This is a genomic window from Paraburkholderia sp. OAS925 (assembly GCF_040543975.1).
In the GTDB taxonomy this organism is placed as follows: domain Bacteria; phylum Pseudomonadota; class Gammaproteobacteria; order Burkholderiales; family Burkholderiaceae; genus Paraburkholderia; species Paraburkholderia graminis.
In genome coordinates this window covers 1,493,434-1,548,520 of the sequence record NZ_JBEUNO010000001.1, presented here as the reverse complement: position 1 = coordinate 1,548,520, position 55,087 = coordinate 1,493,434, and the positions used below count along the sequence as shown (strand labels likewise).

Below are 55,087 nucleotides of genomic sequence, written 5' to 3'. Positions count from 1 at the left end.
GCTGCACGACCAGCGCACGAGCCAGCGCGACGCGCTTTTGCATGCCGCCCGAGAGCGAACCCACGCGCGCCTCGCCGTTCAGGCCGATCTGCTGCAGCGTGGTGGCGACGCGCGTGCTCCAGTTCCAGGCGTTCGTGGTGTCCAGCGACGATTGCAGCGTGTTCATGCGCGCCATCAGCGCGTCGTGCTGCGCGCCTTCCGGTTCATCCGCGAGCTGGTTGGCGACCGCGTCGTATTCGTCGAGCAGCGCGCGGGCGTGCGTGAGGCCGGCCGCGACGGCTTCGAAGACTGTGTCGTCGGTATCGAACTCCGGCTCCTGCGGCACGTACACCGTGGTCAGACTCTGCTGACGCGTGACGAGGCCGTCGTCGGGCTTGGCCAGATCGGCGACGATCTTCAGCAGCGACGACTTGCCCGCGCCGTTGCGGCCGATCAGACCGACCCGCTCGCCCGGTTCGAGAGAGAAGTCCGCGTGATCGAGCAACGCGACGTGACCGAACGCCAGTTGCGCTCCGGTAATGGTGTAAAGCGACATGGGAAATTGGAGAAGACAGCGAGGATTCGGAACTGCTCATTGTACCGGGCGCGCGAGCGGGTGCCTGTATGCCGGAAGATATAGGACGAACGCCCCGCGTCGCGATGCCTGGCGTCGACTGTCGGGTCGGATGGTTTGCGTCGGCTTGCGTCGGCTCTTATCCCCTTGCGAGCCGTGCGAACGCGAGCATGAAGCGGCTGCCGGGCGATGCCGACGCGCGCCCGGCCATTTGCGATCCGGCGGCGCGCTACTTCACATGCACAGTGATGGTCTTGCTGAGTCCGGGACCATAAGAGCGATGTGCGCCGTCGCCGAATTGCAGCGTCAGCGTATGGTCGCCCGGCGGCAGTGTCAGGTCCGCTTCCGTCTGACCCTTGCCGAAGTGGAGCGATTTGTCGTTGGCGGGAATCACCTCGCCTTTCGGCAGGGGCTTGCCGTCCACCAGCAGATGATGATGGCCCGTGCCGTCCGTCATCGTGCCGGCCGGGGCGATCTTCATGCCGTCGACGGCGAATACCACGTGGACGGGATTGCTGACGGTCGCGCCGTCCGTCGGCTGCACGAAGGACACGCTTGCCGCCTGCGCCGCGCCGGACGCCGCCAGCAATCCAGCCAGTGCCGCGCCGGTCAACCATCTGGTTTTGAACATCGTTTTCTCCTGGTTAGAAACGTGAGCCACGCACGATACGCAGCGCCGCTGCGAGTCAGCAGCATACACGCGGTGCGTGACAGGGCTTGTGCGTGCCTGCGTCAAATCCGATTGCCGATGCCGTTGACGAATTCCGGTAATATTGCGGCTCTCCGCGGATGCCCGAAAAAGGGGCAGACTGCGCGGGATCATTGCATTGAAGAGAGAAGAGTACGTCGTGAGCGAAGTAACGGAAGTGACTGAGTACAAGAGCTGGGTTTGCCTGATTTGCGGCTGGATCTATAACGAAGAAGAAGGTTTGCCCGAAGAAGGCATCGCCCCCGGCACCCGCTTTGCCGCGATTCCCGAGGACTGGCGCTGCCCGCTGTGCGACGTCGGCAAGGCGGAGTTCGCGGTGGTGGAGTTTTGAGGTTGGGCGTGACGTCGTTTCCGACGGTTTTGCTATACTCTTGCCCTCGCTTGCATGGCTGAAAACGCAAGCGCTTGCGGCGTCATTTCGGCGCGGCAATCACAGATCAGGGGTCCGGTCCGCCCCGTTGTAGCTATCCGCTCCCTGTAGTTCAATGGATAGAACAAGTGCCTCCTAAGCGCTAGATGCAGGTTCGATTCCTGCCAGGGGGACCAACTACCCTTCCAGTATTTCCGTCGCCGCGTTCGCCTTCGGTCGCACTGTGCCGGCGAACCTCCGGCACGATCCGGGGATGTTGCCCCAGCGCGCTGTTGGTTGCACAATTGCAGCCCACGGGGATGACGACAATGAAAATGAAGACCGCCTTGGCAGCGTTGACCATGCTTGCCGCGTGCACCACCATATCCGACGTTACGCCGGCCGGCAACGGTCGCTACATCGTCACTACGCAGGTTCGCGGCGGCATGACGCCGTGGGGCGAAGTAAAGGCATCGAGCCTCAAACGCGCCGACGAATATTGCCGCCAGCAGGGTCAGCAGATGCATCAGGTCGATATGCAGACGCATGGCGTCCGCGGATGGACACCGCAGGAAGCGGAACTAACGTTTTCCTGCACGTCTAGCTAACGTCGTTTGTGATCGGATGGACCGTGACCAAACATGGGCATCGCTGCGCCACTCACCGCTCACCTGGCTGACGATCCGGATGAACTTCGGCGGATCAACCTCTGACCGACGCGCAACTCACTCGTTATCGAATCTGAGCGTCTTCGAATGTAGCCGTCGACATTCGCAGTATGTCGCTCAAGGCATTCATTACGAAGTGAGACCTGGTCTTGTCCGCAACGTCCTGGGGCGCCTTACGGGGTAGAACACCTGCCCGGTAAAGCGCTTCCAACTCCTCCCAATTGACTTCACCAATCGCAGGTCCGCTCGGCAAAGCATTGCTGCCGTTTGATCCCAGACAGTCCGCCGCTTTTCCTGCCAACTCTGCTATCGCACGGGTCTTGGCCAGTCCAAGCGCCTCGCCGCGGAGAATCCTGGCATCGACCAAAAACCGCGGCCCGCAGCGCAGCGCCCGCTCGCTCCCCGCTAACCCCGCTTCGGACTATCCAGCCCGCGAACCACCGCCGGCCGGGCGACGAACGCCGCCAGCGTGCGCTGAACGTTGGGAAAATCCTGAATCGCGACGAGCTCGCCGGCTTCATAGAAACCGATCAGATTGCGCACCCACGGAAACGTCGCAATATCGGCAATTGAGTACTGATCGCCGAGAATCCACTCGCGTCCTTCCAGACGCTGCTCCAGCACGCCGAGCAGGCGCTTCGATTCGGCGACGTAGCGATCGCGCGGACGCTTGTCCTCGTACTCCTTGCCGGCGAATTTGTGGAAGAAGCCGAGCTGGCCGAACATGGGACCGATGCCGCCCATCTGGAACATGACCCACTGAATGGCCTCGTAACGGCCGGCGGCGTCCTGCGGAATCAGCTGCCCGGTCTTGTCCGCGAGATAGATCAGGATCGCGCCCGATTCGAAGAGCGGCAGCGGCTTGCCGTCCGGCCCGTTCGGATCGATGATCGCCGGAATCTTGTTGTTCGGGTTGAGCGACATGAACTCGGGCGTCAACTGATCGTTGGTGTCGAAGCGCACCAGATGCGGCTCATACGGCAAGCCGGTTTCCTCGAGCATGATCGACACCTTCACGCCGTTGGGCGTCGGCAGCGAATAGAGCTGCAGGCGCTCGGGATGCGCGGCGGGCCATTTCTTCGTGATCGGGAATGCGGACAGATCTGTCATGTGATGGTGTAGCCCTGTGCGGGAATGGCGGATGAAAACGGTATCGGGACGATCGACAGAGCCAGTTCGGCGGCATGGCGGCACGGCCGGCGCTGATACGGCGCTCAGCACGCAATGCGTAATGCGCGGCCTCAATGCATCGTCCCGATCCGGCGACGGCCAAATATAAACCGAGTCGCCGCAACGTGTGCGGAAGCCGGCAGGCCCCCCAACGTCAGCCGACGCTCACCACAAATCTTTCGTCGCGCTGCCCGCGCGCACGTTATAGCCCTCGCGCCACAGCGCGGCGCCCACCGTCACCAGCAGCGACCTGTGCCCGGCGTCGAGCTGCTCCCACGTCGACGCGACCCAGGCCGCGAAATTCGCGCAGGTTTCCTCGAGGTCGACGGGCGCTTTGCCCTCCAGATACTGGCGTTCGAACATCGAAAGGACTTTTTCCGGTGTCATTGGCGCGGCCTCCGTGTTGGATGCATTCAGTCTAAAGGCGACGCAGCCTGCGCGGCGCGCTCTGCGCGCCAAAGCCGGGTTACTCCCAGGCCGGATCTGCGCTGCAAAGAGAAAAGGCGCCGAGGCGCCCTTTCGTCAAACCGCATCACACGGGATTACGGGTTGTTGCGCTTGGCTTCGTCCCTGGCGTCCTTGGCGTCTTCCTTCGCGTCGCCGTAGCTCTGCTGAACCTTGCCCGCGCCCTGCTGGAGATCGCCCTTGAGTTCCTTGCCGGGGTTATCGGTTGCCTTGCCCACGGCTTCGTTGATCTTGCCCTTCACCTGTTCGCCTACCCCTTTTACCTGGTCCTTGTTCATCTTCGACTCCGGTTGAAAGCAATGCCGACGCGATATTGCGCCAGTAACCGGATCGAGCAACGGCCATGCCCGCCATTCTTCGGACCGAAACGGCCACGCATAAGCGGGCGGAATGCCCGCGCGCCGCCAACCGCAGGAATATTTTTCGCGGAAGCCCTAAAGTTTCCCTTCAGCCGGCCGTAATAGCGGCCATGGAGGAGCCATGGACCGCACACCCATCAACCTGTCGGCATCGTCGAAAGCCGCGCTGATCGACGGCGACATCACGCACATCGCGCGTGTCATGCGACTGTCGCTGCAAGGCGACCTCGCCGGACCGATCCTGGCGCCGGCCTACTGGCGCGAGCGCCTCTACAAGCTGCTCGATACGGGCAGCCTCACGCACCCGCAGCTCTGCGCAGTCGACAGCCTCCTGCTCCAACTCGACCAGTTCGAGGCCGAGCCGCCCGTCCCGTGGGACGAACTCGCGCCCGCGACCGCGGCGCTCTTTCCGCCGACGCACGAATCCGGCGCGGGGCACCCCGTCTAGCCGCCGCTTCATCGCGCTTGCCTCACGCGGCCCGGCCTAGCGCAGCCGGCCTGACGCGGCCCGCCGCGCGAACGACGGCGATGCGCCGTCGCCGACGACCTTCTCGCCCTAAAAAAACGGCCGCGAACCATGCCGCGGCCTGAACACGTCGCAACGCAGGGACTTCGCGTCACGCTGCTAGCGTACACATCCAACCGTGACAAGCGCATTTCGCCGCCGACGTTCCGGCGCGCCACATCGCGCCCCAAAATTCCTGGACAGGCGGTTATCGAACGGTCAAAATGTCCGCCAAAATTCCCAGCGAAAAACACATGACACGCGACATGACCCTGGCGACGAGCCACGACCTGCTCACTCAAGCGTTGCAGGTCTATAGCCAGGCCGAAATCGCGGCACGCTGCGGAAAAAACGTTCGAACCATTCGCCGCTGGAAGACCGATCAGAGTTGCCCGCGGATTGCGCAAGCGGCGTTGCGTGAAATGCTGCGAACGAAATCACGCAGCGGGCTCGCGCAAGGCGCGCCGGCTTTTCGCTTCATCGATCTCTTTGCCGGCATCGGCGGGATTCGGCGCGGCTTTGAAGCACATGGCGGTCAGTGCGTCTTCACGAGCGAATGGAACGAGTTCTCGAAGAAGACGTATCAGCAGAATCATCGCGACGCCGACGACTCGCATCAGTTCGTCGGCGACATCGTTTCGTTCGCGGAAGACGAGATTCCGCCGCACGACGTGCTGCTCGCCGGCTTTCCATGCCAGCCGTTCAGCATCGCGGGCGTGAGCAAGAAGAATTCGCTCGGCCGCCCGCATGGTTTCGAATGCACGACGCAAGGCACGCTCTTCTATGACGTCGCACGCATTATCGATGCAAAACGTCCGGCCGCGTTCGTGCTCGAGAACGTCAAGAACCTCATGTCGCACGATAAGGGCAATACGTTTCGAACGATTCTCGAAGTATTGCGCGACGAGTTGAAATACGACGTGCACTATAAGGTCATCGACGGGCAGCATTTCACGCCGCAGCATCGCGAGCGAATCGTGATTATCGGGTTTCGTTCGGGCACCGAATTTTCTTTCGACGACCTGCGCTTGCCCGCAATCGGGCCGCGCCTCGCGTCGATCCTGCACAAGACCGACGGCAGCGAGCCGCTGTTGCCGCACGACGGCGAGCGTTTCTTCGATCACGTTCAGCGCAAGGTTCAGCCGAAGTACACGTTGACGCCGAATCTGTGGGCGTACTTGCAGGCCTACGCCGACAAACATCGCGCCGCTGGCAACGGGTTCGGCTTCGGGTTGGTCACACCGCAAAGCGTCACACGCACGCTGTCGGCGCGTTACCACAAGGACGGCTCCGAGATTCTTCTCGCGCAAGGCCAGGGCGAACGGCCGCGCCGCTTGACGCCGCGCGAGTGCGCCCGTCTGATGGGCTTTCCCGACGACTTCGTGATTCCCGTGAGCGACACCCAGGCGTATCGTCAGTTCGGCAACAGCGTGGTGGTGCCGGTCATGCAGGAAGTGGCGCGCATCATGGCGCCGCATATCGGTGCGCTGCTCGGGCAAGACGTTCAAGCGAAGCGCGCAAAAGTAGCACTGCGCGCATAGTCGCTTGCACACACGCGGTCCTGTCGCGTAGTCGGCGTGGACAGAACCGCGTGGCCGCAAGACTCGTCCGTAAACTCAGCTTGTCGGCTGCGTCGCGGCCTCGTGAATCAGCGCCGCGACCTCCGTGGGCCGCGACGCGAGCGACGCGTGACTAGCCGCAAGCGTCACGATCTTTCTTGCGTTGAGCCGCGCGGACATCATCTTCTGGTTCTCCGGATGAATCATTCGGTCTTCGCTGGAAATCTGATACCACGATGGTTTCCGCGCCCATGCCGCCGAAGTGATTGGGTCTCCGAACGTTCCCGCTAATGGCGCCTTCTGCGTGACGGCCATGACAAGCGCCTCATCGGCGCTCAGGTCCTGACAGAAGCTTTGACGGAATTTCTCCGGCTTGATCCACAGGTAACCGTCGCTGTCCGGCTCGAGATTGGCGGCCGCCTCTGGCGGACGCTGCTGCGTGATGCCGCCCGGACTCTCCCCCGTATCCGGCGCGAACGCCGCGATATACACGAGCCCCGTCACGTTCGGATGATTGCCCGCCTGCGTGATGACCGCGCCTCCATACGAATGACCGACCAACAAGACCGGTCCGCCGATCTGGGCGATCATCTTGCTGGTTCGTTCGACGTCGTCAGCAAGCGAGGTCAGCGGCAATTCAACGGCGCGAATCGATTCGTGACCTTGACGCGCAAGCTCGACGATGACTTTGCTCCAATGGGCGGCTCCTCCCCAAAAACCGTGGACCAGCAAGATCGCAGGCTGATTGCTCATGACAGCACTCCTGTTGTTCGATTCGTAATGGCTCTGCGCTCACCACGGCATTGATCGTCTCCGAAGTTTGCACGCGACGTGTCAACCGCTGTCGCAAAGACAGCGGTGAAAACATCATAGGTCCAATGAAACGGAACAACGAGAAAGTTTATCGGCGTGCGGAGACGTCGAGCGCGGACCCGGCGATCGTGTCCAGATGCGCGCGCAGAACATCGATGAAATGCCGGCTCAATAGCGATGGCGCAGTGTGCGCGGGCATCGCCATGCGCACCGGCACATCGATCGTCGGCTCGAACGGTTTCACCAGCAACTGACCGGCATAGGTGCTCGCCACATACGGATTGACGATTGCCACGCCAATGCCCGCGCTCACGAGCGCACAGATGGTGATGGACGACGTGGTCTGGATCGCAAAGTCGACCGGCATATCGTGCGCAGCCAGCACCGCCTTGATCGCGATGGTCAGGTCGTCCATCTCTCCAAGCGAGAGCAAGGGCTCGCCGCGCAGCGCCTCCACATGAACCGTGGACTGATCTTTCAACCGATGACCAGGCGGCAGCACGCATACGGCCGGCACCGTCTTGATGATCTCGGTCTCGAAGTCGAGTTCGTCGAGCTTGCCGGTAGTTAGTATCAGATCGAACAGATCCTGACGCAGCAGGTCGGTCAATTGCGGCGTAGCGGCCGTCTGCAAGTTCAGATACGTTTGCGGAAAACGCGAGCGGAACTCGCGGATGACCTGCGGCAAAAGGCCGCTGCCGAGCGTCGGCGTGCAGCCGATATGCAGTGCGCCCGTCCCCGAATTGCGCAGAATCGAGACCACGGACTCGATGTTCTCCAGACCGTTGAAATGCTTCTGCACCGTCTTGTACAGCAGTTGTCCTTCGCTTGTCGGTCTCAACCTGCCGTGGTGCATCTCGAACAGTTTCAGGCCCGAAGAGCTTTGCAGTTCAGCGAGGCGGCGACTGACGGACGGCTGAGTCGTATTGAGCGCCGCAGCGGCGCCGGTCGTCGTACCCATCTGCATGACGGCGCGGAACGCCTGAATCTGCTGGAAGTTCAATGGCCGCGTCATGTAGAGGAAATCCAATCGACTAGGACGGCTGACTATACCAAACGCGAATAGCCGTACCGCAAAAATGAATTGTCCGGCGTCGCCGAGCGGCGATATTCTTCTGCCACTCTTCGCGCCGGCATGAACCGTCGGCGCTTTGTCTGCATTCTTTGCCTTTGGCCGCTCATGATCGCCTCGCCGCTTTGCATTGCTGACCGCCCTGGCCACCGCGCACGAACCGTTCGGCGCACCTGTCCTATCCAGCGGCTACGCGGCGGCGAGCAGCATCATTTCTTCGGCTATTACAACAAGAGCGCGTGGGATCGCACGGGCCGCTATCTGCTCGGCAACGAGGTCGCAATGATGGATGCGCCGCTTACGCCGGACTTGCAAGCCAACGTCGGGTACTTCGACCTTAAGGATGGCGAACTTTTTCATGCGATCGACACAACCACCGCATGGAACTGGCAAATGGGCTGCCAGTTGCAATGGCTCGACGGCGAGCCCGGCCACAAGTTCATTTACAACATACGTACCGACGATATGTCGGCGCGTTACCCAGGTTTCGGCGCGATTGTTTTCGACATCGGCAGCCGGAAAAAGACGGCGCTTTCAATGCCCGTTTATGTATGCGCACCCGATAGCCGCTATGCGCTTTGCGTCGATTACCGGCGCCTCTATGTGACGCACGAAACGATAGGCTACGCGGAGCATGGCGGTCCATTCACGTTAGAGCTGGCGCCGGCAGACGACGGCATCCATCGCCTCGATCTCGCAACCGGCGAGACTGCATTGATTGTCAGCTATGACGATTTGCGCGAGTTCCACCCGGTTGCGTCGATGGAGCGCGCGATCCACTGGGTAAGCCACATCGAGATCAATCCTGCGTCGTCGCGCATGCTGTTTTTGCACCGCTGGACGGAGCGCACCGCCGACGAAACGTGCTTCCTGCACCGGCTGATTACGATGAACGCCGACGGCTCCGGCATGCGCCTGCTCGAATGCTCGGACCATCCGCTGCCGCAACTGGCGGATGATTTCGATCCGTCCGCAGTCGGCACGTTCGACTACGAGAAGTCCGAATACCAGATCTCGCACCCGTTGTGGCAAGACGATGCGCACGTCGTCGCATGGAGCCCGCACGCCGGCAGCATTCACTATCATCTGTATGAAGACGCCGACGACGGCCAGGTGGAAGTGATCGGCCGCGACCTGCTGACCGAGAACGGGCATATGAGCTTTTCGCCGGTCGACACGCGCTGGCTGTTATCCGACACCTATCCTGATTCGCGGACCAACACACGCATTCTGTTTATCTACGACATGCGTGAAGGCGTGCGCTATGAGATCGGCGAATTCCATGCACCGCCGGAGCTGAAAAAAGAAAACCGCTGCGACTTGCACCCGCGCTGGAATCGCGACGGTCTCGCCGTGTGCATCGATTCCGTTCACGAGGGTGAACGCCAGATGTATGTGATCGACGTTTCGCAGATTACCGGCGCACGCTGAAGCAAAGATAATGAAGACCGTGGAGACAACGATGAAACGAGAGTACTTCGCCCGCGCCATCGTCACCGTTGCAATTGCAACATCGAGCGCGCTTCAGCTTCATGGCGTGAAGGCGGCGGAACCCGCGCTCACGGGCACGCTTCTGAAAGTAAGCGAAGACAAAGTGATTACCATTGGCTACCGCGATGCGTCGGTTCCGTTCTCCTACTACGACGCGAATCAAAAGCCGATCGGCTACTCGATCGACGTCGCGAATCTGGTTATCGAGCGTATCAGAAAAGATCTGAAACTTCCGGACCTGAAGGTCCGCACTATTCCGATCACTTCGCAGAACCGCATGTCGCTGCTTCAGAACGGCACGATCGACTTCGAATGCACGAGCACGACGAACAACGCCGAGCGCGCGCGGCAAGTGTCCTTTTCAAACAGCTTCTTCATTATCGGCACGCGTCTGCTCGTCAACACGAAGTCGGGCATCAAGGACTTCGACGATCTGAAAGACAAAACCGTCGTGGTCGGCGCGGGCACTACTTCGGAAAAGATCCTGCGCAAGATGAATGCCGAGAAGTCGATGAACATGGACATCATCAGCGCGAAAGACCATGCCGAATCGTTTCTCATGCTGACCACGGGCCGCGCGAAAGCCATGATGATGGACGACGCGTTGCTCGCCGGCGAACGCGCCAAAACGCGCAATCCCAATGACTATGAAATTGTCGGCACGCCGCAGAGCTACGAGGCGTACGGCTGCATGCTGCGCAAAAACGACGCGCCGATGAAAGCCATCATGGACGCCGCGATCGCCGACGCCCAGAAGTCCGGCCTGGCCGCGAAGATGTACACGCGCTGGTTCGAGCAGCCGATTCCGCCGAAGCAGCTCAATCTCGGTGTACCGCTGTCGCCGCGAATGAAGACTCTGTTCGCCAACCCCGGCGACAAGCCGACATCGTGAGCCGCGTCGCAGGCTAGAGGCATTCAATGGATTACAGATGGCACTGGGGTGTGCTGCTGCAGCCGGTCGCGACCGGCGAGCCCGCCACTTATCTGGACTGGCTCTTCTCCGGACTCGTGAATACCGTCGAATTGACCTTGCTTGCCTTCTCGCTTGCACTTGCGATAGGCACCGTATTCGGCGTCATGCGCACCTTGCCGAACCGCGCGGCAAATGCGGCGAGTGCGGCCTATGTTTCAATCTTTCGCGGCGTACCGCTGATCGTGCAGTTCTTCATCTGGTTCTTCGTCGTGCCAGAAGTACTGCCCACCGCTGCCGGAGACTGGTTCAAGAGCCTGCCCTCTCATCCGCAGTTTCTGATTGCGTCGGTTGTATCGCTCGGCGTGTACACGGGTTCGCGAATCTGTGAGCAAGTGCGCGCGGGCATACAGGCGCGACCCGTGGGACAGTTCCATGCGGCGTTCGCACTCGGGCTCACGCGAGCCCAGGCCTATCGCCATGTTCTGCTGCCTGTCGCGTTTCGCACGATACTCGGCCCGCTGACATCCGAGTTCCTGATCATATCCAAGAACTCTGCTGTGGCTTCCACGATCGGTTTGCTCGAACTGTCGGGTCAGGCGCGGCAACTTGTCGACTACACCGCGCAGCCGTATGAATCGTTTATCTGCGTGACGCTTGCCTATATGGCACTCAACTTCGCGATTCTGCGCGGCATGCGCTGGATTCGCCGGCGCACTGCGCTGCACGGAATGATCGGGACTTGATATGTTCGAGATGGACTGGCAAGGGCTCGTCGACTCGAGAGACGTGTTGCTCTCAGGCATGCAGGTCACATTGCAGATTACCGTTGTCGCGATTCTCGTCGGTCTCGCCTGGGGCACGGTACTCGCGATATTCAGTTTGTCGGCGAATCGCGCACTGCGGCTCTTTACGCAAACCTATGTAGCGCTATTCCGATCGATTCCGCTCGTCATGCTGTTGTTGTGGTTCTACCTGATCGTGCCGCAACTGCTGAAGGCGCTCTTCAATCTTCCGTCCACGGTCGACTTGCGGCTCGTTTCGGCACTGACTGCTTATTCGTTACTCGAGGCGGCGTTCTTCTGCGAAATCATTCGCGCGGGCATCGCCGGCTTGCCGAGCGGACAGCTTCAGGCGGGATACGCACTCGGCATGACATCCATGCAGACGCTGCGTTATGTGATTCTGCCGCAGGCGTTTCGCGCGATGGTGCCGCTTGCGCTTACACAGTGCATCGTCATCTTTCAGGACACGTCGCTCGTCTATGTGATCGCGCTGGGCGATTTCTTCAGGCGCCTGACGGCAATCGGCGAACGCGACGGCACCATCGTCCCCGTGCTGATCGTTGCGGGCGTGGCTTACTGGGCGATCACCACGATGATGATCGCGATCACTCATTGCGTTCGCACGAGGCTCGCAAAATGATTGCATTGAAAGACGTTTCTAAACGGCATGGACACGCGCCATCACGATGAGTACCAGCCACGACACGCAATTGCGCATGTTCGTCGCCGTCGCGAAGTTCCATTCGCTGCGCGCGGCGGCTGAAGCGGTCGGCATCACGCAGCCGGCCTTGAGCCGGCATATTCAGTCGCTCGAATCGAAACTCGGCCACGCGCTATTCAGGCGGCACGGTCGCGGAATGCAACTGACGTCGGATGGCGAAGCGTTGTTTCGGGCGGTAGAGCCGCTTCTCGACGCGCTGGACCAGTCGGTTTCGCACGCCACCGCGCATGGGCCCGGCTGGGGACTGTCGCTGCGCATTGCCACAGTGGACACACTGGTTGGACACTTCGTACCGAGCCTCGGCCGCGAACTCTTGCGAGTCTATCCGCAGACGCGTCTCTCTTTGCAATGCAGCACTTCCAGTAGCGTCGTTGAAATGGTGTTGCGCGGCACGGGCCGATCTCGGCCTGGCTTATTCCACCGAGTTGAGCACGACCGACCTTCAAAGCGTCGAGCTTCACGAAGAACGCCTCGCGCTTTACCACAGCGCGCGGACTGATGTCAGCCGCGAAGCCATGTCGCGTTTGTCGGAGTTGAAGCTGGTGCTGCCGCCTCGTCACTTCGGCGTGCGGCGTTATGTGGAGCGCGTGCTCGGTTGTGCGATACAGCCGTCGATCGAATGCGACTCGCTCGAGTTGTCATTGCGAATGGCGTCGGTTAGCGGAGCGATTGCGCTATTGCCAGAACATGTCCCAGAGGACTTAATGGCATCCTGTGAGTTAAATCGCATAATTCTCGCGGACATTCCCGCTCGACGGCTGGTCGCTTTCTGGCGCGCTCAAACCAGAAGATGTGTGGTACTCGAGACGGCCATTGAAATCGCCAGGCGAACCCGAGCCAGCGAACGATAACTGCACGTTAATCCAGAATTATTTCTGGGACGATGGCGCCGTGCATTCGCCACGGTCATAATCGCAAAGGCGTTGCGCAGCATCAACGCAAACTTCAAATACCTCCTGAACCGCTACACAACAAAGGCACTGCGAAAGGGCACTGCCAACAAATCGCCTGAATCGTCAAACAGTTTTGACAATTAGTCATGCATACCTTCAAACGGTGAGGACACGATGAAGAACCATCAACTTCGCGCGCTCGTCGCCATTGCAGACGCCGGCAGCGTTCGCGGCGCAGCCAGGGCATTGGGATTGTCGCCCTCCGCCATCACGCAGGCGCTGAAAAATCTCGAAGACCGCGTCAACGCGCCTTTGATCGTGCGCGCATCGTCAGGGGCGACGTTGACGGAATGCGGCAATACGCTGCTCCCTCATGCAAGACTTATCGTGTCGCAAGTAGAACGCGCGCATGGCGCTTTGAATGAGATGCGCGGCGAGCCGTGCGGAAAACTGTCGCTCGCGATCACGCCGTGGATAGCTTTATGTTTTCTTCCCGAGATATTCATTCAGTTCCGCAAGCTGATGCCGAATGTGCAACTCGAGATGTTCGAAGGCCTCATGTCGATCGCCTATCCGCGTTTGCGCGATGGCAGCGTCGAAGTATTCGTGGGCCAGCAGGCTCCCGATACGGTCAACACGGAATTCAATTTCCGCCCGCTCTTGTCGTGCGGCCTGACCGTGGTCGCGCGGCGTGGACATCCACTCGCGCAGTCCCGCTCTCTTGCGGATCTGATGGATGCCGATTGGCTGGTGTGCCTCGACTCGGACATGGAGTGCCGGCTCTCGAAGAAAATGTTCTATCGCAATGGCTTGCCGGAACCGCGTAACGTTCACTACATGCATTCATTGATGGTGGCCGCATCGGTACTGCAAAGAACCGACGCAGTGAGTATCTTCCCGTGGCCACTCGCGGAACTGTGTGTGACGCGCTTCAAGTTCTGCGCGTTCCCGCTGAGAGAAGAACTCGAAGATACATCCATCGGAATCGTTTCGCGCCTCGGCCATCCTCAAAGCGCGGCGGCAAATTGCCTTATCGACATACTTCTGGAGACCATCCGCGATAGCGACAACACAGGAAGCGTAGAAGCAAAGCGGGTTCTGCAATCGACTGAGCGGCTGTTTTAGTTCGCGCCATTGTCGTGCAACGCCGGCGGCTGTACTCGGCTTTACGCTTCACCGCCGGCTCATCATAACGATTAGCGAATCGGCTTGCCGCCGCGTGTGATGAGAACCGCCGTCTCAGCGCTATATGTCGCGTGCACGCTGTCGCCTACCGCGATCTTGTCGAGGGGTACGTTCGGGGCAATTTGCAGCAGCATACTGCGCGAGGGTCCGCGCAATACGACCTGGCGATTCTTGCGGTCGATGCTTTGCACGGTCGCGACCACGTCGACCTTGCGCAGCTTCACGGCCATGCTGTGCGATATGGGCCTGGCGGATTCTTCTTCGACTCGCGAGCGCACGCCCTTGGCCGCCACCTTTTCCGCCGACAACAACAGCGCGCTTTTGTATTGGACCTGTATCTCGTCGCCGACCTTGAGCAGCCTGATATCGGCCACCTCGGGATCGACCTCCATCACTACTATCTCGCCGTGCGATCCCTGCACGGTGATACGGTTCATCTGCGCGTCGATATTGACGATACGGCTGGTGAGCCAGGCGACCATTTGCGCACCCGGTGCGCTTGCCGGTGCAGGTGTCCGATCGTCTTGCGCGCGACTTGCTGCCGGATAGCCCAGCAATAATGCCGCGGCAAAGGCGAGGTTTAACATACTCGACGATTGCGCTGTAAGTGCACGCATAACTTGCTCCGATTTCAATTTCATAGTGAGTAGGTGTGGTGGGCAGTCCTCGACAACATCAGCGCTTTAATTAACCGGTCGCCTGTTGACTGCCAGCAGCGAACGTATCGCGAGCCCATGCACGCTGTGAAGCAACATAATGCTGAACGCGTTAATCGCTTCCGAACAACACAGCAAGGAGCCGGGCGCTCCATTCCGCATACGCACGCGCGTCGCCGCAACAGATCCATATCGCTTTCAATGAACCGCGTTCGCTTTTGCTTTACGCGTACGCCATTCCGCTTCTTCCGCCGACGGTTCGCTTGCATTAACTTTCCAACACGTTGCAGCGAGTAACGAACCCCGAGCCGCCACTTACCAAGGTCTGAGTGGTGGACTTTCGCGGCCGCTAAGGCGGCCGCTTTTTTTCAGCAGGAGCGCCCATGAAGAAAATCGTTTCCACTCTGTTGTTCTGCATGATTAGCGCGGCGTCGACATCCTGGGCACAAACCCCGGCGAATAAAACATCGCCGGGTACAAGCGATCAGATCGTGCAGATGCACGAGCGCATTTCCGCGGCTAATCACGTATATGACGGCAAAGTGGCCGCCGCCAAGCGCGTGTATATGCGGCAGAAAGCGGCCGCAGCGAAAGAGCGCGACGCCGCCGTCGCCGCTGCTCGCGACGGTGTTCCCGCAGACGCCGCTCAATAGGCGGTCTTATTGGCGCGGCCGGAGAACGCGCGTTCCGGCACGCGATGTAAAGACGATCCAGCACTGCTAACGCAGCAAGAAGAGAGGCGTCGACTATGAACCGGGATAACGAGGCAACAGATAGACACGCAAAGGACACACATGCAAAAGAGGAGGCAGCAAAACGCAGAAGACTGACTGCGTCGAGTCTCGACGCCATCATGACACCAGGCGTGCGCTATACCTGCGTCGCGCTCGCGAATCAGTTGAACAGCAGCACACGGCAAATCAAGGCTTCGCTGAGTCAGCTCGTCGACGCCGGCACGGTCCGCCATATACAGGAGGCCCGCACCGGCATTTACTGGGTGCCGACAAGCGACGAGAGGAAGAGCTTCGAGCAAAGACGCATGGCGCGCAGAGTGCTCCTCGGCCATACGCTCGAAGGTTATGACGCGGGTCTGCACAGCTTGCAAAGCCTGTGCATGCTGGTACGTCGATCCTGACGACGCCACCGCTCGTCTCCAATACGCGCGCGGTGCAAGCGATTTTGCGTAAACTGCCGGATGCCGGCATACGCCGGCTTGCCTGCGCGCGGTTTCAATCGAATCCCGGCGTCGCCCGAAGTGGCGCGCATCGTGCTCCAGCGTAGGCAACGCTGCTTATTGCACTGCTTCAGGAGCCATCGCATGAATCGACACAAGCGCCTTCCCTGCACGCCGACTTGTTCGGGCTGCGCAAACTCGCCGCGCTAGCATGGTCGATATCGTCGACAGCGCCACGCGTAGCCGCATGATGTCCGGCATTCGCGGCCGCAATACGAAGCCCGAAGTGCTGATCCGCAGCCTGCTGCATCGGCAGGGCTTTCGCTTTCGCCTGAATGCGCGCGACTTGCCGGGGCGCCCCGACATCGTGCTGCCTCGCTACCGCGCCGTCGTGCTCGTGCATGGCTGCTTCTGGCATGGTCACGACTGCCCTCTTTTCAAATGGCCGCAGACGCGCCCCGAGTTCTGGCGCGAGAAGATCGGCCGTAACCGCGCGAACGACGACAAGGTGCGCGCCGCGCTGCTCGCGGCCGGCTGGCGCGTCGGCGTCGTGTGGGAATGCGCGTTGCGCGGCGCGAATCGCGACATCGAGGGCGTGCTGACGCGTCTCGTCGAATGGCTGAAGAGCGACGCGCCGAGCTTCGAAGAACGCGCCTGAAAGCGCCCTTGCCCACCGCCTGCTACGCGCGGTTTGGCGAGCGAACCGAAAGCCCTCGGTGATACACTCGACTGGCTAACCCGAAGCGACTTAAGCCCGCCGACTTTCACGCCGGCACGGCACTCACGGTGCTCGCTTCGGCCATCAAACCCGCCAGCAAGGGAGGCACACAATGGCTGATTTCCGTCTGTGGTCCGACGATTTTGCCAATAGCGGCTTCATGCCGAAGGCGCACGAATACGACGACAAGGCATTCGGCGTCGACGGCGAAAACATCTCGCCCGCGCTGCAATGGGAAGGCGCGCCGGCCGACACGCAAAGCTTCGCGCTCACCGTGCACGATCCCGACGCGCCAACGGGCAGCGGCTTCTGGCACTGGGTCGTGGTCAACATTCCCGCGGACGCACGCTCGTTGCCGCGCAACGCCGGCAAGGCCGACGGCTCGCTGCTGCCGCAAGGCGCGCTGCAGGTGCGCAACGATTACGGCACGGTCGGCTTCGGCGGTGCCGCGCCGCCGCGCGGCGACAGAACGCATCGCTACATTTTCCGGCTGCATGCGCTGAAGGTGCCGCACCTGCCCATCACCGCCGAGACCACCAACGCGGTCGCGCGCTTCATGACTCATCTGAACGAGATCGACTCGACGACGCACACCGGGCTCTACGAGCTCAAATAGCGGCGAGCTGCGGACGATGCCGCAACGCACGCCATCATATTGAGCGGCGCGGCATCGACCCAGCGCGCGCGAACCTTTCGCGAAAGCAGCCATAAGTCGCGACCCGCCGCGCTTTCGTGCGGAACGCTGAAGGCAACTCGAACAACCGATGCACGCACAACCATCCCGCAACGGCGGGACCCTACCGCCGGATGCCGCGGACACGCTCGCTCCTGACAGCGCGCGGCCGTCCAATGCCGAACCCGGTCTGCCCACGCCGCAACGCTATTGGGCGATGCTCGTCATCGCTCTTGCGCTGACGCTTGCGGTGCTCGACAGCGCGATTGCCAATGTCGCGCTGCCCACCATCGCGCGCAACTTGCAGGCGAGCGCGGCCGGCTCCATCTGGATCGTCAACGCGTATCAACTCGCCATCACCATTTCTCTGCTGCCCCTCGCGTCGCTTGGCGACCGCATCGGCTATCGGCGCATCTATCTGGCCGGGCTGATTCTGTTTACGGTGGCCTCGTTCGGTTGCGCGCTCTCGACCTCGCTGCCGACGCTCGCGATCGCTCGCGTCGTGCAGGGCTTCGGCGCGGCGGGCGTCATGAGCGTGAACACGGCGCTCGTGCGCATGATCTATCCGCCGACGCAACTCGGACGCGGCGTCTCGATCAACGCGATGGTGGTTGCGGTGTCGTCGGCAGTCGGACCCACGGTCGCTTCCGGCGTGCTCGCGGTCGCTCCGTGGCCGTGGCTGTTTGCGATCAATGTGCCGATCGGCATTGCGGCGATTATCGGCGGCTTCAAGGCGCTGCCGATGAACCGCGGCCACGATTCCCCGTACGACCTGTTGAGCGCGGTGATGAACGCGTTCGTATTCGGCCTGCTGATTTTCGCCGTCGACGGACTCGGCCACGGCGAACGGCTCGGCTATGTCGTCGTGGAACTGATCGGCGCGGTGGTGATCGGCTACTTCTTCGTGCGCCGTCAGTTGAGCCGCCCCGCGCCGCTGCTGCCGATCGATTTGCTGAGGATTCCGATCTTCGCGCTGTCGATCGGCACGTCGGTGTGTTCGTTCTGCGCGCAGATGCTCGCGTTCGTGTCGCTGCCGTTCATGTTGCAGGACATGCTCGGTTTCTCGCAGGTCGACACCGGTCTGCTGATGACGCCGTGGCCCGCGATCATCATCGTCGCCGCGCCGATTGCCGGCGTGCTGTCGGACAAGGTCTCGTCGGGCTGGCTCGGCGGCGTGGGGCTCGCCGCGATGACGGTCGGCCTGCTCCTGCTCGCGACGCTCGGCCCGCATCCGGACGCCTGGCAGATCGCGTGGCGCATGGCGTTGTGCGGCGCGGGCTTCGGCATCTTCCAGTCGCCGAATAACCGCACGATGCTGTCGTCCGCGCCACGCGAACGCAGCGGCGGCGCAAGCGGCATGCTCGGTACTGCGCGCCTGACCGGTCAGACGCTCGGCGCGGCGCTCGTCGCGCTGATCTTCGGCGTCGCGCCGCACAGCGGGCCGGTCATCGCGCTTTATGTTGCCGCGGGTTTTTCGGCGGTGGCCGCCGTGGTCAGCACGATGCGCGTGATGCAGCGGGTCAATACGCGCGCCGCGTAACGACGCCACGCATCCGACAAACGACGCAGATACGAAAAGGGCGCGCATCGCATGATGTGCGCCCTTTCCTTGCTCTGCTCCAACGCTTTCTTCCAGGCTCTCACTTCGACGTGATCAGCTTCGCGCGGCTTCTAACAAACGCAAAGAAACCGCGCAGCCGCCCACAACTCCTACGACGACGACGACGCCGTCACGTCAGCGAGCTTTACCGCTTTGGCCGTCACCGAAGACGCGGTCGCCACGTTACGCAGATCCGCCAGGAACGTATCGCGCCACACGGACAGGTTGTTCTCGCGCATCGGCGCCATCATGTCGGCGTGACGCGCCTGCCGCTCGGCAAGCGGCATCGACAGCGCGCGTTCGAGCGCCTCGGCCATTTGCGAGAGATCGAACGGATTGACGACGAGCGCGCCCGGCAATTGTTCGGCCGCGCCCGCGAACTGCGACAACACGAGCACGCCAGGATCGGCCGGGTCCTGCGACGCGACGTATTCCTTCGCGACGAGATTCATGCCGTCGCGCAGCGGCGTCACATAGCCGACCTGCGATTGACGGAACAGCGCCATCAGAAGATTGCGCTCGTATTTGCGGTTCAGGTACTGGATCGGCGTCCAGTCGAGCTGCGCGAAGCGTCCGTTGATGCGGCCGGCCTCGCCTTCCAGCGTCTGACGAATCCGCTGATATGTTTGCACGTCGGAGCGCGTCGGCGGCGCGATCTGCACCAGCGACACGCGCCCGTGCCATCCCGGCGCATTCAGCAGCAGACGTTCGAACGCCTGGAAGCGCTCGACGAGCCCCTTCGAATAATCGAGGCGATCGACGCTCATGATCAGCTTGCGTCCGCGCATGCCGTCGCGCAGGCTGCGCACCGGCTTTCGGTCGGTGAACTGCTCGGCGGCCTTCGCGATCGCATCGGGATAGATGCCGATCGGATACGCGGCGACCTTCAGGAAGCGGTTATACGCGTGGACCATGCCGTCTTCGCTCGAGGTGCCGTGATGACCGCGCTCGATGAAATCGACAAACGACTGGCGATCCGCCTCCGTCTGAAAGCCGATCACGTCGTAGCTGCACATTGCCTTGACGAGTTCCTCGTGCGGCGGAATCGTGCGCAGCACCTCGGGAACCGGAAACGGAATATGCAGGAAGAAGCCGATCGGATTCTTCACGCCGAGATCGCGCAGGCAGCGCGCGAACGGCAGCAGATGATAGTCGTGAACCCAGATGATGTCGTCGGGCCGCAGCAGTTCCTTCAACTGCTTCGCGAGCGTCGCATTGACGCGCTGATAACCCGCGTATTCCTGCCGATCGTAGCGCGAGAGGTCGTTGCGATAGTGGAACGTGGGCCACAGCGTCGCATTCGAAAAACCGCGGTAGTACTGGTCGTAGTCGCGCTTGGTCAGGCCGACCGTCGCATACGTGACGTTGCCCTGCTTCTCGATTACCGGCGCCGACGGTTCGCTCACCGTCTCGCCGCTCCAGCCGAACCAGACTCCGCCGGTTTCCTTCAACGCGTCCAGCACGCCGATCGCCAGGCCACCCGCTGCGGGCCGGCCCTCCTGGGTCGGCGCGACACGATTCGATACCACGATCAGTCTGCTCATTGGTGCTCCACCTAGTTCAGTTGTTTCGTTGCATGCGGACATGTGCGGCAAGATTGCACGCAAGTCGCGTGCCGTTTCGGTGCAAATGGGAAATAAAAATGTGTGCAAATGTGACAAACGAGCACAAACCCGCGCCGCCATGATGCGGCGAAGGAGTTTCTTCCGTTTCGTCACATGAAAGTGGAAACGTCTTGCTCGGGCTGGAAGCTCGGGCTGCCGAGCAGTCTTATGCGTCCTGCTCAGAGCCCAGGTCGCGCTGGTAGTCGAGGCCTTCCTGGCGCACGCCGCCCTGGTTGTATTCCCCGTCAGGTGGGGCGTCGGGGGCGACGCGATTCTGCGCGGACGGATCGTGGTGCGGCGCGGACGAGGCCGCAGCGGCCGCGGCGGCCGAAGCGTCCGGAACGGGTCCGGACGAAGCCGGCGGTGGAGCGCTCTTGTCCGTAGAACGGCTGTCGCGCTTGGAATGGCGCGCGGAACGCCGCAGCGCTGGATGTCTCATGATCGATGCCTCCGGGCAAAGCCGCGCCGCCTGGCAGCGGCGGCATCAACACAGTCTAGGAGCGACGACATTGAATTGCCGGTAAATCATGCGTCGCATTTGTAACATGTACACAAATTTGCTGCGCCCGCCAAGGCGCGAACGGCAAGGAATTCAGAGTTGCAGAGAGATTGGCGGACGCCGACTGGCCTGCGGAGTCTGCGTGGGCTGCGGAGGCGGGTCGCCAATCGGCGGCTCGACGGGTTCGATCGGTTCAGGATCCGGATTGGGCACCGTATCCGGCTCGCTTGGACTCGGCGGCTCGATCGGCTCCGGTCGATGCGCGTGCTGGCGAAGCGGCAGCGCGGGAGCGGCAGCGTAGTGCGGCATGTCAGTGGTCCTCGCTATGCATTTGTGTTGAATGCAGCAAGGGCTGTGCCGTTCGACGCCGCGCTCCCGACGGGAAGCGGCGGGTGGACTTTACGCGCCGGACTTTAAGCGCAGGACGTTAAGCGTCCGCGCCGCCGAGCGCACGCGATTCATCGGCGGCATCGCCGTCTTCGCGCGCGTCGTTGCCGTATTCCACGAGGCGGTTGTACAGCGTCTTCAGGCTGATGCCGAGAATTTCCGCGGCGCGCGTCTTCACGCCGCCGCACTGCTCGAGCGTGGCCAGAATCAACTGACGGTCGGCTTCAGCGAGCGACGTGCCGAACGGAATCGTGATCGCCGTGCCCGCAGCCGGCTTCGACAACGTGATCTGCAACGGCACGGTCGCGGTGCTGTCCGAGTCCGTGCCCGACATGATGTGCGCGCGCTGCACGTAGTTCTTCAGCTCGCGCACATTCCCCGGCCACGGATACGACAGCAGCATCTCCTTCACCGCGGGCGGGAAATGCTTCTTTGTGCCGTGCCGCTCGTTCAGTTCCTCGAGGAACGCTTGCGCGAGCAGTTCGACGTCCTTGCCGCGATCGCGTAGCGGCGGCAGGCTGATCGGAAACACATTCAACCGATGGTAGAGGTCGAGCCGCAGCTTTCCTTCCAGCACCGCCTGCTCCGGATCGCGGTTGGTCGCGGCGATCAGCCGCACGTCGGTTTCGATTTCCTTCGTCGTGCCGACCCGCATGAACATGCCGGTTTCCAGCACGCGCAGCAGCTTGACCTGCAGCTCGATCGGCATTTCGGTGATTTCGTCGAGGAACAGCGTGCCGCCGTTCGCGCGCTCGAAATAACCCTTGTGCTGACGATCCGCGCCCGTGAACGAGCCGCGCTCGTGGCCGAACATTTCCGACTCGATCAGATTCGGCGAAATCGCGCCGCAGTTCACCGCCAGAAACGCATGCTTGCGACGCAGGCTGAGCTCGTGCAGCGTCTGCGCGGCCACTTCCTTGCCGGTGCCCGACTCGCCGACCAGCATGACGGAAGCCGCCGTCGGCGCGACACGGCCGATCTGGTCGTAGACCTCCTGCATGGCCGGCGAATTGCCGAGCATCAAACCGAAGCGGCCCATGCGGCGCAGTTCGCCGCGCAAGGTGCCGATTTCGGCCTTCAGGTCGCCGGCGCGCGGCAGGCGCGACAGAATCGCCTTCACGCGCTGCATGTTGATGGGCTTCACCAGGTAGTCGGTGGCGCCCATTTTCAGCGCGTTCACCGCCGACTCGACCGTGGCGTGGCCGGTAATCACGATCACTTCCACGCCGGAGCGCGGATCGAGATCTTCGAACAGTTCGACCCCGCTGCCGTCCGGCAGCTTGAGATCGGTAAAGACAACGTCCGGCATCTGCCGGACCAGTTGAATGCGCGCTTCGCGCAGATCGCCCGCGGTGGCGGTGGTCAGACCGTCTTCCCCGATGATGGCGGAAAGCGCCTCGCGGGTACTTGCGTCGTCATCGACAATCAGTACATGTGGCATCGCGTCTCGAAAGCCTGCAAGCGTGGGAGGAACAGCATGCGGCGAGCATGCTGAAAAAGCGCCGACGACCTCGCGCGGGTGGCGGGCATACCTGTCTCAAAGTGAGCGTACGCCAACTTCCGACAGCGCTTGGTCACCGATTCCATTCAATATTGCAACAATACACGCATAAATCGCGACGTGATCGGCACTATTGTTCTGTATTTACCTATTATACGGCTTTATAGAGACAATTTAACAGTCCCGGAGACGCGCCGCATGCCCGGCGGATCGGCGGCGGCGCGCGGCGGGAAAGCAGTCTAGCTGCTGTGCGGGAACGGCCAGGCGTCGGGGTGAGAGGAGCCATTCGGCCCATGCGCGCCCGGACCGGCGGAGGCCGGCGAGCCCGCGCCGGACTGCGCGGAAGAAGCGGACGACGACGCCGCCGACGGCGTGATAACCGCGCCGCCCTCGTCTTCCCAGCGGTTCAACTCGCGCCCGGTGGTGGATTGCGCGGCGCGGCTGCGCTGCACATAACGCACCGCGAGGTAGCCGCCGAGCGCCATCAGCGCACCGAAAATGCCAATTTTGGGTCGAGCCATCATGAACTCCTTGTGGTCGTTTTGTGATCGTTAGATGCAGAGAGGCAGAGAGTGCAAACCGCCGCGCCGCGCAGCCGGCCGCAGCGGACGCCGCGGACGCCGAACCCGCGCCTAGCGCGCGCTCAGCACGCCCAAGACGAAGCCGACGCCAGCCGCAATCGCGACGGAACTCCACGGGTTCTGCCGCACATAGCGTTCCGTGTTGACGGTTGCGAAGCGATAGCGCCGCTGCGCGTTTTCCTGCGCGTCGCCGAGCGCGGACTGCAGCGTCTCGACATGGGTGCCGAGCTTCTGGCGCAGCGCGCCGACGCCCTCGCCCGGCACATTGGCGGCAAGCCGCAGCATTTCTTCCGAATCCTTCAGCAGCACCCGCAGATCCTGGACGATCTTCTGGCCGCCGAGTGCGAGCTGTTGCGTCGTGTCAGTCATCTTTCACTCCTCGTCTGGTTCAGCGCCCGCGCGGACCGCGGCGTCCGCGGTGTCCGCGGCCTGAGCGCACGCGTGCCGGGGGCAAGCTGCAATGCATGTGCCCGGTAACTTTGCTGGTTCGCGGGCGCGGCCGGCGCGCGCCACGCGCAGTTTCGACCGACTCGCCGCGATGCGCGGCCGATCGCCTTCACATAGATTGCAGGAAGCGCTGTCAAAGTGGTTAAATCGACCTTTGTGAGATAGAACTTCGGTCGTCTCGTTCCCAGGCCTGCGCGCCGCACCAACGAACTCATTTGCACAGGACTTCCCCGTTTATGGCGTCAATCGATCTGGCCTCGCCCACTGTGTCCGCCGGCGGCAGCGCTTCCGCACAGGCAAAGCAGCGCGTAGCGGACGGCGTCGCGGGACTGAAATCGTACGGCCTGCTGTACGGTTCGTCCCCGGTGATGCTCGACCTGTACGAGCAGATCGAGCGCGTCGCGAGCACCGACGCGACCGCGCTGATCATCGGCGAATCGGGCACCGGCAAGGAGCTGATCGCCCGCACGATTCACGATCAAAGCAGCCGCAGGGAGGCGCCGTTTGTCGCCGTGAATTGCGGCGCGATTCCCGACGAGCTCATCGAGGCCGAACTGTTCGGCCACGAAAAAGGCAGCTTCACTGGCGCGGTCCAAGGGCGCGTCGGCTACTTCGAGCATGCGAACGGCGGCACGCTGTTTCTCGACGAAGTCACCGAAATGGCGCCCGTGCGTCAGGTGAAACTTCTGCGCGCGCTCGAGACCGGCACGTTCTATCGCGTCGGCGGCAACGAGCTGATCAGCGGCAACGTGCGCGTGATCGCCGCGACCAATCGCGACCCGGCCGTCGCGGTCAAGGAAAACGGTCTGCGCGAGGATCTGATGTACCGGCTCGCGGTGTTTCCGTTGCGCGCGCCGCCGCTGCGCGAACGCGAGAACGACCGCGAACTGCTCGCGCAACACTTTCTTGCGCAGCTCAATCAGCAGGAAGGCACCAGCAAGAGCTTCAGCAAACGCTCGATCGAAACGCTGCGCACGTGGTCGTGGCCAGGCAACGTGCGCGAGCTGAAGAACGCGGTGTACCGCGCGTTCATTCTCGCGGAGAAAACGGTCGAGTTGCCGCACCCGCACCTCGCGTCGAAAGTGAAGCGGCCCGTGACGCAAGGCGACGCGATGAGCGTATGGATCGGCACGCCGCTCGCCGACGCGCAAAAGCAGATCATTCTCGGCACGCTGAAGTACTGCGGCGGCGACAAGCGGCGTGCGGCAAAAGCACTCGGCGTGAGCCTCAAAACGCTCTACAACCGCTTGAGCGCATATGGCGACGAAAGTACCGACGAAGACACCGAACAGTAGACGCGCTTCAGCAGAAGTTTCCTCATCAAACAGTTCGCACCGCCAATCAAACCGGTCTGCAGTCTGAGCAGAAACCGGTTTGGTGCGCACCATGTTTTGCAATTGCTTGCACTTTCCCTCTGCCATTTACAAAACGCATCCTGCAAAATGCAGCAGCCCATTTTCGACGATGGGACGACATGCCGCCGGCTCGCCGTTGCCTTCGCACGCGAGCCGGAGCACTTGCAAGAGTAGAGACAGGGATGCAAAAGAAAATGCTGTGCGCCGGGTGCCTGGAACCAGGCTTGAAACCGCGCTTGAAAGTGCGCCGCCAACCAGAAGCGAGGCGCGGATGGGGTAACGCAACGGTCCTCGTTGCGTTGAGCCTGGCGCTCGCGTCGGCGCTCTCGGGCTGCAGTTCGTTCTACACAGAAGGCGCCACCGCCGGCGCGGGTATCGCCGGCGCCGCGCTCGCGGCGAAGGTCACGAGCAACGCCGCCGTCGCGACCGGCATCGGTCTCGGCGCGGTGGCCGCGGCGCGAGCGGGCGTGCAGTACTCCGAGCGCGTGGTCCACCGGAATACGCAGGACGGCATCGCGAAGATCGCCGGGCCGCTCGAAGTGGGCGCGATCGCGCCGTGGAGCGTCACGCATTCCATGCCGATCGAAGACGACGAACACGGCCGCGTCACGGTCAGCCGCACGATCAGCGCGGGCGCGCTCGACTGCAAGGAAATCGTCTTCTCGGTCGACCACATCGCGACGAAAAACGTGCCGGCCAGCAGCGCGTTCTACGTGGCCTCCATCTGCCGCGACGGCGAAAACTGGAAATGGGCGTCGGCCGAACCCGCCACCGAACGCTGGGGCGCATTGCAATGACCGCGCGTGCGTTTCCGGCCGCTCAGCGGCTGCATCGCGCGAGTCTGACGGCGCTCGCCGGCGTGCTATGTCTCAGTGCGACGCTGCTCACGAGCGGTTGCTCGTCGATCGGCGCGGCGAGCGGCGCAGCCGCCGGCGTCGCGTCGGGCCTCGTCACGTCGAATCCGGCGGTGGGCATCGGCGTCGGTATCGCGGTGCAAGCCGCCACCGACGAAGCCATCGGCCGCTACATGCGCAGCATGCACAGCGACCAGCAGAATCTGATCGCGGCTTTGGCCGGCGCGATGCCCGTCGGCGAAACGCGTCCGTGGTCCGTCAAACATACGCTGCCCATCGAGAACGGCCACGGCCAGGTGCGCGTCACGCGCGCGTTCGGCTCGGCGCTCGCGCTATGCAAGGAGTTCGTGTTCTCGGTGCAGGACGGCGACGGACCGAACGCACGCGAAGACTGGTACACGGCAAGCGCGTGTCAGCAGGAGAAAGGCTGGAAATGGGCGTCCGCGGAACCGGCCGTGGAGCGCTGGGGCAATCTGCAATAAAACGAATCGCACCGCATAACGAAAAACGGCAGGGTCTCCCCTGCCGTTTTCATTGAACCGTACTACGTGAGCGCCGCGGTGGTCACGACTCCACGTCTTCCAGACTGAAGATTTCGGTCTGGTCGTTGTAGGAAAAAATCTCGCCATAGCGCCCCCAGTTGATGACCGCGTCGAGCGTTTCTTCGGCGGCGCTGTCGGACAGAAAATCCTCCAGTTCCTGCTCGAAGCGCACACGCGGTGCGCGATGCCCCGGCCGCTCGTTCAGCACCTTCTTGATTCGCGCGGCGAGCGGCACATGCCGCAGTAGATGCTCGGCGAACATCATCTTGCGCTCCTGCGTGCCGAATTCGGCGAACACGCGCGCGGGCGGCGTCAGGAAAATATCGCCTTCGCGGACGTCGGCGAAACCGAGGTGCTGAAGCACTTCCGCGACCGGGAACAGGTCGTCCACTTCGAGATGCAGCGAACGCGCGATTTCCGGCATGTCCGCGCGGCCGTGATACGGCGCGGCGGCGAGCGTCTCGATCAGACCGGCCATCAGGTTGGTCGACACGTGCGGCAACCAGCTATGCAGCTCGAGGCCCTTCCGCGTTTTCTCGTCGGTCTGACGCGCGGTCATCTTCGCGTAGATCTCATCCACCAGACGCCGGAACGCCGGATCGAGACGATTGCGCGGATGCTTGAACGGCACCTTGATCTCGGCGATCACGCGGCCAGGATTGGACGACAACACGAGAATCCGGTCGCACATGAACACCGCTTCCTCGATGTTGTGCGTGACGATCAGCACCGCCTTGATCGGCATGCGGCCTTGCGTCCACAAGTCGAGCAGGTCGGTACGCAGCGTCTCGGCGGTCAGCACGTCGAGCGCGGAAAACGGCTCGTCCATCAGAAGCAGTGTGGGGTCGACCACCAACGCGCGCGCAAAGCCGACGCGCTGGCGCATGCCGCCCGACAGCTCGCGCGGATACGCGTTCTCGAAGCCGTCGAGGCCGATCAGGTCGATTGCGGCGAGCGCGCGTTCGCGCCGCTCGCGCGCGGCCACGCCTTGCGCCTCGAGCCCGGCTTCCACGTTTTGCAGCACGGTCAGCCACGGGAACAGCGCGAAGGTCTGGAACACCATCGCGACGCCCTTCGCGGGACCGTCGAGCGGCTTGCCCATGTATGTGACTTCGCCGTCGGTCGGCTCGATCAGACCGGCGATGATGCGCAGCAGCGTCGACTTGCCCGAGCCCGAACGCCCGAGCAGACCGACGATCTCGCCTTCGCGCAGCGACAGGTTGGCGTCGTCGAGAACCAGCAGTTCGCCTTGCGACTTGTTGAAACCGCGGCACACGTCCTTGACGCGCAGGATTTCTTCGCCGAGACGCGGCGGCTTCGGCGGCGTCTGGATGGGCGCGGCGGTCGTGGCAGCTTTAGGATTTTGCATCGCGTTATGCCTTCAATTCTCAGGAAAACACCGGGCCGCGCAGGTTTGTCGTGCACCGCGGCAGGCCAGGCGCGTAGCGTCAGGGCCTCAGGGCTTCGTGGCCTCAGGGCCTCAGTCGAGCCGCAGCTTCGCTTCGGCGTAGGCGTACATCGGACGCCACAGCAGGCGGTTGAACAGCGTCACGAATAGCGACATCACGGCGATGCCGACGATGATCTTCGGATAATCGCCCGCCGCCGTCGACTGCGCGATATAGGCGCCGAGCCCGTGCGCGGCCACCTTCGTGTCGCCCCACTGCACGAATTCCGCGACGATGCTCGCGTTCCACGCGCCGCCCGACGCGGTGATCGCGCCCGTCACGTAGTACGGGAAGATGCCCGGCAAGATGGCCTGACGCCACCACTGCCAGCCGCGGATATGGAAATTCTTGGCCGCCTCGCGATAGTCGTTCGGATACGAAGTCGCGCCGGCAATCACGTTGAACAGGATATACCACTGCGTGCCGAGCACGATCAGCGGCGAGAGCCAGACGTCCGGGTTCAGGTTGAAGCGCACGATCACGATCACGAAGACCGGAAACAGCAGATTCGCCGGGAACGCGGCCAGAAACTGCGCGAGCGGCTGAATCTTCTCGGCGAGCGCGGGCCGCAGGCCGATCAGCACGCCGACCGGCACCCAGACCACAGACGCCAGCGCGATCAGCACCACAACCCGCAGCAGCGTGATCAGCCCGAGCACGAACACGTGGCCGACTTCATCGAGCGATACGCCGGTGCGCACGTAGATGAACACGCGATACACCACGTAGACAGTGGCGACCAGCACGAGCGCGCCCCACACGATGTCGCCGATGCGCGAGCTCTTCTGGATCTGCGGAATCGGAAAGCGCGGCGCCTGCAGCGCGGGCAAGCGGAATGGCACGCGCGCCGCCTTCGCGAACATCCAGCCGAGCGGCACCAGCAAGCGGTGAATCAGCCGCGTGCGGCGAATCAGATCGAGCAGCCACGACTCGGGCGCGTCGCCCGAACTGGTGGTCTCCATGCGGAACTTGTCGGCCCACGCCACCAGCGGACGGAACAGCAACTGATCGTAGGCGAGAATCACGACCGTCATCGCGAGGATCACCCAGCCGATCGCATGCAGGTTCTTGACGACGATCGCCTGCGCGAGATACGCGCCGATGCCGGGCAGCGTGATCGTGTTATTGCCGACCGTGATCGCCTCGGATGCGACCACGAAGAACCAGCCGCCGGACATCGACATCATCATGTTCCAGATGAGGCCGGGCATCGAGAACGGCACTTCGAGTTTCCAGAAGCGCTGCCATGACGTCAGATGAAAGCCGCGCGAGACTTCATCGAGATCGCGCGGCACCGTGCGCAGCGACTGATAGAAGCTGAACGTCATGTTCCACGCCTGGCTCGTGAAGATCGCGAAGATCGCCGCGAGTTCGGCGCCGAGCACGCGGCCCGGAAAGAGCGCGAGAAAGAACGTGACCGTGAACGAGATATAGCCGAGCACCGGCACCGACTGCAGGATGTCGAGAATCGGCACCAGCACGAGTCCGGCGCGGCGGCTCTTCGCGGCCAGCGTGCCGTAGGCGAGCGTGAAGATCAGCGACGCGACCATCGCCGCGAGCATGCGCAATGTGGTGCGCATCGCGTACTCGGGCAGATTCGCCGGATCGAGCGAGATCGCCTGGGTCTTCAGCGTCGACATCGGCGCGAGCGTCTCGTGAAAGCCGATCGCCGCCATCGCGATGATGCAGATGATGAGCGGAAACGCGACGAAGTCCCAGCGGTTGGGCAGCACGCGCCATGCCGACGCGTTGGCGGTGCGCTTCAGGTTGAAGCTGAAATCCATCAGACCGGCTCCTCGTTAATACAGGCGTTCGAATGCGCGAAGGAGGCCGCGGCTGCCGCGCGGCGGTCTGAAGTTCGGTCCGGAAAGCGGAAATCAGGCATGGCAAAACGCGTGTGCGCGGTAAATCGTTAGCGTACGAGACAGGTGGACCGGCAACGGAAGCGCCGATGGGCAAGCCGCCCCCGAACCGCAACCGTCAAGCCTGAGTCCTGTCGCCGCAGGCGCCGCCCGTAGGCTGGCGAGCTTTCCTTTGTTTTGGACGGCACGACACTACACCATCCTATGTTTCAGGCACAACCTTTGAAGGCAAATCCGGCAACTTGCTGCGCCCCGCCTGACAACGGCCCGGCAATGGCCTGACAGTGGCCTTCCGCGAAGCTTCCGTGAAGACCGCGAGCCTCGTTGCGCGTCTCGTCGCGCGTGGCCTATTGCCGCTCCCGGCATCAAGAAAACGGCGCGGTTGCCGTTAAGAGCCTGATGGGTGCAGCCCATCTGGATTCATTGCCGCGATAAGGGTGCCGTCTGGCCCCATGACGGTTAGAATCCACTAAAGATGCGCCCGTATGGATGGTTTTATCCCGGCCCGCGCGGCGCAACCCCGAGCGAAACCCCGGGCGAAACGGCGCCGCGGCGCTGCCACGAATAAGCTAGTTGCATGTCTCAGCCAGACGGATCAGAGGGTCGATGAACAGGACAACCTTGCGCCAGGCAACCGGCCCGATCGGCTTCGTGCTGATCGTACTGGCTTGCTGGTTCGTGGCCGGCATGGTCGCGGACCGGATGGTACAGCAAGAGCTCAACGCGGCGTTGCACGCGCAGCGTCAGATGGCCGCCTCGATCGTCGACAACATGGCGGAGGTGATCGCAAGCGACCTCGCGATGTCGCGAGCCATTCCCGCAACCATGGCCGAAATGGACGTGGTCCAGAACGCGCTGGTGCAATCCCGGAATTATGCCGCGAACGGCGAGACGACGGAACCCGCGCTGCGCGCCGCGTTGCTAAAAGACCCGCATCTTGGCGCGGTCAGCACCTTCCTGCACCGGGCACAGGGCTTCTCCGGGCTCGATCAGGTATGGCTCGTGAATGCCAACGGCATCTGCGTGGCCTCGAGCGATGTCTCCGGCGATCCGCAGAGGCGGCGCGCCTCGTTCGTCGGCGTCGACATGCGGGTGCGCGCGTATCTGACCAACGCGCTGCTCGGCGCGTTCTCCGAAACCTATGGCGTGGGCCGCACGAGCGGCGAACCCGGCATCTTCATCGCGGTCCCCGTCTATGCGGACGGCGAACTCGCGGGCGCGGTCGTCGCCAAGGTCGGCATCGCGCGGTTGCGCCACTGGGTCGCGCATGCCGGCACCTTCGTCGCCGACGATAACGGCGTCATCATCATGGCGCACGACAGCAAGCTCGAAGGCCACGCGCTGCCCGATTCGCGCGTGACGAAGATGAGCGTCGCCGAGCGCACCGTGACCTATCGCCGCGACGCGTTCCCGGATATCCAGATTCGCGTCGACAACGAAGTGCGCGAGCAGGCGCCGTGGGTCTCGGCGACCGTCGCCGGGCAACTGTTCGGCTCGGCCGGCCGCCTGGGGCCGTCGCTGTATCAGACTCGTGGCGGCCTGAACTCGGGGCTCTCCGCGCATCTGGTCGAGCCGCTCTCGGCCTGGCCGGAGCTGTTGCGCAACCATAAGCGCGATCATCTGCTGGTGTTTCTGACGCTGGCGGGCACCGTGGCGCTCGCGTGGGTGATCACCGTGTCGTACGTGCGCGAGCGGCGCCATCATCGGGCCACGCGCGATCTCGCCGAGCAGCTACAGTCGGCCAATACGCTGCTTTCGGCGGAGGCGCGTCACGACGCGTTGACGGGCGCGCTGTCGCGCCGCTACTTCCTCGATCTGCTGCGTCACGAGATCGATCGCGCGCACCTCGGCAACCAGCCGCTGTGCATGGCGATTGCCGACCTCGATCACTTCAAGCAGATCAACGACCGCTTCGGCCATGCCGCCGGCGACCGCGCGCTCGAGCATTTCGTCGAGACCTGCCGCGCCGAACTGCGCGGCGCCGATGCGATCGGCCGGCTCGGCGGCGAGGAGTTCGGTGTGCTGCTGCCCGGCACCGATCTCGCGGGCGGCCGCGAAGTGGTCGAGCGCCTGCGCTTGCGTCTGAAAGCCGTGCCGTCGGCGAAACTGCCTGCGTCCGTTACGCTCAGCGTGAGCATCGGCATCACGGAGTTGTCCGTCGACGACCTCCCGGAGCGGATCATGAGCCGCGCCGACATGGCGCTCTATGCGGCCAAGACCGGCGGGCGCGACCGCACCGAAGCGCTGCCGCCCGACGACACCGCCCCGCCCGCGCGCACGGTCGCAAGCGTCTGGTAACGGCGGCCGCGCTCCTTGACGCGACGCAAGCCGGAGCTTCGAGCCTTCCGCAAGCAAGCAGGTATGATCGACACTGACCTCGAGTTGTCGCTACCGCTTTAACGGGAGATTCGCATGAAGGGAAATCTGGTCATTGTTTGCCGCGATCAGGATGCTGACGCGTTCGACCATCTGCTGGCTGAGTACGGCGCGTTCCAGACGCGGCTGTCGTCGACCGCGTGGTATCTGAAGCTCGATGTCGCGCCGGAAGTCATTCAGGAAGAGATACTCGGCCGCCTCGGCAAGTACACGACCCACTATATTTTCGAAGCCGAAACCGTGACGTGGAATACGGTGGATAGCGAAGCCGCGAACGCGCTAAATACGTTGTTTTCGGATTAGCTCGCGAGCGGGAAGCAGTTGTGGTCGCGGTCGCAGTAATGACCTGGGATGACCTCGGCGGCGGACCACACCAGCCCACGACCAAACCAGGCCGACGGAACGCCGCGCCTGCAACTCAAATCACCAGACACTGCTCTCCGACGCCGCCCTCGCCTGAGGCACCGCCGAAAACGGGAAGCTCATCAAGACGCGCAAGCCGCGGCCGTCGTGGTTGCCGATCTGCCACTCGCCGCCCGCGCGCCGCACCAGCCGCTCGACAATCGCAAGCCCAAGACCGCTGTGGCCATTGCCGCCGCGCGCGGGGTCGAGCCGCACGAAAGGCCGGCTTGCGTTGACGAGATCCTGCGCGGCGATGCCCTTGCCGTTATCGCTCACCGACAACGTGAAGCCTTCCGCCGTGCGCGCAGTGGCGACGACGATAGGCGGCGCTCCGTACGCATGCGCGTTGTCGAGCAGGTTCGACAGAATCCGGTCGAGCGTGGCGGCGGGCAGCATGAAGCCGGGGCCGGCTCGCAGATCGGTCTGCACCGCAGGCGCGCCCGAGGCCACCGCGCGATAGCTGCGCACGACGCGTTCACATTGAGCATCGACCTCGACGGCTTCGCTGCGATCCGCGCCGTCGTGCGCGAACACCAGGAATTGTTCGACGATGTGCGTCATCGAATCGACGTCGCGCACGACGCCGTCGCGCATCTTCGCTTCGTCCATCATTTCGGCGCGCAGACGCAAGCGCGCAAGCGGCGTCTTCAGATCGTGCGCGACGCCCGCGAGCATCACCGCGCGGTCGTTCTCGGTGCGCGCGACTTCCTGCACCATCTGGTTAAAGCCATGCGTCAATTGCCGCAACTCGCGCGGTCCGCGCTCGGGCACGGGCGGCACCGGCAAGCCGCGGCCGAAGCGCGCCACTGCCTGGGCGAGCGAGCGCAACGGCTGCTGTAACGCCCATGCGGCGAACAGCGCCGCCATCACCGCGAACGAGAAGATGATGACGAGCCACAGCACCGTTCGGTCGAGCGAGCGCGGTGGCCGCAGCGGCTGCACCGGCACGACGATCCAGCTACGGTCCCTGGGCGCGCGCACCCACAGCGTGGGCGGCGCTCCCGGCAAGCCGACGCGCACCTGCGTGCCGGACGGCATGCGGTCGCGCGCGTCTTCGATAAACCGTTCGAGCGGCGGCGGCAGATTCGATGTCTCGGGCGGTACTTCGGGACTCGCCGGATCGACCAGCTTTACGCGCGACGGGAGCGGCTGATCGGGATTGCGGGCCACGTGCTGACGCACCGCGTCGACGAGGAACGTGGCTTCTTCAACGGCGTAGCGGGTTTGCAACTGGCTGCGCTCGAGGCGCATGAGCGCATACCACGCGAAGTGCGACAGCAGCAGCACCGCGACGACCAGCAAGGCCAGCCGTCCGAACAACGAATCAATGGGCCGGCGCATTCTGATCGCCGTCGGGCACGAACACGTAGCCGCGCCCGCGCACTGTCTGAATGAAGCGCGGCGTGGACGGGTCCGTTTCGAGAATGCGCCGCAGACGCCACACCTGGACGTCGATACCGCGGTCGGTGCCGTCGTATTCGGGACCGTGCAGCAGCTCGAGCAGACGCTCGCGCGTCAGCGTGCGCATGGGATGGTTCACGAAGATTTTCAGCAACGCGAACTCGCTGCCCGACAGCGTGAGCGGCTTGTCTTCCTGATGCAGCGTGCGCGACTGGAAGTCGAGCGTGAAGCGGCCGAAGCTGAACGGCTCGCGCTGTTCGGGCGCGGCCGCCGAAGGCAGCGTGCGCCGCCGGCGCAACACCGCCTGCACGCGTGCGAGCAGCTCGCGCGGATTGAACGGCTTGCCGAGATAGTCGTCCGCGCCGAGTTCGAGACCGACGATCCGGTCGACGTCGTCCGCACGCGCGGTCAGCATGATGACCGGGATATCGTCGCCCGACGCGCGCAGCTTGCGCAATGCAGTGAGCCCGTCCACGCCCGGCATCATCAGGTCGAGCACGATCAGGTCGGGACGCTCGCGTTCGAGCCTGCGCTCGAGCGAGCCCGCGTCGTGCAGCACCGAGACTTCGATGCCCTGACGGGCCAGATAGTCGCGTAGCAGATCGCGCAGTTCGACGTCGTCGTCGACAACAAGTATTTGAGTAGCCATGGAATGAAGTTTAACGCGCGGCAGCAGCGCTTTTCGATTTCACAGAGGCCTCAAGGGTTACCGGGTGTTACGGTGAAAGCTGCACGTAATGGCCCGTAACAGCGGCGCGAAGGCGCGTAACACAGCGCCGGATGCAGTTCTCTACGCTGTGTCTTACCGAATGCAGGCCGTCAACTGGATCGGATGCATCGTCGGCTATTCCATTACAAGGAGCCTTACATGTCCACCAAAAAAATCTCGCGCGCCCTCGCCGTTGCCGCCACCGCTCTCGCCATCGGCGCGGGCGCTGCTTATGCCGCCCAACCCGCTCATGAGGCCCACGGCGGTCCGGGCGGATGGCACGGTCACTTCATGAAAGAGCTCACGCAACTACATGATCAGTTGAAGCTGAACGCGGATCAGGAAAAGCAGTGGCAAGCCGCACTCGACACGATGAAGCAAGGCCATGAAGCGATGCGCGCGAACCACGAGCAGATGAAGAACCAGTTCAAGGCCGCGCAGCAGCAGCCGATTCTGGATCTGAACGCGATGGCTTCCGCTCATCAGCAGATCGAGCAGAAGGACGCGCAGTTGCGCCAGCAAACCACGGACGCCTGGCTCAAGTTCTATAACGGCCTGAACGACCAGCAGAAGACGACCGTCAGCACGGCGCTGAAGCAGCGCTTTGCGAAGATGGAGTCGCGTCACGAGAAGATGCGCGAGCGTTGGCAGCAGCATCATGGCGCGGCGTCGGCGCCGGCTGCGAGCCAGTAAGCGGCGCGGCCGCCGCGCTGCAAAGCGCGGCGGCTTCGCAGAAACAGAAACGCCACGGAGCGCAGTTCAAAAACTCCGTGGCGTTTTCCATATATACATATAGCGGCGCGCGTGTGCATTCCCGCTGAAACTGAGCTTGCAGCACGCGCCCTTTGTGCCGTCCTGGTTGCGCCCTCAACCAACTCCGCGTTGAGCGGCGCAACAACTGCCCTGCTTCAGCTATCGAGCCGCCCAAGGTCGAACAGCAGCACTTCTGCGTGGTCGCCCTTTTCCAGCGTCACCGTGTCCGTATCGCTGAGCTTCGCGGCATCGCCCGCTTGCAGCGCCTCGCCGTTCACCGTCAGCGAGCCGCGCGCGACGTGCACGTACACGAGCCGTCCCGCGGGCACCGCGAAGCTGGCCGTCTCCGCGCCGTCGATCAAGCCCGCGTAAATCGACGCGTCCGCGTGGATCGTCACCGAGCCGTCGCGGCCGTCGGGCGATGCGACGACGCGCAGGCGGCCGCGCTTGTCGGCGGCGTCGAAGCGCTTTTCCTCGTAGCCCGGCTGATCGCCCGCGCGTTGCGGAATCACCCAGATCTGCAGCAGATGGGCCTCTTCGTCCGGCGACGCGTTGAACTCGCTATGCATCACGCCCGTGCCGGCGCTCATGCGCTGCACGTCGCCGGGGCGGATGGTCGAGCCGTTGCCCATGCTGTCGCGGTGCGCAAGCGCGCCTTCGAGCACATACGTGACGATCTCCATGTCGCGGTGCCCGTGCGTGCCGAAGCCCTGGCCGCCCGCGATGCGGTCTTCGTTGATCACGCGCAGCGGCCCGAAATGGACGTGCTCGGGATCGCGATAATCGGCAAACGAAAAGCTGTGATACGAGTCGAGCCAGCCGTGGTTGGCGTGGCCACGCTCGTCGGAGCGGCGAATCTCGATCATGACGTACTCCCGGTGAAATTGGCGATGGCGAGAATGTATGGGCTCGCCGCCCGATCCACAATCGGGCGCGGGCGCACCGGATCGTTTCGCAAATCCGCTTAATCGAAGTTGGCGAAGCGGGCCGCGCCCATCGAACCGTCGTCTACCGCTTTCGCAACGCGCCGCGCGAATGCGTCGCGCATACGCAACGGCCTTGATGCAGCGCCGGCGCCGCGGGCAACGCGCACTGGCGCCGCGCCCCTGTTCGGGTAAAATACCGCGCTTTTCAACGCATAGGGTGGCCGAAGGCTCGCCTGCCAAAGCCTTGGCAAAGGCTCGCAATGGCCTGGCAAGGCCGGACACCACGCGGAAAACCGCGGCGGCGCGACAATTTTGACCGCCTAGAATAGCGACGGCCGGCCACGAGCCGAGGCGACGGCCGGCCACGAGCCGAGGCGACGGCCGGCCACGAGCCGGCTTCGTCGGGATCGGACACCACGACGATCAGTTTGACCCAGGAGAAACATGAAGAAGCTCGCACTGTGCGTAGCGCTCGCCGTCATGGCCACCGGCGCCATGGCAAAAGAATGGAAAACCGTACGCATCGGGGTTGACGCCAGTTATCCGCCGTTCGAATCGAAGGCGGCCAGCGGCCAGGTCGTCGGGTTCGACGTCGACGTGACCAAGGCGCTGTGCGCACGAATGAACGTCAAATGCGTGTGGGTGGAGCAGGATTTCGACGGCATCATCCCGGCATTGAAGGGCAAGAAGTTCGACGCGATCGTGTCGTCGCTGACCATCACGGACAAGCGCCGCGAGCAGATCGACTTCTCCGACAAGCTCTTCGACGCCCCCGCGCGCATGATCGCCAAAGCCGGCTCGCCGCTGCTGCCAACGGCTGAATCGCTGAAGGGCAAGCGTGTCGGCGTCGAGCAGGGCACGACCCAGGAAGCGTACGCCAAGGCGTATTGGGAGCCGAAGGGCGTGACCGTGGTGCCCTATCAGAACCAGGATCAGGTCTACGCCGATCTCACGTCCGGCCGGCTCGACGCCGCGCTGCAGGACGAAATCCAGGCCGACGCCGGTTTCCTGAAGACGCCGCGCGGCAAGGGCTTCGCGTGGGCGGGCCCGGAAGTGAAGGACCCGAAGACCATCGGCGAAGGCACGGCCATCGGTCTGCGCAAGGACGATGCCGAACTGAAGGCGATGTTCAACAAGGCGCTGGCGCAGATTCATCAGGACGGCACTTTCACGAAGCTCGAAAAGCAGTACTTCGACGTCGAGATCTATCCGGCACACTGAGCACGCACCTGGGCACCGTCGGAGCGCCGCCTTTGGGCACCGGGCGCCGCTCCGGTCCGGAGCAGTAATCGCAGCAATGAAAAGACTCGGGCTCGCCCGCATGGGCGCTCGCGAGGCTTCGTAATACAGTCGGTCTAGTTTCAAAGAGAGTCGAAAAGCGCGCTGCAGGACCGGCAACGGCCATGCAGTCATGATTTGCACAGCGGTGCGCTGTGCGCCGCGGATCACGGCGAGCCACGCTCGCGGTACATGCGGCGCCAGGCCGCCCGCGTCTTTCGCGGTGTGCCGCAAGCGCATCGTCAAGGACCCCCTATGTTCCTTCAAGGCTACGGCCCGCTGCTTCTCAACGGCACCTGGCAAACCGTCAAGCTGGCGGTGTTGTCACTGGCGCTCGCTTTCTTGCTGGGCCTTCTCGGCGCGGCGGCGAAACTGTCGAAGAACCGCTTCTCGCACGGCGCCGGCACCGTCTACACGACGCTCGTGCGCGGCGTGCCCGACCTCGTGCTGATGCTGCTGCTGTTCTACAGCATCCAGATCTGGCTCAACAATCTGACCGACCTGCTCGGCTGGGACCAGATCGACATCGACCCGTTCGTGGCCGGCGTCGCGGTGCTCGGCTTCATTTACGGCGCGTACTTCACCGAAACCTTCCGCGGCGCCTTTCTCGCGGTGCCGCGCGGTCAGCTCGAAGCCGGCGCGGCCTACGGCATGACGAGCTGGCAGGTGTTCGCGCGCATCATGTTCCCGCAGATGATGCGCTTCGCGCTGCCCGGCATCGGCAATAACTGGCAGGTGATGGTGAAGGCCACGGCGCTCGTGTCGATCATCGGACTCGCTGACGTAGTCAAGGCTTCGCAAGATGCGGGCAAGGGCACGTTGCGGTTCTTCTTCTTCACCCTGCTTGCGGGGGCGATCTATCTCGTCATCACCACAGTGTCGAACTTCGTGCTGATGTACCTCGAAAAGCGTTACTCGACCGGCGTGCGAAAGGCGGATCTATGATCGAGATCATTCAGGAATACTGGCGCAATTATCTCTACACGGACGGCTACCGCTTCACGGGTCTCGCGATCACGCTGTGGCTGCTGGTGGTGTCGATCGGACTCGGCTTCTGCCTGTCGATCCCGCCTTGCGGTGGCGCGCGTCTCGAAGAGGAAATGGCTCGCCGGTCTCGTGTGGCTTTACACGTACATCTTTCGCGGCACGCCGCTTTATGTGCAGTTGCTGCTGTGCTACACGGGCTTGTACAGCCTCGAAGTCATCCGCAATCACGAGCTGACCAACGCGTTCTTCCGCGACGGCATGCATTGCACGCTGCTCGCCTTCACGCTGAACACCTGCGCGTACACCACCGAGATTTTCGCGGGCGCGATCAAGGCCACGCCCTACGGCGAAATCGAAGCGGCGCGCGCGTATGGCATGTCGTCGTTCACGCTGTACCGGCGCGTGATCCTGCCGTCGGCGCTGCGCCGCGCGTTGCCGTACTACAGCAACGAAGTGATTCTGATGCTGCACGCCACGACCGTCGCCTTCACCGCGACCGTGCCGGACATTCTGAAGATCGCGCGCGACGTGAACTCGGCGACGTATCAGTCGTTCAACGCGTTCGGCATTGCCGCCCTGCTCTATCTGTGCATTTCTTTCGCGCTCGTGTGGCTGTTCCGCCGCGCCGAGCGCCGCTGGCTCGCTTACCTGCGGCCGCAAGGCAAATAAGCGGGCACACGCCCCGCGGTTAAGCACGCCCAAGGACCCCGATGAACAACACGAAGCAAAAGCTTTTCGTCGACGAACTTCATAAACAGTACGGCGATAACGAAGTCCTCAAAGGCGTTTCGCTGAAGGCGAACGCCGGCGACGTCATCAGCGTGATCGGCTCGTCCGGTTCGGGCAAGAGCACGATGCTCCGCTGCATCAACTTCCTCGAACAGCCGAACGCCGGCCGCATCTTCGTGGACGGCGAAGAAGTGCGCACGCAAAAGAACAACCAGGGCGCGCTGCGCGTGTCCGACCCGAAACAGTTGCAGCGCGTGCGCACCAAACTGTCGATGGTGTTTCAGCACTTCAACTTGTGGTCGCATATGAACGTGCTCGAGAACATCATCGAGGCGCCCGTGCATGTGCTCGGCCTAAAACGCAAGGAAGCCGAAGACCGCGCGCGCGAATATCTCGAGAAAGTGGGCCTCGCGCCGCGTCTCGAGAAGCAGTATCCGTCGCATCTGTCGGGCGGTCAGCAGCAGCGCGTGGCGATCGCGCGCGCATTGGCGATGCATCCCGACGTGATGTTGTTCGACGAACCGACTTCCGCGCTCGATCCCGAACTCGTCGGCGAAGTGCTCAAGGTCATGCAGACGCTCGCCGAGGAAGGCCGCACGATGATCGTCGTCACGCACGAAATGGCGTTTGCGCGCAACGTGTCGAACCACGTGATGTTCCTGCACCAAGGGCGCGTCGAAGAAGAAGGCCGCCCCGACGAGGTGTTCAAAAACACGCGCAGTGAGCGCCTGAAGCAGTTCCTGTCCGGCAGTCTGAAATAGCAATGCGGTAGCAAAACATATCGCACAGCCTGGTATTTGAGATTTGGCGATGACTCATCGCAACGCCTCATGACCGGGCTGTAGTCGAAGTACTCTTTTACAAGGCACTTACGAGCGCCTTTTTTGTTTCGGTCACCTGTGTAATCCGCGCTTTTCGGCCGCGAAACCGTCGCGTACACGCCTCCCAACGCGTCTTTTCGCCCCTACCCTGCCGTATCCGAAGCGTCAATAGTGGCAATCCTTAATCTTGCCCCCGTCGATCCGTGATTCCCTTGTCGCATAAGGGCTTTAGCCGTTTTGACACAGGCGGCAATGGGTCTTTGCCCACATCGGTATTGCAATTTGGAGACACAGGTCAACGCCGGTACTAATTTCTTCTCACACTCAAGTGTATTTTTGATAAATTAGTAACCAAAGTAGCAAAACTAAGTTCATTAAAAGTAGTTTTACTTCAAAGCACAGAGGAGAACCGGTCGGCGAGGGATCGGCATGACGACCAGACAGCCCCAAGGCTGCACGTCAGGATAGGAGACCAATCCGCCCGCTAATCTCCCTGGTACCGATTTCTGTTCGGCGCAACTCGCGTCCGAACACCATTCGCAGTACTGGGTTTCACTTTTTGACAGGGTATGGAGGAGAAGATGAAGAAAGCTTTGCTCGCCGCTGCGCTGATGTCGGCCGGGGTTGTTGCACATGCCCAAAGCAGCGTAACGCTGTATGGCCGCCTGGACGCAGGTCTCGAATACATCAGCGGCCTGCCGAACGCCAACTATACCGGTTCAACCTCGCGCTTTCGCGCGGAAAGTGGTGACTGGGGCACGAGCCTGTGGGGCATGAAGGGCGTCGAGGACATCGGCGGCGGCAATAAGGTCCTGTTCCAGTTGGAAGGCTCGTTCAACACGATGAACGGTCAGGGTCCTGGCGGCGGCGGTCTCTTCAATCGCTGGGCAACGGTCGGTCTGTCGAACAGCGCATACGGTACGTTGACGATGGGCCGCATGCTCTTCATCTCGAACGGCGTGTGGGACTTCGACCCGTTCGGTCAGTCGAACTGGTCGTCGGCGTCGCTGGTGCGTGGCCGCAACTGGCCGCAATCGAGCAACAACATCGCTTACCAGTCGCCGAAGTTCTACGGCTTTGACGTGTACGGTCAGTACGCGCTGTCGAACGCGACGAACTGGAACGGTAACGGCACGACGCCGCAAGGCCGCGAAGCCGGTCTGCAAGTGACGTACACCTCGTCGCTGTTCCAGTTGCGCGGCATGTACGACGAAATCCGCAACAACACCAACGGCAACTTCACGGACCCGTTCACGGCATCGCGCGAGTACACGGCTGCGTTCAACGTGTTCCTCGGCCAGTTCAAGATCCAGGGCGCGTATCAGGCAGTGCGCACGTCCGCGGCTGCCAGCGCGGTAAACGCTGCGCCGACCTCGCTCGATCACGAATGGGGCGGTGTGACGTGGCAAGCCACGCCGGCTGCAGCCCTGATCGCGGCTGTGTATCACGTGAACGCGAACAAGGGCGGCGGCAACGCAACGATCTACACGATCGGCGGTTCGTACAACCTGTCCAAGCGCACGCTGCTGGACATCCAGGTCGCGACCGTGCGTAACAGCAAGTCGGCTAACTTCGGTCTGGATGCGAACAACGCAGGCCGTGGCGGCAACATCACCGCTTCGGACGGCACGGTCTCGTACAACGAGAACCCGCTGCCGGGCCACAGCCAGACCGGCGTGTACGCAGGCATTCAACACTCGTTCTAATCGAACGGTGTTCCCCGAAGGCGGCGCCTTCGGGGCTTAGAAGTTCTTCAAGAGAATCTTTTTCACGCTGCTGCGAGAGGCGCGTATCGGTGCGATGTCCGAAAGGGTATCGCACCGTTTTTTATTGGCGCGAAGGCTTCGCGAGTTCTGTGGACGTTGCGCGAAGTCTCCTGCTCGCGCCGGCGCACCGCTTCGGTGCGCGAGCCGCTTAGACTGCGGCTTCGTTTTCTTCGCCGGTACGGATGCGAATCACGCGCTCCACGTCCGCGACGAAAATCTTGCCGTCGCCGATCTTGCCCGTGCGCGCCGCGCCGATGATCGCGTCGATCACCTGGTCGCACTGGTTATCCGCGACGACGACCTCGATCTTCACCTTCGGCAGAAAGTCGACCACATACTCTGCACCACGATAGAGCTCGGTATGGCCTTTCTGCCGGCCAAATCCTTTGACCTCGGTGACGGTCAGGCCCGTGAGGCCGACTTCAGCGAGCGCCTCGCGCACTTCGTCGAGTTTGAACGGTTTGATGACTGCGGTGATGCGCTTCATGGCGAACCTCGTCTCGTGACTGAAAGAGTGAAAGGGAAATGGATGATTTTTATTCTACGCCGCGCCGGATGCGTTGCGGCAGTCCGGCGTGCGTCGCAATGCCCGCGGCTCCGATTCATTCCACCGGTTCGGTGTAGCGCGACGTGATCGGATAGCGCCAGTCGCGGCCGAACGCGCGATGCGTGACGCGAATGCCGATCGGCGCCTGGCGGCGCTTGTACTCGTTGATCTTGATGAGCCGCGTGACGCGCTTCACGTCGTCGGCCGCATAACCCGCGGCGATGATTTCGGCGAGCGAGCGGTCCTCTTCCATGTACATGCGCATGATCGCGTCGAGCACGTCATAGGGCGGCAAGCTGTCCTGGTCGGTCTGGTTCTCGCGCAATTCCGCGGACGGCGCGCGCGTCAGAATGCGCTCGGGAATCACGTTCTGCGTGCCGAAGGCCGTGGCCTGATTGCGGTAGTGGCACAGCCGATAAACGAGCGTCTTCGCGATGTCCTTGATCACCGCAAAGCCGCCGGCCATGTCGCCGTAAAGCGTGCAGTAGCCCACCGCCATCTCGCTCTTGTTGCCGGTCGTGAGGACGATCGAGCCGAACTTGTTCGACAGCGCCATCAACAGCGTGCCGCGGATGCGGGCCTGGATGTTTTCCTCGGTGGCGTCTTCCGGGCGTCCTTCGAATTCCTGCGCGAGTGAACTGCGGAACGCATCGAACATCGGCGCGATCGCAATTTCGTCGTAGCGCACGCCGACGCGGCGGGCCATCTCGGCGGCGTCGGTGGTGGAGATGTCGGCCGTGTAGCGCGAGGGCATCATCACCGCGCGCACCCGATCCGCGCCGAGCGCGTCGCACGCGACCGCCAGCACGAGCGCCGAATCGACGCCGCCCGAGAGGCCGATCAGCGCGCCAGGGAAACCGTTCTTGTTGACGTAGTCGCGCACGCCGATGACGAGCGCCGCGTAGACCTGTGCTTCGAGCGAAAGCTCGGGGGCGATGGCGGAGTTGGCGCGGGTTGCGCTGCCGACGAGCTGCGCGTCGCCATGACCGCGCAACGGCACCGCGTTTTCAAACTCGACAAACGCCGTCGCTTCCTCGAACTGCGGCATCTTCGCGACCAGTTCGCCTTGCGCGTCGAGCACGAACGAGCCGCCGTCGAACACCAGTTCGTCCTGCGCGCCGACCATGTTCACGTAGACCATCGGCAGTCCCGTCTCGCGAATCCGCGCACGCAGGATGTCGAAGCGCACCGCTTCCTTGTTCAGGTGAAACGGCGAGCCGTTCGGGATCAGCAGCACTTGCGCGCCCGCGGCTTTGGCCATTTGCGCGGCCGACGCATGCCACGCGTCTTCGCAGATCACCACGCCGTACTTCACGCCGTCGAGTTCGAAGACGAACGGCTGCGCGTCGGACGCGAAGTAGCGCTTCTCGTCGAACACTTCCGTATTGGGCAAATCCTGCTTGCGATACATGCCGGCGATCCGGCCGTCCACCACCAGCGACGCCGCGTTGAACGTGTCGACCGGCGGCACGCCGCGCTGGATCGGCGCGTTTGCATTACCATGACCACTCGCCGCGCTGTTGGCAACACTGTCGGCAGCGTCGCGCAACGGATGACCGACGATCACATGCAAGCCGGCGAACTGCTTCAGTTGTTGCGCGAGGTCCGCCAACGCAGCAGCGCTCGCGGTATAAAACGCGGGGCGCAGCAGCAGATCTTCGGGCGGATAGCCGGACAGCGCGAGTTCGGGCGCGACCAGCAGCTTCGCGCCGGCGCTGTGCGCGTCACGCGCGGCGGCGACGATCTTCGCGACGTTGCCGGCGAAGTCGCCGACGGTGACATTGATTTGAGCAAGAGCGATTCGTGTCTTCATGGCAGGATCGACGGGCAAGCGAAAGGCTTGCGGAGGGCTTGCAAATAAAGCGGCTTGTTGTGGGCTCGACGGAACGGACAACTCGGATAAACGAACGACGCAGTACGTGCTTGACGCACCGCGTCGCTCATTGGGACAGTCACACAGATTGAATCAGGAACGCTTTGATTATCGCACGGGCATTCTGGCGTCGCCCTCCGAGGTTGACGCCGCCGAATGGAACACCCTCCTCGCGCAGCAGACGCAACCCACGCCGTTTCTGCGGCATGAGTTCCTGAGCGCGCTGCACGCGACCCGTTGCGCAGTCGCGGACACCGGCTGGGCGCCGCAATTCGTCACGCTGACCGACCCGCTCACGGGCAAGCTCGCCGCGGCCGCGCCGGTTTATCTGAAGGGCCACTCATACGGCGAGTACGTGTTCGACTGGGCCTGGGCCGACGCCTATAAGCGCAACGGCTTGCCCTACTACCCGAAGCTGCTGTGCGCCGTGCCGTTCACGCCGGTGCAAGGCAACCGCCTGCTCGCCGCCGATTCGCACGCGTTGCGCCACCTTGCCGCGACGTTGATGGCGTTCGCCGAGCAGGCCGACGTGTCGTCGCTGCATGTGCTCTTTCCGACCGAAACCGAAGCCAACGCGCTCACCGAGATGGGCATGATGCAGCGCGAAGGCGTGCAGTTTCATTGGCTGAACGACGGCTATCGCGACTTCGACGATTTCCTTTCGACGCTCGAACAGAAGAAGCGCAAGAACATCCGCGCGGAACGCCGCAAAGTCCACGACGCCGGCATCACGATGCGCCGTATTCGCGGCGAAGACATTCAGGACGCGGACTGGCGCTTCTTCAGCAAGTGCTATCGGCAGACTTATCGCGAGCACTTTTCGACGCCGTATCTGAACCTCGATTTTTTCCGCATGATCGGCGCGTCGATGCCGGAGAATCTGCTGCTCGTGATCGCCGAGTACGAAGGCAAGCCGATCGCGAGTTCGCTCGTCGTGTATCAGCGCGATGCGAAAACCGGCGGCACGCTGTACGGCCGTTACTGGGGCGCGCTCGAACATGTGCCCTGTCTGCACTTCGAGACCGCGTACTATCAGCCGCTCGAGTTCTGCATCGAAGAAAAGCTCGGGGCATTCGAAGGCGGCGCGCAAGGCGAACACAAAATGGCGCGCGGCTTCCTGCCCACAGTGACGCGCTCGGCGCACTGGCTCGCGCATCCCGCTTTCGCCGATGCGGTCGGCCACTTCCTCGACAACGAAAAGAACAGCATCCACGCTTATGTGGACGAGCTGCGCGAACACAATCCGTTCAAAGGCTGACGCGTCCGTGGCGTGGTTTCTCTATCTGCTCGAATGCTCGGACGGCAGCGTCTACACCGGCATTGCGACCGACGTCGACGCGCGTTTCGAAAAGCACGTCAGCGGCGCCGGCGCGCGCTATACGCGCTCGCGCAAGCCGGTGCGCGTGCTGGCATCGTTCGAACTGGCGGATCGTTCGAGCGCGTCGCGCGCCGAGTATTGGGTGAAGCGCTTGACGCCCGCGCAGAAGCGGACGCTGGCGGCGGGTGGGCGGACGCTCGAGTCGGTGATGCCGGAGCCTGAGCCGGCTCTGGATGATGATGAAGTCGAAGGCGACGCGGCGTGAACGGCGTGCGTTCGCTGATCAGTTGGCGGTGACTGTGCCACCGTCAGCCACGCTTCATTAACGCCCAATCACCCCCGCGCTTCGCGCATCCGCTCCGTCAGCAAGCGCTGCATCAACGCAAGCTCGCCCACTGCATCCGCTTCGAGCGATGTCAAACGTTCGCGCGCCGGCAACTCATGCCGCAGCGGCACGATCGCGCGATTCAGCGACGCCTCGATGTCCGCGCTCACCGCCTCCACCCACGCGCGAAGCTCGGCGTGCACATCGTGAGCTTCACGCCGGTTCGCGCTCAAGCGCAACTGCGTCGCCGTGCCCGCCATCTTGCGCAGCACGCTCAGCACCGTCAGCGTGACCGTGTCGACCATCGAGTGCTCCAGCTTTTCGAGGCGAATCCGTGCGATCGCCTCTTCGGCGTTATTGCTGCCGAGGCCCGCCGCCCTGCGCAGGCGCTCCATATCCTTTTCCGTGCGACGCGGCGATTCGAGCGCGGCAAGCAGATACGCCAGATTGGCGCGCACGGCGTCGCCGAGATACGCGCGGTAATCGGTTTTCTCGCGCGTCGGCCATAGATAGAACGTGGCGAACAGCGCGAGCACGCAGCCGAGCACATTGTTGCCGAGCCGCGTGAGCGCATACGCGATCTCGCTCGCGCCGGGCGTCGCGAAGTCGGCCACGAGCACGAACGTCGGCGTGAGGAACAACACGAACAAGCTGTAGCTGACGGGGCGCAAGGCCATCGTCGCCATCACCAGCGGAAAGACTGCGAGCGAAATGCCGAGCGGCGAATGAATCGCATAGCCGATGCCCGCCGCCAGCACACCGCCGACAATGCTGCCCGCCGCGCGCTCGATGCTGCGCGGCCAGGTCGCGGCAATCGAAGGTTGCAAGATCAGCAGCGTCGCCATGGTCGCCCAATAGCCGAACGGCAAGCCGAGCACGCGGATCACGACAAAGCCCGCGGTCGTCGTGACGCCGACGCGCGCCGCATGGCGCAAGCCGACCGACTCCAGCGACAGGTTTGCCTTCAGCGTCGACCAGACCCGCGCCAACGTGATCGCGACACTCCCTAAGAAATGCGGCGGCGCCTGTACCGGCGTGAAGTCGACGAGTTCGAAGTCGGACTTCAGCTTGACCGGCTCCATCAGCGCGGTTTCAAGACGCCGCGCGAGCCGGCGCAAGCGCAACTGCAATTTCACGAGATGCGTCCAGCGCGCTTCGTTCGCATCGGCGCCGATGTTGCGCAGCGTCTCGCCCAGCGCCGTGAGCAAACGTGCCGCGCGTCTGATGTGGCGAGCGTGGTGTTCGTCGCCGGGCATTTTTTCGCACGCGCCCGAGACGGCGATCAGATACGCGAACAACGCCTCGCCTTCCGTCAGCAAGCCGAGCAGCGCGTCGTAGGTCTCGCGCGCGGCGGTTCGCGTCGGCGGCACGCGCGCCAGCGCCTTGCGCGAGCGCTCCAGCGCCGCGCGCGCATCGGCGCGAAACTGCGCCGCATGCGTCGCCCATTCGCGCGGCGTGCTGCGCTGTTCAAGCAGACGGGCGCTGTCGAACGCAATATCCGCGAGCCGCAGATACACCGTGCGCAACGAAGCGCGGCTTGCGCCAAACGGCTGAATGCGCCACACGGTCAGGCTCAACGCGACCGCGAACAGGCAGCCGATCAGATAGACGCCGAGAAACGCGAGCCCTTCGCGGACGTCGTGCATCGGCCGGTCGACCATGACGACGCAGGCGGTCGCGGCGAGAATCGTCACTTGCGAGGTCGCCGCGCCCCAGATGCGGCCGAACGCGCCAAGGCTCGTGAAGACGAGGACTGCGAGCGCGGCAACCACCGTGCCGCTCGCCGACGCGAAAGCGGTGAGCCCGCCGCATGCGGTGGAGAGCAGCGCGAAGCCCATCATCGATGCAAAGCGGGCGCGGTTTGAACCGGCGGCATCGGCGAGACAGGTCCAGAATGCGCCGATCGCGGCCCACGCGAAGACCGGATCGTGCAGCAAGTTGCCGAGCGCGAGCATCGCCGTCGATGCGCACGCGGCGCGCAAGCCTTCGGAGAGACTGGCCTCGCTGGCGGAGAACGACACCATCCACACCGGCCGCTTGCGATAGATCGCCGTGGCGATCGCATACAGCCGGTTCGACCAGCGAGGCAAGGAACGCGGCGTAGTGGACTTGCGGTTCGTCATCCGGACAGTGGGCTCCTGAGGCGGCGTGTGGCTGGGCAATGGCAGATTGGGCCGCGGTCGGGACAATCCGCCGCGGTCACAAATCATAAGGGTTTATACCTGGATATAAAAATGGCTTCGGTTCATCCGCGCGATGCAGTTGGGCTATACGAGCGCGCCGCGAGTGCAATTGCCAATAAAAAACCGCGCGGCCCGTTCGGGCTCGCGCGGTTTTGCGCACCTGGCTGGCGTCTGGCGTCTTACTTGGCGGGCCGATGATTCGATCTCATCGACGCGCTAAAGCCATTTACTTCTTGTAGTTCGCCACGCCTTCGCTGATTTCCTTGTGCGCGGCTTCCATGTCGGCCCAGCCTTCGACCTTCACCCACTTGCCCTTCTCCAGCGCCTTGTATTGCTCGAAGAAGTGCTTGATCTGGTCCTTCAGGTAGGCCGGCACGTCGTCGATCGACTTCAGGCTTGCGGTCATCGGGCAGATCTTGTCGTGCGGCACCGCAATCAGCTTCGCGTCCACGCCCGATTCGTCGGTCATTTGCAGCATGCCGAGCGCGCGGGCGCGAACCACCGAGCCTGCCAGCAGCGGAAACGGCGTGATCACCAGCACGTCGACCGGGTCGCCGTCGCCCGACAGCGTCTGCGGAATGAAGCCGTAGTTTGCCGGATAGCGCATGCCGGTGCTGATGAAACGGTCGACGACGAGCAGGCCCAGGTCCTTGTCGGCTTCGTACTTCACCGGGTCGCTTTGCGCCGGGATTTCGATGATGACGTTGAAATCTTGCGGAAGGTCTTTCCCTGCGGGGACGTTATTGAAGCTCATGAGCGCTCTCTGGTCAGATGGAATTCGGAGCACGGCATGCGGCGCGTGGCCCGAGGCGATGCATGATGAAACTCGCCCCGAACGCGAGCGCTGCGGCCGGACAGTGCGGAATGCGCCATTATAGCCAATCGGCCGATGGCATCCGTCGGCGGATCGGCGCGATAATCATCAGGCGTCGCTCGATTGTGCCTCTCGTTTATGAACACCGCGTAACGGCGTTCGTTCAGCGTTCCGTCGAACTTCTGTGGAACGTGCGCCGGTTGCGGACATGTCAAGGAGTCTGCATGGAAGAAGCCCGACACTTCATCGGCGGCGAGTGGGCCGCTGCTTCAGGCGGCGAGACCATCGCCGTGCTCGATCCCTCGGACGGCCAGCCGTTCACGCAACTCGCGCGCGGCACAGCGGCGGACATCGACGCCGCCGTGCACGCCGCGCGCCGCGCGTTCGAAGGTGCATGGGGCGCGGCGAGCGCGGCCGAACGCGGACGCGTGCTGTACCGGCTGTCGATGCTCGTCGCCGCGCATCAGGAAGAACTGGCGCAGCTCGAAGCACGCGATACCGGCAAGCCGCTCAAGCAGGCGCGCGCCGATTCGGCTGCGCTCGTGCGCTACTTCGAGTTCTACGCGGGCGCGGCCGACAAGCTGCATGGCGAGACGCTGCCCTACCAGGCCGGCTACACGGTGATGACGATCCGCGAGCCGCACGGCGTGACCGGCCACATCGTGCCGTGGAATTATCCGATGCAGATTTTCGGGCGCAGCGTGGGCGCGGCGCTCGCGGCGGGCAATGCGTGCGTCGTCAAGCCCGCCGAAGACGCGTGCCTTTCGGTGCTGCGCGTCGCCGAACTGGCGGCCGAAGCGGGCCTGCCCGCAGGCGCGCTCAATGTCGTCACCGGTTATGGACACGACGCGGGAGCGGCGCTCGCGCGTCATCCGGGCATCGATCATATTTCGTTCACCGGCTCGCCCGAAACCGGCAAGCTCGTCACGCAAATGGCCGCCGAGAACCACGTGCCCGTCACGCTCGAGCTGGGCGGCAAGTCCCCGCAAATCGTTTTCGCCGACGCGGACCTCGACGCCGCGCTGCCCGTGCTCGTTTCCGCGATCGTGCAGAACGCCGGGCAAACCTGTTCGGCGGGCAGCCGCGTGCTGATCGACCGCGGGATTTACGAGCCGCTGCTCGACCGGCTGAGCGGCGCGTTCAACGCGCTGCGCGTCGGTCCGTCGCATGCGGATCTGGATTGCGGCCCGCTCATCAACGCGAAACAGCAGCAGCGCGTGTGGGACTTTCTGTCCGACGCGCAGCATGACGGCATCGCGATGGCCGCGCACGGCGAAGTGATTCCCGAGGCGCCGGAAAGCGGCTTCTATCAGGCGCCCACGTTGTTGCGCGACGTGCCCGCGAGCCACCGCCTTGCCCGCGACGAAGTATTCGGCCCCGTGCTCGCCGCCATGTCCTTCAGCGACGAAGACGAAGCGCTCGCGCTCGCCAACGGCACGCAATACGGCCTGGTGGCCGGCATCTGGACACGCGACGGCGCGCGCCAGATGCGTCTCGCGCGGCGTCTGCGCTCGGGCCAGGTGTTCATCAACAACTATGGCGCGGGCGGCGGCGTCGAATTGCCGTTTGGCGGCGTCAAGCATTCGGGCCACGGACGCGAGAAAGGATTCGAGGCGCTGTATGGCTTTACGGTGCTGAAGACGATTGCGATCCGGCACGGCTAGTTCGTGTCTCTGCATGCCCCGACTTACGCATCAACATCTACGACAAACAATGGAGACATCATGCGGTTGACAGGTAAAACGGCCATCGTCACGGGTGGCGGCTCGGGTTTCGGCGAAGGCATCGCGAAGACCTACGCGCGCGAGGGCGCGAACGTCGTCGTCAACGATCTCAACGGCCCCGCCGCCGAGCGCGTCGCGAGCGAAATTGCGCTGGCGGGCGGCAAGGCGATTGCAGTGACGGGCAACGTCGCGCAACGCGAGGACTGGCAAAAGCTGCGCGAGGCGGCGCTCGAAGACTTCGGCAGCGTGCAGATCGTCGTCAACAATGCGGGCACCACGCATCGCAACAAGCCGGTGCTCGAAGTGACCGAAGCCGAGTTCGACCGCGTGTACGCGGTGAACGTCAAGAGCATCTACTGGAGCGTGCAGGAGTTCGTGCCGTATTTCCGCGAGCAAGGCGGCGGCAGCTTCATCAATATCGCGTCGACGGCGGGCGTGCGGCCGCGCCCTGGACTCGTCTGGTACAACGGCAGCAAGGGCGCGGTGATCATCGCGAGCAAGTCGCTGGCGGTGGAACTCGGGCCGGACCGCATCCGCGTGAATTGCGTGAATCCGGTGATCGGCGAAACGGCTTTGCTGTCCGAATTCATGGGCGTCGAAGATACGCCTGAGAACCGCAAGCGCTTTCTCGCGGGCATTCCGCTCGGACGCTTTTCGACGCCGCAGGACATTGCGAACGCCGCGCTCTATCTGGCTTCGGACGAAGCGGAGTTCATCACCGGCGTGTGTCTGGAAGTGGATGGCGGGCGCTGCGTGTAGTCGTGGCTCTGGCGTTGGGTTTGGCGTTGGTGGCGTTGCCCTGAGCAAGCGCCGTTCACGTACGGCGCTTGCCGGGCTCAGTGTTTTCCCCCGGTATCTAATTGACGTGCGAGCCGCGCCGCACGGCTAGAATCGATCGACGCGGCACTTCAATTCCACAAGAAAAGAGGAGACACCATGGCTAGTCCCGCAGATCCGCTCCACCATCCCGGCGCGGGTGCGCCGCCTTCCACGTTCGAAGAGGCGACCTATCGCAAGGTCAACTGGCGGCTCGCGCCGCTCCTGATGCTCTGCTACGTGGTCGCGTATCTCGACCGCGTGAACGTCGGCTTCGCGAAGCTGCAAATGACGAGCGACCTCGGCCTGAGCGATGCGGTTTATGGCTTTGGCGCAGGCATTTTCTTCGTCGGCTACTTTTTCTTCGAGATCCCAAGCAATGTGATTTTGCACAAGGTGGGCGCGCGCGTGTGGATTGCGCGGATCATGGTGTCGTGGGGCGTGATCTCCATGCTGACCATGTTCGTCACCACGCCGACCATGTTCTACGTGATGCGCTTTCTGCTCGGTATTGCCGAAGCGGGTTTCTTTCCCGGCATCATTCTGTATCTCACCTACTGGTATCCGTCGCATCGGCGCGGACGCATGACGACGTGGTTCATGACGGCGATTGCGCTCTCGGGAGTGATCGGCGGGCCGGTGTCGGGCTATATCCTGAAGACGTTCAATGGCGTGAACGGTTGGCACGGCTGGCAGTGGCTGTTTCTGCTCGAAGGGCTGCCGTCGGTGCTGGTGGGCATTCTGGTTTTCGTCGCACTCGATGATCGTATTTCGAAGGCCAAGTGGCTGACCGACGAAGAAAAGGAACTGCTGCAGCGCCACGTTTCCGCGGAAGAAGCGACCAAGCACGACATGCCGATTCGCCAGGTGCTGACGAGCGGCCGCGTGCTGATGCTTAGCCTCACTTACTTTTCGTTCGTGATGGGTTTGTATGGCGTGAGCTTCTGGCTGCCGACGATCATTAAGGCGACTGGCGTGACGGATGCGTTCGCGATCGGCCTGCTCTCCGCGATTCCGTTCGCGGCGGCGGTGGTGGCGATGGTGCTGGTTGCGCGCAGCGCGGACCGCATGCGGGAGCGTCGCTGGCATATTGCGTTGCCGGCGTTTGCGGGAGCCGTTGGACTGGTGCTTTCGGTGGTGTACACGCACAACACCGTGCTCGCGATGGCTTCTCTCACGCTTGCGACGATGGGCATTCTCACTACGTTGCCGCTGTTCTGGAGTTTGCCGACGGCGATTCTTGCGGGAACGGGTGCCGCGGCCGGGATTGCGATGATTAATTCGATTGGCAATCTTGCGGGGTTTTTGAGTCCGTATGCGGTGGGGTGGTTGAAGCAGGCGACTGCGGCTAATGATTCGGGGATGTATATGCTGGCGGCGTTTCTGGTTCTTGGGGGACTGCTGGCGATTAGTGTGCCCGCGAGGATGGTTAATCGGTGAGTGGTTGAGTGATGGGACAAGCCTCGGCGGTTATGTGCCGCTGGGGCTTTATGCTGTTACAAAACGCGATGTCGTCGAGTTCACGGTATTGCCCCCGACGAACCATAGGTCTCTGTACGTTTACCTTGGTTTATACGCTTTCGAGGGCGCACATGAGATACGGCAAAGAGTTTTTCGACCTGCAACTTCGCTTTGCGCGCGTGGTCGCTGCGCTGGCAGCGATACCGTTGGAGCAAGCACTTCTCGACTATACAAACTTGTCCGTGCGCTTCGGGCTGGGCCGAGCGTTCGATCAGGACCACCCGACGTGGCGCCGATATATACAAGGATTAAGCCAAACCACGCACGCGAGCGACTGGACATATAGCTTTTATCTCGCCCATGCGCAGGCAGGCAGAGAGACGCCGTTGGTGGCGACATTCGGCTGCTTTTCGTATGCAACACCGGATAGCCAATCCATACGCTTGCACTTTCAGAACACCGATGCCGCGACCGTCTCGCCGTTGAGCATTGATCGGCTGCCGATGCGGCTTTCCGAACTTCAGGCGCTATTCGATCACGTACGCAGATACGAACCAGAGGCCGAAAGCGTACTCGGGACTTCGTGGCTCCATAACCTCCGGGCCTATCAGCGACTCTTTCCGGAAGCGTATATCGCAAGCGCTACGGTTGCGGACAAGCGCTTTCGTAACATGTCCTTATGGGGCCAATTTCTCGACCGCAACGGAGGATTGAAAGTTGGCTTTACTGAGGAATTTTTGCGCAGGCTTTCGAAGACAACGACAGTGAGAGAACTCGCATCCTGCTTTCCGCTTCAAGCATTGGCTGTCAGCGCGCCGATCACTCAATTTCATACGTTCTACGACAGCGCAATGTGATCGTCACCGACCGCGTCAACGTTGTCATCGAAATCGGCGAGCCCAACGGTAGCCTCATTTCGCGAATCGCCAATCACGCCCATGAGCCACGTGCGCAGCGCCACCACCTTCGCGCAGTTGGCGAGATCATGCGGCGAGACGAGATAAAACGCGCGGTCGGTTATGACCGACTTGCCAAACGGCGCGATAAGGCGGCCGGCGCGCAAGTCGTCCTCCACGTAAGCACGCCGCCCGATGCACACGCCGTGACCCTCTACCGCGGCTTGCACGGCCATCAGCGCGAGATCGAAAGTCAGCCGCGCGCCCCCGCGCAAATTGGTTGGCAGCTTGGCCGCGTCGAGCCAGATGCTCCAATCGTTGCTTGTCACGCCGCTCACCTGCAATAGCGTGTGATGAGCGAGATTGTCGACGCTCGTGAGTGGATGACTGCCCGTCAGCAGCTTTGGACTGCATACCGGGAAGATCTCGTCGTCCATCAGCCGGTCAACGCGCAGCCCTTTCCATTCGCCGCTGCCGTAACGAATTGCCGCGTCCGCGCCACCGGCCACGAAATCGATCAAGTCAGTAGAAGCGCTCAGGCGAATGTCGATATCGGGATGCTTAAGACGAAATGACCCCAAGCGTGGCAGCAGCCATTTAGATGCGAACGTGGCAAGCGTGGAAATGGTGAGCGTACTCTTGTTGGAGCCTTCGAGCAGTTGCTCGGTGGAGAAGCGTAACTGCTCAAACGCGAGGCTCACTCCCTGCAAATAGGCCTGCCCCGACGCAGTCAATTCCAGGCGCTCCTTGAAGCGATGAAACAGGCGGATGCCCAGTTCATCCTCGAGACGCCGTATCTGATGGCTAACCGCCGTCTGCGTCACATTCAGTTCGGCGGCCGCCTTGGTGAAGCTCATATGACGCGCGGCACATT

The 55,087-nt window shown here is 62.8% G+C and carries 56 protein-coding genes, 1 tRNA gene and 1 pseudogene (2 of these 58 running past the window's edge); 34 read left to right on the top strand and 24 right to left on the bottom strand.

The features are described 5' to 3' along the window. Together ABIE53_RS06775 and ABIE53_RS06770 are read right to left on the bottom strand one after the other, a co-directional pair. A protein-coding gene (locus tag ABIE53_RS06775; protein ID WP_006048397.1) for an ATP-binding cassette domain-containing protein crosses the window boundary here: on the bottom strand, positions 1-535 show its beginning. 1,460 nt of this gene lie to the left of the window's left edge; the window shows 535 of its 1,995 coding nt (coding positions 1-535); its start codon is at positions 533-535; its stop codon lies beyond the left edge, outside the window. 247 nt (positions 536-782) lie between these two features. Further along, on the bottom strand, positions 783-1,184 hold the full coding sequence (locus ABIE53_RS06770) for a DUF4399 domain-containing protein (protein WP_107710296.1): 402 nt from the start codon (positions 1,182-1,184) through the stop codon (positions 783-785). Positions 1,185-1,401: 217 nt separating this feature from the next. Here ABIE53_RS06770 and ABIE53_RS06765 point away from each other — a divergent pair, with 217 nt between their 5' ends. From ABIE53_RS06765 to ABIE53_RS06755, 3 genes are all read left to right on the top strand, one after another. Next, positions 1,402-1,593: a rubredoxin gene (locus ABIE53_RS06765; RefSeq protein WP_029970007.1), complete on the top strand. Its 192-nt coding sequence runs from the start codon at positions 1,402-1,404 to the stop codon at positions 1,591-1,593. Positions 1,594-1,733: 140 nt separating this feature from the next. Then, positions 1,734-1,808: transfer RNA gene (locus ABIE53_RS06760), tRNA-Arg, on the top strand. A gap of 138 nt (positions 1,809-1,946) precedes the next feature. After that, positions 1,947-2,219 (top strand): hypothetical protein, encoded by a 273-nt coding sequence (locus ABIE53_RS06755; RefSeq protein WP_029970008.1) that lies wholly within the window; start codon positions 1,947-1,949, stop codon positions 2,217-2,219. A gap of 465 nt (positions 2,220-2,684) precedes the next feature. On the opposite strand, the gene ABIE53_RS06750 is transcribed toward ABIE53_RS06755, so the two are convergent. From ABIE53_RS06750 to ABIE53_RS06740, 3 genes are all read right to left on the bottom strand, one after another. Next, a complete protein-coding gene (locus ABIE53_RS06750; protein ID WP_107710300.1) occupies positions 2,685-3,389 on the bottom strand; it encodes a glutathione binding-like protein in 705 nt (234 codons plus the stop codon). A gap of 225 nt (positions 3,390-3,614) precedes the next feature. Continuing rightward, positions 3,615-3,836, bottom strand: a complete 222-nt coding sequence (locus ABIE53_RS06745) for a hypothetical protein (protein WP_029970009.1) — start codon at positions 3,834-3,836, stop codon at positions 3,615-3,617. Positions 3,837-3,991: 155 nt separating this feature from the next. Further along, positions 3,992-4,192, bottom strand: a complete 201-nt coding sequence (locus ABIE53_RS06740; RefSeq protein WP_006048404.1) for a CsbD family protein — start codon at positions 4,190-4,192, stop codon at positions 3,992-3,994. 202 nt (positions 4,193-4,394) lie between these two features. Between ABIE53_RS06740 and ABIE53_RS06735 the strand changes: the two genes are divergently transcribed. Both ABIE53_RS06735 and dcm read left to right on the top strand, forming a co-directional pair. Further along, the gene (locus tag ABIE53_RS06735) at positions 4,395-4,721 is read left to right on the top strand and encodes a hypothetical protein (protein WP_006048405.1); all 327 of its coding nucleotides are present in this window, start codon (positions 4,395-4,397) and stop codon (positions 4,719-4,721) included. 311 nt (positions 4,722-5,032) lie between these two features. Next, positions 5,033-6,319 (top strand): DNA (cytosine-5-)-methyltransferase, encoded by a 1,287-nt coding sequence (gene dcm / locus ABIE53_RS06730; protein ID WP_107707352.1) that lies wholly within the window; start codon positions 5,033-5,035, stop codon positions 6,317-6,319. Positions 6,320-6,394: 75 nt separating this feature from the next. On the opposite strand, the gene ABIE53_RS06725 is transcribed toward dcm, so the two are convergent. Both ABIE53_RS06725 and ABIE53_RS06720 read right to left on the bottom strand, forming a co-directional pair. Then, a complete protein-coding gene (locus ABIE53_RS06725) occupies positions 6,395-7,090 on the bottom strand; it encodes an alpha/beta hydrolase (protein ID WP_029970011.1) in 696 nt (231 codons plus the stop codon). Positions 7,091-7,238: 148 nt separating this feature from the next. Then, positions 7,239-8,165 carry a LysR substrate-binding domain-containing protein gene (locus ABIE53_RS06720; protein ID WP_006048408.1) on the bottom strand — a complete coding sequence of 309 codons (927 nt, stop codon included), beginning with the start codon at positions 8,163-8,165 and terminating at the stop codon, positions 7,239-7,241. 165 nt (positions 8,166-8,330) lie between these two features. On the opposite strand from ABIE53_RS06720, the gene ABIE53_RS06715 reads away from it, so the two are divergent. From ABIE53_RS06715 to ABIE53_RS06685, 7 genes are all read left to right on the top strand, one after another. Then, positions 8,331-9,653, top strand: a complete 1,323-nt coding sequence (locus tag ABIE53_RS06715) for a hypothetical protein (protein ID WP_107707353.1) — start codon at positions 8,331-8,333, stop codon at positions 9,651-9,653. 31 nt (positions 9,654-9,684) lie between these two features. Beyond that, positions 9,685-10,605 carry a glutamate/aspartate ABC transporter substrate-binding protein gene (locus ABIE53_RS06710; RefSeq protein WP_107707155.1) on the top strand — a complete coding sequence of 307 codons (921 nt, stop codon included), beginning with the start codon at positions 9,685-9,687 and terminating at the stop codon, positions 10,603-10,605. Between the two features lie 26 nt (positions 10,606-10,631). Continuing rightward, positions 10,632-11,369, top strand: coding sequence for an amino acid ABC transporter permease (locus tag ABIE53_RS06705; protein ID WP_107707156.1), 738 nt, complete (start codon positions 10,632-10,634; stop codon positions 11,367-11,369). A gap of 1 nt (position 11,370) precedes the next feature. After that, a complete protein-coding gene (locus tag ABIE53_RS06700; protein WP_107707157.1) occupies positions 11,371-12,048 on the top strand; it encodes an ABC transporter permease subunit in 678 nt (225 codons plus the stop codon). A gap of 46 nt (positions 12,049-12,094) precedes the next feature. Then, positions 12,095-12,628, top strand: a complete 534-nt coding sequence (locus tag ABIE53_RS06695) for a LysR family transcriptional regulator (RefSeq protein WP_376914863.1) — start codon at positions 12,095-12,097, stop codon at positions 12,626-12,628. Further along, the gene (locus tag ABIE53_RS06690) at positions 12,555-12,980 is read left to right on the top strand and encodes a LysR substrate-binding domain-containing protein (RefSeq protein WP_376914861.1); all 426 of its coding nucleotides are present in this window, start codon (positions 12,555-12,557) and stop codon (positions 12,978-12,980) included. Before ABIE53_RS06695 ends, ABIE53_RS06690 begins: the two co-directional genes overlap by 74 nt. Before the next feature lie 216 nt (positions 12,981-13,196). After that, positions 13,197-14,147: a LysR family transcriptional regulator gene (locus ABIE53_RS06685; protein ID WP_192700161.1), complete on the top strand. Its 951-nt coding sequence runs from the start codon at positions 13,197-13,199 to the stop codon at positions 14,145-14,147. A 71-nt stretch (positions 14,148-14,218) separates the two neighbouring features. Here the strand turns inward: ABIE53_RS06685 and ABIE53_RS06680 are convergent, their stop codons facing one another. Next, entirely contained in the window at positions 14,219-14,824 is a 606-nt protein-coding gene (locus ABIE53_RS06680) for a hypothetical protein (RefSeq protein WP_107707159.1), read from the bottom strand. Between the two features lie 422 nt (positions 14,825-15,246). Between ABIE53_RS06680 and ABIE53_RS06675 the strand changes: the two genes are divergently transcribed. The 5 genes from ABIE53_RS06675 to ABIE53_RS06655 all read left to right on the top strand — a co-directional run bounded on the left by ABIE53_RS06675 (position 15,247) and on the right by ABIE53_RS06655 (position 18,968). Next, positions 15,247-15,516, top strand: a complete 270-nt coding sequence (locus ABIE53_RS06675; protein WP_006048416.1) for a hypothetical protein — start codon at positions 15,247-15,249, stop codon at positions 15,514-15,516. 200 nt (positions 15,517-15,716) lie between these two features. Then, positions 15,717-15,998: a hypothetical protein gene (locus tag ABIE53_RS06670; protein WP_258196080.1), complete on the top strand. Its 282-nt coding sequence runs from the start codon at positions 15,717-15,719 to the stop codon at positions 15,996-15,998. Between the two features lie 250 nt (positions 15,999-16,248). Continuing rightward, on the top strand, positions 16,249-16,695 hold the full coding sequence (locus tag ABIE53_RS06665) for a very short patch repair endonuclease (protein WP_006048418.1): 447 nt from the start codon (positions 16,249-16,251) through the stop codon (positions 16,693-16,695). 172 nt (positions 16,696-16,867) lie between these two features. After that, positions 16,868-17,371 (top strand): YbhB/YbcL family Raf kinase inhibitor-like protein, encoded by a 504-nt coding sequence (locus ABIE53_RS06660; protein WP_192700160.1) that lies wholly within the window; start codon positions 16,868-16,870, stop codon positions 17,369-17,371. 148 nt (positions 17,372-17,519) lie between these two features. Beyond that, positions 17,520-18,968 (top strand): MFS transporter, encoded by a 1,449-nt coding sequence (locus tag ABIE53_RS06655; protein ID WP_082366951.1) that lies wholly within the window; start codon positions 17,520-17,522, stop codon positions 18,966-18,968. A 170-nt stretch (positions 18,969-19,138) separates the two neighbouring features. Here ABIE53_RS06655 and otsA read toward each other — a convergent pair whose 3' ends face one another. The 6 genes from otsA to ABIE53_RS06625 form a co-directional block, all read right to left on the bottom strand. Further along, on the bottom strand, positions 19,139-20,572 hold the full coding sequence (gene otsA / locus ABIE53_RS06650) for an alpha,alpha-trehalose-phosphate synthase (UDP-forming) (protein ID WP_029970024.1): 1,434 nt from the start codon (positions 20,570-20,572) through the stop codon (positions 19,139-19,141). A gap of 226 nt (positions 20,573-20,798) precedes the next feature. Beyond that, a complete protein-coding gene (locus ABIE53_RS06645; protein ID WP_107707160.1) occupies positions 20,799-21,071 on the bottom strand; it encodes a hypothetical protein in 273 nt (90 codons plus the stop codon). A gap of 153 nt (positions 21,072-21,224) precedes the next feature. Further along, a complete protein-coding gene (locus ABIE53_RS06640) occupies positions 21,225-21,440 on the bottom strand; it encodes a hypothetical protein (RefSeq protein WP_107707161.1) in 216 nt (71 codons plus the stop codon). Positions 21,441-21,558: 118 nt separating this feature from the next. After that, a complete protein-coding gene (locus ABIE53_RS06635; RefSeq protein WP_006048425.1) occupies positions 21,559-22,959 on the bottom strand; it encodes a sigma-54-dependent transcriptional regulator in 1,401 nt (466 codons plus the stop codon). 299 nt (positions 22,960-23,258) lie between these two features. Continuing rightward, positions 23,259-23,540 (bottom strand): hypothetical protein, encoded by a 282-nt coding sequence (locus tag ABIE53_RS06630; RefSeq protein ID WP_107707162.1) that lies wholly within the window; start codon positions 23,538-23,540, stop codon positions 23,259-23,261. Between the two features lie 111 nt (positions 23,541-23,651). Beyond that, positions 23,652-23,969, bottom strand: a complete 318-nt coding sequence (locus ABIE53_RS06625) for an ElaB/YgaM/YqjD family protein (RefSeq protein WP_006048427.1) — start codon at positions 23,967-23,969, stop codon at positions 23,652-23,654. 314 nt (positions 23,970-24,283) lie between these two features. On the opposite strand from ABIE53_RS06625, the gene ABIE53_RS06620 reads away from it, so the two are divergent. The 3 genes from ABIE53_RS06620 (at position 24,284) to ABIE53_RS06610 (ending at position 26,738) form a co-directional block, all read left to right on the top strand. After that, positions 24,284-25,342, top strand: coding sequence for a sigma-54 interaction domain-containing protein (locus ABIE53_RS06620; protein WP_006048428.1), 1,059 nt, complete (start codon positions 24,284-24,286; stop codon positions 25,340-25,342). 242 nt (positions 25,343-25,584) lie between these two features. Next, a complete protein-coding gene (locus ABIE53_RS06615) occupies positions 25,585-26,199 on the top strand; it encodes a hypothetical protein (RefSeq protein ID WP_006048429.1) in 615 nt (204 codons plus the stop codon). Beyond that, the gene (locus ABIE53_RS06610; protein WP_006048430.1) at positions 26,196-26,738 is read left to right on the top strand and encodes a hypothetical protein; all 543 of its coding nucleotides are present in this window, start codon (positions 26,196-26,198) and stop codon (positions 26,736-26,738) included. The genes ABIE53_RS06615 and ABIE53_RS06610 overlap by 4 nt, the downstream gene beginning before the upstream one ends. Positions 26,739-26,820: 82 nt before the next feature. Here the strand turns inward: ABIE53_RS06610 and ABIE53_RS06605 are convergent, their stop codons facing one another. Together ABIE53_RS06605 and ABIE53_RS06600 are read right to left on the bottom strand one after the other, a co-directional pair. Then, positions 26,821-28,167, bottom strand: a complete 1,347-nt coding sequence (locus ABIE53_RS06605) for an ABC transporter ATP-binding protein (protein WP_053857721.1) — start codon at positions 28,165-28,167, stop codon at positions 26,821-26,823. A 111-nt stretch (positions 28,168-28,278) separates the two neighbouring features. Then, positions 28,279-30,030: an ABC transporter permease gene (locus ABIE53_RS06600; RefSeq protein WP_006048432.1), complete on the bottom strand. Its 1,752-nt coding sequence runs from the start codon at positions 30,028-30,030 to the stop codon at positions 28,279-28,281. A gap of 684 nt (positions 30,031-30,714) precedes the next feature. Between ABIE53_RS06600 and ABIE53_RS06595 the strand changes: the two genes are divergently transcribed. Then, positions 30,715-32,406, top strand: a complete 1,692-nt coding sequence (locus ABIE53_RS06595) for a sensor domain-containing diguanylate cyclase (RefSeq protein WP_029970034.1) — start codon at positions 30,715-30,717, stop codon at positions 32,404-32,406. A gap of 114 nt (positions 32,407-32,520) precedes the next feature. Further along, positions 32,521-32,787: a double-stranded DNA-specific endonuclease gene (locus ABIE53_RS06590; protein WP_006048434.1), complete on the top strand. Its 267-nt coding sequence runs from the start codon at positions 32,521-32,523 to the stop codon at positions 32,785-32,787. Positions 32,788-32,907: 120 nt separating this feature from the next. On the opposite strand, the gene ABIE53_RS06585 is transcribed toward ABIE53_RS06590, so the two are convergent. Both ABIE53_RS06585 and ABIE53_RS06580 read right to left on the bottom strand, forming a co-directional pair. Continuing rightward, the gene (locus ABIE53_RS06585; protein ID WP_006048435.1) at positions 32,908-34,227 is read right to left on the bottom strand and encodes an ATP-binding protein; all 1,320 of its coding nucleotides are present in this window, start codon (positions 34,225-34,227) and stop codon (positions 32,908-32,910) included. Further along, a complete protein-coding gene (locus tag ABIE53_RS06580; protein ID WP_006048436.1) occupies positions 34,211-34,936 on the bottom strand; it encodes a response regulator in 726 nt (241 codons plus the stop codon). The genes ABIE53_RS06585 and ABIE53_RS06580 overlap by 17 nt, the downstream gene beginning before the upstream one ends. A gap of 219 nt (positions 34,937-35,155) precedes the next feature. Between ABIE53_RS06580 and ABIE53_RS06575 the strand changes: the two genes are divergently transcribed. Beyond that, positions 35,156-35,689: a Spy/CpxP family protein refolding chaperone gene (locus ABIE53_RS06575; protein WP_053857719.1), complete on the top strand. Its 534-nt coding sequence runs from the start codon at positions 35,156-35,158 to the stop codon at positions 35,687-35,689. Between the two features lie 215 nt (positions 35,690-35,904). On the opposite strand, the gene ABIE53_RS06570 is transcribed toward ABIE53_RS06575, so the two are convergent. Beyond that, the gene (locus ABIE53_RS06570) at positions 35,905-36,615 is read right to left on the bottom strand and encodes a pirin family protein (RefSeq protein WP_006048438.1); all 711 of its coding nucleotides are present in this window, start codon (positions 36,613-36,615) and stop codon (positions 35,905-35,907) included. Between the two features lie 504 nt (positions 36,616-37,119). Here ABIE53_RS06570 and ABIE53_RS06565 point away from each other — a divergent pair. The 5 genes and pseudogenes from ABIE53_RS06565 to ABIE53_RS06545 all read left to right on the top strand — a co-directional run bounded on the left by ABIE53_RS06565 (position 37,120) and on the right by ABIE53_RS06545 (position 42,196). Beyond that, complete coding sequence (locus ABIE53_RS06565) at positions 37,120-37,896, top strand: ABC transporter substrate-binding protein (protein WP_006048439.1); 777 nt, start codon at positions 37,120-37,122, stop codon at positions 37,894-37,896. Between the two features lie 312 nt (positions 37,897-38,208). After that, positions 38,209-38,898, top strand: a complete 690-nt coding sequence (locus ABIE53_RS06560; RefSeq protein ID WP_006048440.1) for an ABC transporter permease — start codon at positions 38,209-38,211, stop codon at positions 38,896-38,898. Beyond that, positions 38,895-39,609, top strand: a pseudogene (locus ABIE53_RS06555) (ABC transporter permease). The gene ABIE53_RS06560 and the pseudogene ABIE53_RS06555 overlap by 4 nt, the downstream one beginning before the upstream one ends. A gap of 41 nt (positions 39,610-39,650) precedes the next feature. Further along, positions 39,651-40,430 (top strand): ABC transporter ATP-binding protein, encoded by a 780-nt coding sequence (locus tag ABIE53_RS06550; protein ID WP_006048442.1) that lies wholly within the window; start codon positions 39,651-39,653, stop codon positions 40,428-40,430. A gap of 641 nt (positions 40,431-41,071) precedes the next feature. Beyond that, positions 41,072-42,196, top strand: coding sequence for a porin (locus ABIE53_RS06545; RefSeq protein WP_006048443.1), 1,125 nt, complete (start codon positions 41,072-41,074; stop codon positions 42,194-42,196). Positions 42,197-42,404: 208 nt separating this feature from the next. Here the strand turns inward: ABIE53_RS06545 and glnK are convergent, their stop codons facing one another. Together glnK and ABIE53_RS06535 are read right to left on the bottom strand one after the other, a co-directional pair. Then, positions 42,405-42,743, bottom strand: a complete 339-nt coding sequence (gene glnK / locus ABIE53_RS06540; RefSeq protein WP_006048444.1) for a P-II family nitrogen regulator — start codon at positions 42,741-42,743, stop codon at positions 42,405-42,407. Between the two features lie 115 nt (positions 42,744-42,858). Continuing rightward, complete coding sequence (locus ABIE53_RS06535) at positions 42,859-44,616, bottom strand: NAD+ synthase (protein WP_107707164.1); 1,758 nt, start codon at positions 44,614-44,616, stop codon at positions 42,859-42,861. A gap of 148 nt (positions 44,617-44,764) precedes the next feature. Between ABIE53_RS06535 and ABIE53_RS06530 the strand changes: the two genes are divergently transcribed. Then, positions 44,765-45,934, top strand: a complete 1,170-nt coding sequence (locus tag ABIE53_RS06530) for a GNAT family N-acetyltransferase (RefSeq protein WP_107707165.1) — start codon at positions 44,765-44,767, stop codon at positions 45,932-45,934. Between the two features lie 7 nt (positions 45,935-45,941). Continuing rightward, positions 45,942-46,259, top strand: a complete 318-nt coding sequence (locus tag ABIE53_RS06525) for a GIY-YIG nuclease family protein (RefSeq protein ID WP_029970043.1) — start codon at positions 45,942-45,944, stop codon at positions 46,257-46,259. 68 nt (positions 46,260-46,327) lie between these two features. Here ABIE53_RS06525 and ABIE53_RS06520 read toward each other — a convergent pair whose 3' ends face one another. Together ABIE53_RS06520 and ppa are read right to left on the bottom strand one after the other, a co-directional pair. After that, positions 46,328-48,442 carry an FUSC family protein gene (locus ABIE53_RS06520; RefSeq protein ID WP_107707166.1) on the bottom strand — a complete coding sequence of 705 codons (2,115 nt, stop codon included), beginning with the start codon at positions 48,440-48,442 and terminating at the stop codon, positions 46,328-46,330. Positions 48,443-48,728: 286 nt separating this feature from the next. Continuing rightward, positions 48,729-49,256, bottom strand: a complete 528-nt coding sequence (gene ppa, locus ABIE53_RS06515) for an inorganic diphosphatase (RefSeq protein WP_006048449.1) — start codon at positions 49,254-49,256, stop codon at positions 48,729-48,731. Between the two features lie 284 nt (positions 49,257-49,540). Here ppa and ABIE53_RS06510 point away from each other — a divergent pair, with 284 nt between their 5' ends. From ABIE53_RS06510 to ABIE53_RS06495, 4 genes are all read left to right on the top strand, one after another. Then, entirely contained in the window at positions 49,541-50,980 is a 1,440-nt protein-coding gene (locus tag ABIE53_RS06510) for an aldehyde dehydrogenase family protein (RefSeq protein ID WP_107707355.1), read from the top strand. A 60-nt stretch (positions 50,981-51,040) separates the two neighbouring features. Further along, positions 51,041-51,799 carry an SDR family oxidoreductase gene (locus ABIE53_RS06505; protein WP_107707167.1) on the top strand — a complete coding sequence of 253 codons (759 nt, stop codon included), beginning with the start codon at positions 51,041-51,043 and terminating at the stop codon, positions 51,797-51,799. A 177-nt stretch (positions 51,800-51,976) separates the two neighbouring features. Then, a complete protein-coding gene (locus ABIE53_RS06500) occupies positions 51,977-53,296 on the top strand; it encodes an MFS transporter (RefSeq protein ID WP_006048452.1) in 1,320 nt (439 codons plus the stop codon). A 152-nt stretch (positions 53,297-53,448) separates the two neighbouring features. Continuing rightward, complete coding sequence (locus tag ABIE53_RS06495; RefSeq protein WP_107707168.1) at positions 53,449-54,174, top strand: hypothetical protein; 726 nt, start codon at positions 53,449-53,451, stop codon at positions 54,172-54,174. Here the strand turns inward: ABIE53_RS06495 and ABIE53_RS06490 are convergent. Then, positions 54,156-55,087: the 3' portion of a transcriptional regulator GcvA gene (locus ABIE53_RS06490; RefSeq protein ID WP_258196081.1), read on the bottom strand. Its footprint extends 43 nt past the window's final position; the window shows 932 of its 975 coding nt (coding positions 44-975); its start codon lies beyond the right edge, outside the window — the gene reads right to left on this strand; the stop codon is at positions 54,156-54,158. The genes ABIE53_RS06495 and ABIE53_RS06490 overlap by 19 nt on opposite strands.

Excerpts from the sequence above, each read along its gene's own strand:
- ABIE53_RS06770 (WP_107710296.1), bottom strand. The coding sequence starts at position 1,184 with ATGTTCAAAACCAGATGGTTGACCGGCGCGGCACTGGCTGGATTGCTG.
- ABIE53_RS06755 (WP_029970008.1), top strand. The coding sequence starts at position 1,947 with ATGAAGACCGCCTTGGCAGCGTTGACCATGCTTGCCGCGTGCACCACC.
- ABIE53_RS06750 (WP_107710300.1), bottom strand. The coding sequence starts at position 3,389 with ATGACAGATCTGTCCGCATTCCCGATCACGAAGAAATGGCCCGCCGCG.
- ABIE53_RS06745 (WP_029970009.1), bottom strand. The coding sequence starts at position 3,836 with ATGACACCGGAAAAAGTCCTTTCGATGTTCGAACGCCAGTATCTGGAG.
- ABIE53_RS06740 (WP_006048404.1), bottom strand. The coding sequence starts at position 4,192 with ATGAACAAGGACCAGGTAAAAGGGGTAGGCGAACAGGTGAAGGGCAAG.
- ABIE53_RS06735 (WP_006048405.1), top strand. The coding sequence starts at position 4,395 with ATGGACCGCACACCCATCAACCTGTCGGCATCGTCGAAAGCCGCGCTG.
- dcm (WP_107707352.1), top strand. The coding sequence starts at position 5,033 with ATGACACGCGACATGACCCTGGCGACGAGCCACGACCTGCTCACTCAA.
- ABIE53_RS06725 (WP_029970011.1), bottom strand. The coding sequence starts at position 7,090 with ATGAGCAATCAGCCTGCGATCTTGCTGGTCCACGGTTTTTGGGGAGGA.
- ABIE53_RS06720 (WP_006048408.1), bottom strand. The coding sequence starts at position 8,165 with ATGACGCGGCCATTGAACTTCCAGCAGATTCAGGCGTTCCGCGCCGTC.
- ABIE53_RS06715 (WP_107707353.1), top strand. The coding sequence starts at position 8,331 with ATGATCGCCTCGCCGCTTTGCATTGCTGACCGCCCTGGCCACCGCGCA.
- ABIE53_RS06710 (WP_107707155.1), top strand. The coding sequence starts at position 9,685 with ATGAAACGAGAGTACTTCGCCCGCGCCATCGTCACCGTTGCAATTGCA.
- ABIE53_RS06705 (WP_107707156.1), top strand. The coding sequence starts at position 10,632 with ATGGATTACAGATGGCACTGGGGTGTGCTGCTGCAGCCGGTCGCGACC.
- ABIE53_RS06700 (WP_107707157.1), top strand. The coding sequence starts at position 11,371 with ATGTTCGAGATGGACTGGCAAGGGCTCGTCGACTCGAGAGACGTGTTG.
- ABIE53_RS06695 (WP_376914863.1), top strand. The coding sequence starts at position 12,095 with ATGAGTACCAGCCACGACACGCAATTGCGCATGTTCGTCGCCGTCGCG.
- ABIE53_RS06685 (WP_192700161.1), top strand. The coding sequence starts at position 13,197 with ATGAAGAACCATCAACTTCGCGCGCTCGTCGCCATTGCAGACGCCGGC.
- ABIE53_RS06680 (WP_107707159.1), bottom strand. The coding sequence starts at position 14,824 with ATGCGTGCACTTACAGCGCAATCGTCGAGTATGTTAAACCTCGCCTTT.
- ABIE53_RS06675 (WP_006048416.1), top strand. The coding sequence starts at position 15,247 with ATGAAGAAAATCGTTTCCACTCTGTTGTTCTGCATGATTAGCGCGGCG.
- ABIE53_RS06670 (WP_258196080.1), top strand. The coding sequence starts at position 15,717 with ATGACACCAGGCGTGCGCTATACCTGCGTCGCGCTCGCGAATCAGTTG.
- ABIE53_RS06665 (WP_006048418.1), top strand. The coding sequence starts at position 16,249 with ATGGTCGATATCGTCGACAGCGCCACGCGTAGCCGCATGATGTCCGGC.
- ABIE53_RS06660 (WP_192700160.1), top strand. The coding sequence starts at position 16,868 with ATGGCTGATTTCCGTCTGTGGTCCGACGATTTTGCCAATAGCGGCTTC.
- ABIE53_RS06655 (WP_082366951.1), top strand. The coding sequence starts at position 17,520 with ATGCACGCACAACCATCCCGCAACGGCGGGACCCTACCGCCGGATGCC.
- otsA (WP_029970024.1), bottom strand. The coding sequence starts at position 20,572 with ATGAGCAGACTGATCGTGGTATCGAATCGTGTCGCGCCGACCCAGGAG.
- ABIE53_RS06645 (WP_107707160.1), bottom strand. The coding sequence starts at position 21,071 with ATGAGACATCCAGCGCTGCGGCGTTCCGCGCGCCATTCCAAGCGCGAC.
- ABIE53_RS06640 (WP_107707161.1), bottom strand. The coding sequence starts at position 21,440 with ATGCCGCACTACGCTGCCGCTCCCGCGCTGCCGCTTCGCCAGCACGCG.
- ABIE53_RS06635 (WP_006048425.1), bottom strand. The coding sequence starts at position 22,959 with ATGCCACATGTACTGATTGTCGATGACGACGCAAGTACCCGCGAGGCG.
- ABIE53_RS06630 (WP_107707162.1), bottom strand. The coding sequence starts at position 23,540 with ATGGCTCGACCCAAAATTGGCATTTTCGGTGCGCTGATGGCGCTCGGC.
- ABIE53_RS06625 (WP_006048427.1), bottom strand. The coding sequence starts at position 23,969 with ATGACTGACACGACGCAACAGCTCGCACTCGGCGGCCAGAAGATCGTC.
- ABIE53_RS06620 (WP_006048428.1), top strand. The coding sequence starts at position 24,284 with ATGGCGTCAATCGATCTGGCCTCGCCCACTGTGTCCGCCGGCGGCAGC.
- ABIE53_RS06615 (WP_006048429.1), top strand. The coding sequence starts at position 25,585 with ATGCAAAAGAAAATGCTGTGCGCCGGGTGCCTGGAACCAGGCTTGAAA.
- ABIE53_RS06610 (WP_006048430.1), top strand. The coding sequence starts at position 26,196 with ATGACCGCGCGTGCGTTTCCGGCCGCTCAGCGGCTGCATCGCGCGAGT.
- ABIE53_RS06605 (WP_053857721.1), bottom strand. The coding sequence starts at position 28,167 with ATGCAAAATCCTAAAGCTGCCACGACCGCCGCGCCCATCCAGACGCCG.
- ABIE53_RS06600 (WP_006048432.1), bottom strand. The coding sequence starts at position 30,030 with ATGGATTTCAGCTTCAACCTGAAGCGCACCGCCAACGCGTCGGCATGG.
- ABIE53_RS06595 (WP_029970034.1), top strand. The coding sequence starts at position 30,715 with ATGAACAGGACAACCTTGCGCCAGGCAACCGGCCCGATCGGCTTCGTG.
- ABIE53_RS06590 (WP_006048434.1), top strand. The coding sequence starts at position 32,521 with ATGAAGGGAAATCTGGTCATTGTTTGCCGCGATCAGGATGCTGACGCG.
- ABIE53_RS06585 (WP_006048435.1), bottom strand. The coding sequence starts at position 34,227 with ATGCGCCGGCCCATTGATTCGTTGTTCGGACGGCTGGCCTTGCTGGTC.
- ABIE53_RS06580 (WP_006048436.1), bottom strand. The coding sequence starts at position 34,936 with ATGGCTACTCAAATACTTGTTGTCGACGACGACGTCGAACTGCGCGAT.
- ABIE53_RS06575 (WP_053857719.1), top strand. The coding sequence starts at position 35,156 with ATGTCCACCAAAAAAATCTCGCGCGCCCTCGCCGTTGCCGCCACCGCT.
- ABIE53_RS06570 (WP_006048438.1), bottom strand. The coding sequence starts at position 36,615 with ATGATCGAGATTCGCCGCTCCGACGAGCGTGGCCACGCCAACCACGGC.
- ABIE53_RS06565 (WP_006048439.1), top strand. The coding sequence starts at position 37,120 with ATGAAGAAGCTCGCACTGTGCGTAGCGCTCGCCGTCATGGCCACCGGC.
- ABIE53_RS06560 (WP_006048440.1), top strand. The coding sequence starts at position 38,209 with ATGTTCCTTCAAGGCTACGGCCCGCTGCTTCTCAACGGCACCTGGCAA.
- ABIE53_RS06550 (WP_006048442.1), top strand. The coding sequence starts at position 39,651 with ATGAACAACACGAAGCAAAAGCTTTTCGTCGACGAACTTCATAAACAG.
- ABIE53_RS06545 (WP_006048443.1), top strand. The coding sequence starts at position 41,072 with ATGAAGAAAGCTTTGCTCGCCGCTGCGCTGATGTCGGCCGGGGTTGTT.
- glnK (WP_006048444.1), bottom strand. The coding sequence starts at position 42,743 with ATGAAGCGCATCACCGCAGTCATCAAACCGTTCAAACTCGACGAAGTG.
- ABIE53_RS06535 (WP_107707164.1), bottom strand. The coding sequence starts at position 44,616 with ATGAAGACACGAATCGCTCTTGCTCAAATCAATGTCACCGTCGGCGAC.
- ABIE53_RS06520 (WP_107707166.1), bottom strand. The coding sequence starts at position 48,442 with ATGACGAACCGCAAGTCCACTACGCCGCGTTCCTTGCCTCGCTGGTCG.
- ppa (WP_006048449.1), bottom strand. The coding sequence starts at position 49,256 with ATGAGCTTCAATAACGTCCCCGCAGGGAAAGACCTTCCGCAAGATTTC.
- ABIE53_RS06510 (WP_107707355.1), top strand. The coding sequence starts at position 49,541 with ATGGAAGAAGCCCGACACTTCATCGGCGGCGAGTGGGCCGCTGCTTCA.
- ABIE53_RS06505 (WP_107707167.1), top strand. The coding sequence starts at position 51,041 with ATGCGGTTGACAGGTAAAACGGCCATCGTCACGGGTGGCGGCTCGGGT.
- ABIE53_RS06500 (WP_006048452.1), top strand. The coding sequence starts at position 51,977 with ATGGCTAGTCCCGCAGATCCGCTCCACCATCCCGGCGCGGGTGCGCCG.
- ABIE53_RS06495 (WP_107707168.1), top strand. The coding sequence starts at position 53,449 with ATGAGATACGGCAAAGAGTTTTTCGACCTGCAACTTCGCTTTGCGCGC.